Below are 49,413 nucleotides of genomic sequence, written 5' to 3' on the forward strand. Positions count from 1 at the left end.
AACCCGGCGGTGCTCGCCTTCCTCCGCGAGTACGAGGACGACCTCGTCCTGTGCGTCCACAACTTCTCCCGCTTCGCCCAGCCGACCGAACTCGACCTGAGCCGGTTCGGCGGGCGGCATCCGGTCGAGCTGTTCGGCGGGGTCCGCTTCCCGGCGGTCGGCGAGCTGCCGTACCTGCTCACCCTCGCGGGGCACGGCTTCTACTGGTTCCGGCTGCGCCGGGACGCCGTCTAGACCGGAGCGGTACGGCCGGGCGGGGCGGTGGCGCGTTTCCGCCGCCCTGCCCGGGGCACGCATCAGGAACACCCCGACTATCCGGGGAAAGGACGTGACGCCCATGGCGGAAACGGTCACCCCCTTCGGTACCACCCCCTCCTTCCTGGCCTCGCTGTACCCCTTGTTGCGCGCGTGGCTGCCCAGGCAGCGCTGGTTCGCGGGCAAGGGGCGCCCGGTCACCGGGTTCACCCCCGTGGCCGTCACCGAACTGCTCCCGCCCGACGGCCGACTCGGCCTCTACCACCTGCTGCTGCGCGTCCACCAGCCGAGCACGCCGGGCGCCGATTCCCACCCCGGCGACTGCTACCAGCTCCTCATAGGTGTGCGCGAGGCGCTGCCGCCCCGGCTGGCGCCCGCGCTGATCGGACACGTGGACCAGGGGCCGCTCGCCGGACGCACGGTGTACGAGGCCCTGTACGACCCCCGGCCCGCCGAAGTGCTCCTGGAGGCCCTGCGCACCCAGGCCCGCGTCGGCGGGCTGCGTTTCGAGCGCGACCCGCGCCAGGAGATCCGTGCGGGACTCGTGGCCCGGCTCATGACCGCCGAGCAGTCCAACTCCTCGGTCGTCTACGGAGATACGTTCATCCTGAAACTGCTGCGCCGGGTCGTGCCCGGCGTCAACCCCGATCTGGAGCTGCCGCTCGCGCTGGCCCGCGAAGGCTGCTCGCGGGTACCGGCGCCGACGGCGTGGGCGCACGCCGAGACAGGCGAGGAGCCGTACGTCCTCGCCGTGCTCCAGCCCTTCGTGCACGGCGCCGCCGACGGCTGGGAGCTGGCGCTGCGGGAGCTGGCCAAGGGCGAGGACTTCGCCGCCGAGGCGCGGGCGCTGGGACGGGCCACCGCCGAGGTGCACACCGCCCTCGCCCGCGCCCTGCCGGCGGTCACCCTCGGCCGCGCCCCGCTGCGGGCACTGGCCGACGGCATGACCGAGCGGCTGGCGGCGGCCGTCCAGGCGGTGCCGGCGCTGCGGCCGTACGAGGGCGGACTGCAGCAGGCCTACCGGGCGCTGGACGATCTCGCGGCCGAGGGCCACACCTGGACCGCCCAGCGGATCCACGGCGATCTGCACCTCGGGCAGTGTCTGCGCTCGGCGTCCGGGCAGTGGTCGCTGATCGACTTCGAGGGCGAGCCGGCCCGGCCGCTCGCCGAACGGCGGCTGCCGCAGCCGCCGGTGCGGGACGTCGCCGGGATGCTGCGTTCCTTCGACTACGCGGCCCACTCGGCAAGCCCGCCGGCGCCGGACTGGGCGCGGGTGTGCCGGGCCGCGTTCTGCTCGGGGTACGCCCAGGTGGCCGGCCGCGACCCGCGCACCGATCCGGTGCTGCTGCGGGCCTACGAGACCGACAAGGCGGTCTACGAGGTCGTCTACGAGGCCCGGCACCGGCCCGACTGGCTGCCCGTACCGCTCTCGGCGATCCGTCGCCTCGCCGCGCCCGACCAGGAGGCCCGCCCGTGACCGACAAGCCGACCCAGTCCGCCGTCGTGGACACCACCGACCGCGAACGGCTCCTGCACGGCACCCATCACGATCCGCACACGGTCCTGGGGGCCCACCCGGTGCCGGGCGGCGTCGCCTTCAGGGTCCTGCGGCCGTACGCGCTGTCCGTCACCGTCGTCACCGGCGAGCGGCACACCGAGCTGCACGACGACGGGGACGGCTTCTTCTCGGGTTTCCTGCCGCTGCCGGACGTACCGGAGTACCGACTGCTCGTGGCCTACGAGGGGACGGTCCTGGAGACCGAGGACGCGTACCGCTTCCTGCCGACGCTGGGCGAGCTGGACCTGCATCTGATCGGCGAGGGCCGGCACGAGCAGCTGTGGCGGGCGCTGGGCGCGCACGTCACCGTCCGGCAGGGGGTGTCCGGCACCCGGTTCGCGGTGTGGGCGCCGAACGCGCGCGGGGTGCGGCTCGCGGGCGGCTTCAACTTCTGGGACGCCACCGGGTTTCCGATGCGCTCGCTGGGCTCGTCCGGGGTGTGGGAGCTGTTCGTGCCGGGCATCGGCGAGGGCGAGCTGTACAAGTTCGAGATCACCCGCCCGGACGGCTCGCGCACCCTGCGCGCCGACCCGCTGGCCCGCCGTACGGAGGCCCCGCCGGCCACCTCGTCGATCGTGACCGCCTCGCAGCACACGTGGTCCGACACCGAGTGGATGGAGCATCGGGGTGACACCCCGGTGCACGAGTCGCCCCTGTCCGTCTACGAAGTCCATCTCCCCTCCTGGCAACCTGGCCTGACCTATCGTCAGCTGGCTGAGCGGCTGCCCGCGTACGTCACGGAGATGGGTTTCACGCACGTGGAGCTGATGCCGGTCGCCGAGCACCCCTTCGGCGGCTCCTGGGGCTACCAGGTCACCGGCTTCTACGCCCCCACGGCCCGGCTCGGCACGCCGGACGACTTCAGGTACCTGGTGGACCGGCTGCACCAGGCCGGGATCGGCGTGCTGATGGACTGGGTCCCGGCGCACTTCCCGCGCGACGAGTGGGCGCTGGCCGAGTTCGACGGGCGGCCGCTGTACGAGCACCACGATCCGCTGCGCGCCGCCCATCCCGACTGGGGGACGCTGGAGTTCGACTTCGGGCGCCGGGAGGTGCGCAACTTCCTGGTGGCGAACGCCGTGTACTGGTGCGAGGAGTTCCACATCGACGGGCTGCGCGTGGACGCCGTCGCCTCGATGCTCTATCTCGACTACTCGCGCGAGCCGGGCCGGTGGACGCCGAACGAGCACGGCGGCCGGGAGAACCTGGACGCGGTGGCCTTCCTCCAGGAGATGAACGCGACCGTCTACCGGCGCTGCCCGGGGGTCGTCACCGTCGCCGAGGAGTCGACGGCCTGGGACGGCGTGACCCGGGCGACCGACACCGGCGGGCTCGGCTTCGGGCTGAAGTGGAACATGGGCTGGATGCACGACTCGCTCCAGTACCTGGCCCATGAACCGGTGCACCGCAAATACCACCACCACGAGATGACGTTCTCGATGGTGTACGCGTACAGCGAGAACTACGTCCTGCCGCTCTCCCACGACGAGGTCGTGCACGGCAAACAGTCCCTGGTGTCAAAGATGCCCGGCGACTGGTGGCAGCGGCGCGCCAACCACCGGGCCTACCTCGGCTTCATGTGGGCCCATCCGGGCAAGCAACTCCTCTTCATGGGGCAGGAGTTCGCGCCGAGTGGTCCGAGGCGCACGGCCCCGACTGGTGGCTGCTCGACCCGTCGTACGGCGCCGAGGCCGACCACCGGGGCGTACGGGACCTGGTCCGGGACCTGAACACGCTCTACCGCGCGAGCCCGGCGCTGTGGCAGCGGGACACCGACCCGGCGGGCTTCCAGTGGATCACCGGGGACGCGGCCGACGACAACGTCTTCGCGTTCCTGCGCCTGGCCGCCGACGGCACCCCGCTGCTCGCGGTCTGCCATCTGTCCCCGGTGGTCCGCCCCGACTACCGCCTCGGCGTCCCCGAGGACGTACCCGCCTGGCTGGAGGCCCTCAACACCGACGCGACCGGCTACGGCGGCAGCGGCGTGACCCACCCCGACCCGGTCAAACCGGAGCCGCGGGGGGCACACGGCCGCCCCGCGAGCATCCGGCTGACCCTGCCCCCGCTGGCTACGGTGTGGCTGCGGCCCGCCTGAGCGCCTCGGGCAGACCGGCCGTGTACAGCACCCCCAGCCGCTGCGTGGCCCGGGTCAGGGCCACGTACAGGTCGCTCGTGCCGTACCGGGCCGGTTCCACCACCAGGACCGAGTCGAACTCCAGGCCCTTGGACTGGCGGGGATCCAGGAGGACGACGGTGCGGGTGAGGTCGGGCTCGGCGCCGGCCGTGACGCCGTCCAGACGGGCGGCCAGCGCGCGGTGCAGTTCGCGCGGGGCGATCACCGCCAGGCGGCCCTCGGCCGGGGTGAGTTCGGCGACCGCCTTGGCCACCGCGCCGGGCAGATCGTCGGGTGCCTGGCGCACCCACGGCCGTACTCCCGTCGAGCGGACCGAGCTGGGCGGCTCGAAGTCCGGGTGCTCGGCGCGTACGACGGCCGCGGCCAGCGCCATGATCTCGGCCGGGGTGCGGTAGTTGACGCCGAGCCGGGTGTGCTCCCAGCGGTCCTCGACGTACGGCGCGAGGATGTCCGACCAGGAGCCGACACCGGCCGCCTCCGCCGTCTGGGCCGGGTCGCCGACCAGGGTCATCGAGCGGGTCGGGCTGCGCCGCATCAGCAGCCGCCAGGCCATCGGCGACAGCTCCTGCGCCTCGTCCACGATGATGTGCCCGAACGCCCAGGTGCGGTCGGCCGCGGCCCGCTCGGCGGCGCTGCGGTGGTCCGCCTCCTCATGCCGCTCGGCGAACCGTTCGGCGTCGATGATGTCGTGCGCGGACAGCACCTCGGAGGCCTCCGGGTCGCTGTCCTGCTTGTCCTCGAACTCGTACGTCCGGGAGGCGTACGAGACGTCCAGCACGCCCTGCGCGTAGGCGATCTGCGTCTCGCGCTCGCGGTCGGCACGGGCCCGTGCCAACCGGTCGTCCTCGCCGAGCAGTTCGGCCGCCTCGTCCAGCAGGGGGACGTCGGCGACCGTCCACGCCCGGGTCACCGGGCGGCGGATGGCGGCCGCGTCCGCGTCGCTCACATACCCCTCCGGTTCCGCGAGGAAGTCGGCCACCAGCCGACGCGGGGTGATCCTCGGCCACAACCGGTCGATGGCGGACCAGACTTCGGGGTTCTCGGCGAGTTCGTCGCGGATCTGGGTGATGTCGGCGGCGTCGAGCAGGCTGCCGCCGTCGTAGGGGTCGGTGCCGACGCGCTCGGCGTACAGCTCGGTGAGCGTGTTGAGGATGTGGCCCTCGAAGTGCTCGCGGGCCGCGTTGTGCGGCAGCTTGGCGGCGCGGGTGCGCTCGCGGGCGACGCCGACGAGACCGTCGTCGAGCATCAGCACCTCGCGGTCGTGCTCGACCGTGAGGACCGGGTCGGGCAGCGCCTGCCGGTCGCGGACGACGGCGGCCAGCACGTCGGCCATGTCGGCGCGGCCCTTGACGGCGGCCGCCTCGGGGGTGTCGGCGGCACTCGCCTTCACCCCGGGGAACAGCTCGCCGACCGTGGCGAGCAGCACCCCGGTCTCGCCGAGGGAGGGCAGCACCTCGCCGATGTAGCCGAGGAAGGCCGGGTTGGGGCCGACGATCAGGACGGCCCGGCGGGCCAGCAGCTCGCGGTACTCGTAGAGGAGATAGGCGGCGCGGTGCAGGGCGACCGCCGTCTTCCCGGTGCCCGGACCGCCCTCGACCACCAGCACCCCGCGGTACGGCGCCCGGATGATCTCGTCCTGCTCGGCCTGGATGGTCTGCACGATGTCGCTCATCCGGCCGGTGCGCGCCGAGTTCAGCGCGGCCAGCAGTACGGCGTCACCGCTCGGGTCCTCGTACCCGGTGCGGGTGGCGTCGCCGAGGTCGAGGATCTCGTCGTGCAGCGAGGTCACGGTCCGGTCCTCGGTGGCGATGTGCCGGCGACGGCGCAGGCCCATCGGGGTGTGCCCGGTGGCCAGGTAGAACGGGCGGGCGACGGCGGCCCGCCAGTCGATGAGGACCGGGGTGTGCTCGGCGTCGTCCTCGCGCAGCCCGATCCGGCCGATGTGGTGGGCGCGGCCCTCGGCGAGGTCGATCCGGCCGAAGCAGAGCGAGCCGTCGACGGCGTTCAGCGCGGCGAGCAGCCCCGATCGCTCGGCGACCAGGATGTCCCGCTCCAGCCGGGCCTGCATGGGCTTGTCGCCCTGGGCGAGCGCGTCCGCGACCGAGGACTCGGCATCGCCGCGCAACACGTCCACGCGCGCGTACAGTCCGTCGATGAATTCCTGCTCGTGCCGCAATTCATCGTCTGGAAAGTCGGTGTTTGACAATTCCGCTCCCGCCCGGATATACTGTGCTTACTGAACTTCTCCGCGACTATTCCAAATGAAGTCGCGAACCATTGAATATACGCACAGGAATCCCCCGAGCGCAATTGCTCGGGGGATTTCTCTTTGGGTGGTGCGGGGATTTACAGCACGTCGGCCAGTTCCGCCAGCAGGCGCCGCTTGGGCCGCGCCCCCACCATCGCCTTCACCGGCTCACCGTCCCGGAACAGCATGAACGTCGGCATCGACAGCACCTGGTAGGCGTTGGTGATCTCCGGATTGGTGTCCACGTCCAGCTGTACGACCTTCAGCCGCTCGCCCTCCTCGGCCGCGAGCGCGCTGAGCACCGGGCCCATCTGCCGGCACGGCGGGCACCAGTCGGCGGTGAACTCCACCAGCACCGGCAGGTCCGACCTCAGCACCTCCGTCTCGAAATCCGCGTCCCGCACCTCGGCCACGCCCGTCGCGTTGCTCACCGCTGCTGCCCTCCCAGTTCGCACAGGGGCTCCGGACCGCCCGGAACCAGCGCCTCGGCGGCCAGCGCGTCGCGGGCCAGCTCGGCCCGCCGCAGCTGCCCCGCGACCGTCTCCCGCACCGCCGACAGCTGCCCGATGAGCGCGTCCAGCTCGTCCAGCTTGCGCCGGTAGACCTCGAGCGAGGCCGGGCAGGAGTCCCCCTGCGGATGCCCGGCCCGCAGACAGTCCACGAAGGGCCGCGTCTCCTCCAGGCCGAACCCGAAGTCCTGGAGCGTCCGGATCTGCCGGAGCAGCCTGACGTCGCCCTCGTCGTACGTGCGGTACCCCTTGTCGTCACGCCGGGCGGGCAGCAGCCCCCGTGCCTCGTAGTAGCGCAGGGTGCGGGTGGTGGTCCCGGCCCGTGCGGCCAGCTCGCCGATTCGCATGTCCACGACGGTAGGCGTTGACGTCGACGTCAAGGCAAGCCGGGCGTGAGGTCAGACCGTGACGCCGGCCGACTCCTCCACCTCCATCAGGGAGGCGCTCCGCCGTTCCTCCTCGAAGGCCCTGCGGCCGCCCCGGAGGCCGAACAGGCGCTTGGCCACGGCGATGTAGAGGACCGCGAGGATGTTGAGGGCGAGGGTGACGATCTTCAGATAGCTGACCTTCTCGGTGAGTTCGTAGATCTCCAGGGGGAGGAAGGCCGCCGTCGCCACCACCGTGAGGTATTCCGCCCAGCGCTTGGCGTACCAGAGGCCGACCGCCTCGACCAGTTCGATCAGGGCGTAGGCCAGCAGCAGTGCGGCGACCAGGACCAGCGTGGAGTGCTTGTAGCCGAACACCTTCTGGATGGAGCCGACGACCGGTGAGTGGTCGAGGTCGTAGTGGAAGTGGCGGAACACCGGGCGGAAGACGTCCAGGTATTCGTTGAAGAGGCTGCGTACCGCGTCCTGGCTGTTGCTGAACTTCCACACCGCGACCGCGACCAGCACGATGAACACCCCGCGCACCGCCCGCTCGATCGACAGGAAGCGCAGGATGAACAGGTCCCGCAGGACCTTGCCGCGCGGCACCAGCGGGGCGTCACCGGCCGGTCCCGAGCCGTGCGGCTCACCCAGCACGAAGTCACCGCAGCGCAGGCAGCGCCAGACGTCCCCGAGCGCGGTCTCGGCGTGCAGCCGCGGTCGCAGCCGGGGATCGTCGGGCGCGTAGGTCACATGCCCCTTGCGCGCGCAGGTCCGCCGGTCCCAGTCGATCTTCATCCCCCGTGCCTCCATGGACGTACTGACTTACGGATACGGACGCCACGCGCGAACGTGCCGTTCCGTCGGCTACGGAACGGCACGTTAGTGGACGGGAGCGCGGAGCGCTCAGCCGGCCAGGCTGTCCGACAGTTCCCTCTCCTCGGTCTTCACCTCGGGTGCGGCGGCTTCACGGCGTGGCAGCAGGACGGCCACGAGAACCGTGCCGATGCCGAGGATCACCGCGCCGACCAGGCTGGTGTGCGCGACGGCGGAGGAGAAGGAGGAGCCGACCGCGTCGGCCATCTGCCGTGCGCCGGCGGCGAGTTCGGCGGCCTGCTGCTTGAGCTGCGCGGCCTGGTGCGGGTCCGAGGCCTTGGCCGCCTGCGCGGCCAGTGCGTGCGCCTTGTCGCCGATGCCCTGGGCGACCGCGTAGCCGGCGCCGACCGAGTCCTGTGCCGTGTCCAGGGCGCTCGCCGGGAGCTTGCTGCCTGCCGTGGCGTCGCTCAGGTGGTTGCCGTACGACGTCGCGAGCAGCGAGCCGAGGATCGCGATGCCGAGCGAGCCGCCCAGCTCCAGCGAGGTGTCGTTGACCGCGCCGCCGACGCCGAGTTCGGACTCCGGGAAGGCGCCCATGATGGCGTCGGTGCAGGGCGACAGGGCGAGGCCGATGGCGAGGCCCAGGATGATCAGGGGGGCGATGAAGTCGTTGTACGTCGAGGCCGCGTCCACCCGCGTCAGCAGGGCGAGGGCGGTGGTGCCGCCGACCATGCCCGCGCTGACCGTCCACTTCATGCCGACGCGCGGGGTGAGCCAGCCGGTCAGGGCCGAGCCGACGAAGACCGCACCGGCCAGCGGCAGCATCCGTACACCGGTCTCCAGGGCGTCGTAGCCGAGGACGAACTGGAGGTGCTGGGTGAGGTAGTAGAAGGCGCCGAAGACGGCGAGGAAGAACAGGGCGACGGCGAGGTTGGAGCCCGCGAAGCGGCGGCCGGTGAAGCGGCGCACGTCGAGGATCGGACGGGGGTGGCGCAGCTCCCAGAGGATGAACGCCGCCAGGCCGGCGCCGGCGACGACCGCGGCCGTGATCGCCTTCGCGTTCCAGCCGAAGTGCGGGCCCTCGATGATCATGTAGACGAGCGAGCCGGTCCAGATCACGGAGAGCAGGCCGCCGACGTAGTCGATGCGGTCCTGGTGGCCGGCCTTGGACGGCGGGATGAGGACGAGGGCGCCGACGATCGCCACGGCCGCGATGGGCACGTTGATCAGGAAGGTGGAGGACCAGCCGTGGTCGCGCAGCAGCGCGCCCGCGACGACCGGTCCGGCGGCGATGGCGAGGCCGGCGGTGGCGGTCCACAGCACGATCGCCTTGGCGCGTTCGGCACGCGGGAAGGTCGCGGCGAGCAGGGAGAGCGTGGCGGGCATGATCAGCGCCGCGCCGACGCCCATCACGGCGCGGGCCGCGATGACGGTCGTCGAGCTGTCGGCGAGATACCCGAAGACGGCACCGCCGCCGAACACGACGAGGCCGAGGACGAGCGCCCCGCGCCGGCTGTACTTGTCGCCGATCGCGCCGAGCAGGAGCATCAGCGCGGCGTACGGGACGGTGTAGCCGTCGATCACCCACTGCAGGTCGGCGCTGGAGAGCCCGAGGTCCTTCGTCATGTCGGGCGCCGCGACCGTGAGGGCGGTGTTGGCCATCACGATGATCAGCAGGCTCAGGCAGAGCACCAGCAGTGCCCACCAGCGCCGGGCGTACGGGCGCTCCATCTTCTCGACCGGTTCGGTCATGACGAGTCGCATGGCAGGGGTCGCCTTCCTCGGATCGCGACGGTACGTGCGGAACGGTGCGGACTTGCACAGCGAAGTGCAATTGCACAACCATGTGCAATGTACGCCGCTGCACAACACTGTGCAAGTCGAGGAGGAGCGTGCAGAATGACTGCCATGACCACGGGTAACAGCCGCGCCGACGCCAACCGGCGCCGCATCCTCGACGTCGCCCTCGCTGAGCTCCTGCGCGATCCCGACGCCTCCATGGACCAGATCGCGCGCGCCGCGGGTGTCGTACGACGGACGGTGTACGGCCACTTCCCCAGCCGCGAGGCGCTGATCAGCACGCTCGTCGACGAGGCCGTCCAGACGCTGGCGGACGCGGACGCGGGAGCCCGCGAGGGGGTCACGGACCCGGCGGAGGCGGTGGCCCGCTCGGTGCTCGCGATCTGGGAGATCGCCGACCGCTACCGCCTGCTGGTCGCCCTGGCCCAGCGCACGGTCACCGTGCAGGGCATCCGCGAGCGCCTCGCGCCGCTGCGCGAGAGCAAGGTCCGGGTGCTCCGGCAGGGCCTGGACGAGGGCACGTTCCGCTCACCCCTGCCGGCCCCGGCGCTGGCGTACGTGCACGAGCAGCTGTTGTTCGCGGTGATGGAGGCGGTGAACGACGGCCTCCTGACAGCGGCGGAGGCGGGCCGCTCCGCCACGGTCACGGTCCTGACCGCTGCGGGCATGCCCGCCCCGACGGCCACCGCGCTGGTGGCCGAGGTGAGTGGAAGGCCGTAGCGGATGCCGGATGCCCGGCCCGGGTTCAGGCCGGGCCGGACATCCGGAGTTCTCGGAGTGGCTCAGGCCTTGGCCAGCTCCTCTTCCCTCTGCTCCGCAACGTCGGTGACCGTTACCCGCCCCTCGTCCATCAGCGTCGTCTCGTCGAACGGCAGCTCCCCGGCGAGCACCCGCCGCACCCGCTCCTGGTCGATCTCCTTCGTCCACGTGCCCACCAGCACGGTGGCCACCGCGTTGCCCGCGAAGTTGGTCAGCGCGCGCGCCTCGCTCATGAAGCGGTCGATGCCGACGATCAGCCCGACCCCGTCGACCAGCGCGGGCTTGTGCGACTGGAGGCCGCCGGCCAGGGTCGCGAGACCGGCGCCGCTGACGCCCGCCGCGCCCTTGGAGGCCAGCAGCAGGAAGAGCAGCAGCGGAATCTGCTCGCCGATCGACATCGGCGTACCGAGCGCGTCCGCGATGTACAGCGACGCCATGGTCATGTAGATCATCGTGCCGTCGAGGTTGAAGGAGTACCCGGTCGGCACGGTGATGCCGACGACCGGCCTGCTGACGCCCAGGTGCTCCATCTTCGCGATCAGCCGCGGCAGCGCGGACTCGGAGGAGGAGGTGGACAGGATCAGCAGGAACTCGCGCGCGAGGTACTTGAGGAACGAGAGGACGTTCACCCCGGCGACGATCCGCAGCAGCGCCCCGAGCGCGATGAAGACGAAGAGGAAGCAGGTGATGTAGAAGCCGAGCATGAGCACGGCGAGGCTCTTGAGCGCGTCGATGCCGGCGGAACCCGTGACCGCGGCGATGGCGCCGAAGGCACCCACGGGCGCGAGCCACATGATCATCGCCAGGATGCGGAAGACGAGCCGCTGGACGTGCTCGATGCCGCGCAGCACCGGCTGCCCGACCGGGCCCATGGCCTGGAGCGCGAACCCGGTGAGCAGGGCCACCAGCAGCGTCTGGAGGACCTCGTCCCCGGTGAAGGCGGAGACCAGCGTGGTCGGGATGATCGACAGGACGAAGTCGACGGGCCCCAGCGCCTTGCCGTCCACCTGGGCGTGACCGGTCTGCTTGATCGCCTCGGTCAGGTGCAGGCCGTCACCCGGGTGGAGCACATTGCCGACGACGAGGCCGATGGCGAGCGCGACCAGCGACATCACCAGGAAGTAGCCGAGGGCGATACCGCCCACGGCGCCGACCTTGGCGGCCTTGCGCACGGACCCGATGCCGAGCACGATCGTGCAGAAGATGATCGGCGAGATCATCATCTTGACCAGGTTGACGAAGCCGGTTCCGAGCGGTTTCAGCTCGACCGCGGCATCGGGCCGGATGAGCCCCACGGCGATGCCGAGCGCGACCGCCGCGATGACCGCGATGTACAGGTAGTGGGTCCGGTCCCGTTTCGCACGGGGTGCGGCAGGTGCCGTATCGGGGGTGCTGGCGGCCACGGCTGCCCTCCTTGACGTCTTCGTCGGCATCACCGGCGTGCGGCTCACGTCCGGGCGTTGTGGGGGATGCCGTGACTATCTCCCGCCCTGTGAGGGCGGTCACCCTTCCGTTCATTTAGTTCACGCTTAACCGGAGGGGCACACTGCTGACATGCGCGTCCCCCGCCTCCCCCGTCCCCGCAGCCTGGCGGGCCAGCTGTTCGCCATGCAGGCCGTGCTGATCGCGCTGGTCGTGGCCGGGTACGCGCTGTTCACCTACGTCAGCGACCGGCGGCAGGCCGAGGACGCCGCGGTCCGCCAGGTCACCGCGGTGGCCCGGTCGATCGCGGACGCCCCCTCGGTCCGCTCGGCGATCCACACCTCCGACCCCTCGGCCGAGCTGGAGCCGTACGCCCTCCAGGTCACCCGGGACGCGGACGTCGACTTCGTCACGATCATGAACACGGACGGCATCCGCTGGACCCACCCCGACCCGACGCAGATCGGCAAACGCTTCCTCGGCCGTATCGGCCCCGCCGTGCACGGCCACACCTTCACCGAGACCTACACCGGCACCCTCGGCCCCTCCGTCCGCGCGGTGACCCCGGTCGAGGCCGACGGCCGGGTGATCGGCCTGGTCAGCGCCGGTATCAAGGTGGAGGAGATCAGCGCCCGGGTCCGGGGCCAGGTCACGGCCCTGCTGGGCGTGGCCGGCGGGACGCTGCTGCTGGGCGCGGTCGGCACGTACGTCGCCAACGCCCGGCTGCGCCGCCACACCCACGGCATGAACGCCACCGAGCTGAGCCGGATGCACGACTACCACCAGGCGGCGCTGCACGCGGTCCGCGAGGGCCTGCTGATGCTGGACGGCCAGTACAGGGTGGCGCTGATCAACGACGGCGGGCGGGAGCTGCTGGGCGTCGGCACCGGCTCCGGTGCCGACGTGATCGGGTGCTCGGTGGCGGAACTGGGTCTGCCCGCCCCGCTGACGGGCGCACTGCTGTCCTCGCAGCCCCGGGTGGACGAGGTGCATCTGACGGCGGCCCGGGTGCTGGTGGTGAACACCTCCCCGGTGTCCGGCGGCGAGCACCGCGGCACGGTCGTCACCTTGCGCGACGTCACCGAACTCCAGTCCCTGATGGGCGAGTTGGACTCCGAGCGGGGCTTCACCCAGGCGCTGCGCTCGCAGGCGCACGAGGCGGCCAACCGGCTGCACACGATGGTGTCGCTGATCGAGCTGGGCCGGGCCGAGGAGGCGGTGTCCTTCGCCACGGCGGAGCTGGAGCTGGCGCAGGCGCTGACCGACCGGGTGGTGGCGGCCGTCGGCGAACCGGTGCTGGCGGCCCTGCTGCTCGGCAAGACGGCCCAGGCCCACGAGCGGGGCGTGGAGCTGGTGGTGTCCCCGGACAGCCGCCTGGACGACGGTCTGCTGCCGCGGGAGCTGTCCTCACGTGACCTCGTCACCATCCTCGGCAACCTGATCGACAACGCGGTGGACGCGGCGCAGGGCAGCGGCGGGGCACGGGTGACGGTGACGGCGTACGCCTCGGACAGCGAGGTGGTGCTGCGGGTGACCGACACCGGCCCCGGTGTCGACCCCGCCCATGCCGACCTGGTATTCCAACGGGGGTTCAGCACGAAGCCGGCCGGGCCCGGCGGGCGGGGGCTCGGTCTGGCCCTGGCCCGACAGGCGGTGGCCCGCCACGAGGGCACGCTGACGGTGGCGGAGTCCGACGAGAACGGCGAGGGCGGAGCGGTGTTCGAGGTACGACTGCCGACGCGCACGGCTTCTGCGGGGCCGGGAGGCGGGGCGAAGGATCTGGGAAGCGGCCCCACGGTGCCAGGAGGCGGCGCGAGATGACGGACGCACCGGTGATCAGGGTGCTGGTGGTCGAGGACGACCCGGTGGCCGCCGACGCGCATGTGATGTACGTCGGCCGGGTGCCGGGGTTCGTCGCGGTCGGCAAGGCGCACACGGGCGCGGAGGCGCGCCGCTTCCTGGACCGCACCCCCGTGGACCTGCTCCTGCTCGATCTGCATCTGCCCGATGTGCACGGCCTGCAGTTCGCCCGCTCCCTGCGCGCGGCCGGCCATCACGCGGACGTCATAGCGGTCACCTCGGCCCGGGATCTGGCGGTCGTCCGCGAGGGCGTCTCCCTCGGCGTCGTCCAGTACGTGTTGAAGCCCTTCACCTTCGCCACGCTCCGCGACCGCCTGGTCCGCTACGCCGAGTTCCACGCGGCGGCCGGCGAGGCGAGCGGACAGGACGAGGTCGACCGCGCCCTGGCGACCCTCCGTGCGCCGTCGCCCGCGGCGCTGCCGAAGGGGCTGAGTGCGCCCACGCTGGAGCGGGTGACCGGAGCGCTGCGCAACGCCCCCGGGGGCCTGACCGCGGCCGGCGTGGCCGAGGCCGTCGGCATCTCCCGCATCACGGCCCGCCGTTACCTGGAACACCTGGTGGAAGCGGGCCGCGCGGCCCGCAGCCCGCAGTACGGGCAGGTGGGGCGGCCGGAGCTGGTGTACCGGTGGGTGCCGCAGGGCAGATGAGCACGCGGGACACCGGGGCACGGCTCCGTACGCCAATCCCGCGCACATCCATTGACCTGACTAGACCATTCCTCTTACGTTCACGGCAGCCATCTCCGCGCCACAACGAAGTGAGCATGTAGGAGGTAGTGCCCGTGCGCCCCACCGCCGCCGCCCTCGTCGCCCTCACCCTCGCCGCAGCGACCCTCACCGCCTGCGGCAACGGCTCCGGAAGCAGCCCGAACACACTCAGGGTGTCCTACAAGCAGTCGACGGACAATTCCGTGAAGGTGATGGACACCTTTCTCGCGGGGATCAAGAAGGAGTTCGAGAAGAAGTACCCGGGCAAGAAGGTCCAGTTCGTGCCGATCAAGGCACCGGACTCCGACTACTACACCAGGGTCCAGCAGATGATGCGCTCGCCACGGACCGCGCCGGACCTGGTCTACGAGGACACCTTCCTCATCAACTCCGACGCCACCAGCGGGTACTTGAAGCCCCTCGACCCCTATCTCGCCAACTGGCCGGACTGGCAGCAGTTCCTCGACAACGCCAAGGCGTCGGCGCGGGGTGAGGACGGGAAGACGTACGGCGTGCCGGACGGGACCGACACCCGGGGGCTGTGGTTCGACAAGCGGGTGTTCCAGAAGGCCGGGTTGCCGCTGAACTGGCAGCCCAGGACCTGGGACGACGTCCTCGCCGCCGCCCGGACCATCAAGCAGAAGGTCCCCGGCGTGGTCCCGCTCAACGTCTACACCGGCAAACCGGCCGGTGAACGGGCCACCATGCAGGGCATGGAGATGCTGCTCTACGGCACCGGCGACGGAAAGTCCGATCCCCTGTACGACAGCGGCAGCAAGAAGTGGATCGCGGGGAGCCAGGGGTTCACGGACTCGCTGAAGTTCGTCGAGAGCGCCTACAAGGAGAAGCTCGGGCCCGACGTCTCCGACGCCCTCGACCCCAACTACTACACCACCGTCGTCGGCGAGCTGCTCCCCCAGGGCAAACTCGGCATCGACCTCGACGGCTCCTGGCTGCCGCAGAACTGGCTGCCGGGCAGTGGCCGTGACTGGCCCGGCTGGTCCAAGCAGCTCGGCCTCGCGTACATGCCGACCGAGCACGGGCAGGCACCCGGCAAGGTGAGCATGTCCGGCGGGTGGACGTGGGCCGTCCCGGCCAAGGCCGCCCACGCCGACCTCGCCTTCGACTTCATCAAGACGATGCAGACGGAGGCCAACGCCAAGAAGTGGTACATCGCCAACTCCGGCATCTCGGTCCGCAAGGACGTCGCCGCCGACCCGTCGTACGCCACGGCCCAGCCCGGCATCAAGTTCTTCACCGACCTGGTGTCCGCCACCCACTACCGGCCGGCGTATCCGGCGTACCCGAAGGTGTCGACAGCCATCCAGGAGGCGATGGAGAGCGTGACCACCGGTGACTCCTCCGCGCAGAAGGCCGCGAGTACGTACGACTCGACGCTGAAGGACGTCACCGGCGGCCAAGTGGTCCAGAAGTGAGGCTCCGGCGCCGGTTCACCCGGGCACTCCCCCTCACCCCCGCCGTCGTCCTCATCCTGCTCTTCCTCGCCGGGCCGATCGCGTACTGCGTCTACATCGCCTTCACCGACCTGCAGTTGACGGGGCAGGCCCACGCGTCGTTCGTCGGGTTCGCCAACTTCCGGCGGGCCTTCCACGACGACGCGTTCCTCAACGCCGTGTGGCTGACGCTGGTGTTCACCGTGCTGTCCGCGCTCGTCGGGCAGAACACCCTGGGGCTCGCGCTGGCCGCGCTGATGAAACGGGCGTCGAAGCCGGTGCGCACGATCACCGGCGGGGTCGTGGTGACGGCCTGGGTGCTGCCGGAGGTGGTCGCGGGCTTCCTGCTGTACGCCTTCTTCCGTCGCGAGGGGACGTTGAACGCCATCCTGGACTGGCTCCATCTCCCCCGCGAGAACTGGCTGTTCACCCTGCCGATCCTCGCGGTGTCCTTCGCGAACGTCTGGCGCGGTACGGCGTTCTCGATGCTCGTGTACTCGGCCGCTCTGGACGAGATCCCGGCCGAGATCACGGAGGCCGCCGAGGTCGACGGGGCCGGCGGATGGCGGCGGATGTGGCACATCACGCTGCCGATGATCCGCCGCTCGATCGCCACCAACCTGATGCTCAACACCCTGCAGACGCTCTCCGTCTTCGGACTGATCTGGGTGATGACCCGGGGCGGCCCCGGCAACAAGAGCCAGACCCTTCCGCTCTTCATGTACGAACAGGCCTTCCAGAACAGCATGATCGGGTACGGTACCGCGGTCGCCCTGCTCCTGCTGCTGGTCGGATCCCTGTTCTCCGTCGTCTATCTGCGTCTGCTGCGCACGGAGGTGTGACCCGGACATGCCCCGCAATCGCACCTCCCGCCGCCTCGCCGCGGACGTGGCCCTCCTCGCCGTCGCCGTGGCCTTCGCACTGCCCCTCGCCTGGGTGGTGCTGTCCGCCGTGGACCCGCACGCCGACCTCAGGGTCCGCGTCCCCGACGGGCTCACGACGGCCAACTTCCGCGCCGTACTGACCCCGGACATCACCTACACCCCGCTGCTCAACAGCCTGGTCCTGTGCGGCTGCGCCACGGCACTCACGGTCGCCTGCGCCGCCCTCGCCGCCTACCCGCTCTCCCGCTTCCGCTCCCGTCTGAACCGGCCCTTCCTGCTGGCGATCCTGTTCGCGACGAGCCTGCCGATCACCGCGATCATGGTCCCGGTCTACGCACTGTTCGTCCGCGTGAACCTCATCGACACCCTCCAGGGCACGATCCTGTTCTTCGCCGCCTCCCAACTCCCCTTCGCCATCTGGCTGATGAAGAACTTCATGGACGGGGTACCGAAGGAACTGGAGGAGGCGGCCTGGACGGACGGCGCGTCCTCGCTCCAGTCACTGCTCCGCGTCGTGCTGCCGTTGATGGGGCCCGGGCTCGCCGTCGTCACCGTCTTCTCGTTCGTGATGATGTGGGGCAACTTCTTCGTCCCGTTCATGCTGCTGCTCACCCCGGACCAGATGCCGGCCTCGGTCAGCATCAACGACTTCTTCGGCAACCGGGGCATGGTGGCGTACGGCCAGCTCGCCGCGTTCTCCGTGATCTACTCGACGCCCGTGATCCTGCTGTACGTGCTGGTGGCGCGCAGACTGGGCGGCGGGTTCGCGCTGGGCGGGGCGGTCAAGGGATGATCCGGGAAGGTATTCCGCCCGTTACATACCGAACGGCCGGAACTGTACGTTCCGACAATCCGTGATCCTGTCCGAACAGACCGTAGCCAGCAGGGGCCGACGGGCTTAGCTTGTGCGAGGTGCGCCAACCCTCAGCCCTCCCCTTCAACGCCCCGGCCGCCCGCAGACTGCGTGCCGCGCTCGGCATGGGCCCCGAACACGTCGCCTACGGCATGCGGGTCTCGTACGGCCTGCCCTATGTCACCCCCGATCTCGTCATCGCCTGGGAGCGGGGCACGTCCGCCCCCGCCAATGCCGAACTGACCGCGCTGGCAGGCGTGTTGTGGTGTTCGCCGGGTGAGCTGATCGGCCGCCCGCGGACCCTGCGCGAGCACCGGATCGCCCGCGCCCTCGCCGCCGAGGACGTCGCCCATGCCGTGAGCATGGAGCTGCGCGGCTATCTGCGGATGGAGGAGAGCGGGCAGTGGCGGGGCAACGAGCGCCAGTCGGCCGCGCTGGCCGAGGTGCTCGGCCTGGCGCTGCAGGACTTCGTGACCGTCACGGGCCGTGAGGAGAAGCTCACCGACCTGCTGCACAGCGCCGTGACCACCCGCTGGCAGGCCTACGTGCGGCCGGTGCTGAAGCTGGTCCCGCTGGACAAGGGCATCCTGGAGGGGGTCCTCCAGGCACTGCACCAGGACTACCAGGGACACATGGCCGCGACCCTCAGCTGGGGCGGCGGTACCCGGAAGTCCAGCGAGTCCGGCCGGGACTTCCTCGACCGGATAGTGGACAACTTCTGGACGGCGGTGGCGGAGCGGACGGCCTAGCCGCCCCGCCGCCCCGCCGCTCAGCCGCTTGTCGCTAGAAGACCGACTCCGCCTCGTCCATCCGGTCCTTCGGGACCGTCTTCAGCTCGGTGACCGCCTCCGCGAGCGGCACCATGACGATGTCGGTGCCGCGCAGCGCGGTCATCCGGCCGAACTCGCCGCGGTGGGCCGCCTCGACGGCGTGCCAGCCGAAGCGGGTGGCGAGAACGCGGTCGTAGGCGGTGGGGACGCCGCCGCGCTGGACGTGGCCGAGGATGACCGGCTTGGCCTCCTTGCCGAGGCGCCGCTCCAGCTCGTACGCGAGCGCCGTACCGATGCCCTGGAAGCGCTCGTGGCCGTACTGGTCGATCGCGCCCTTGCCGTAGTCCATGCTGCCCTCGGCCGGGTGGGCACCCTCGGCGACGCAGATGACGGCGAACTTCTTGCCGCGGGCGAAGCGCTCCTCGACCATCTTGACGAGGTCGGCGGGGTCGAAGGGGCGCTCGGGCAGGCAGATGCCGTGGGCGCCGGCGGCCATGCCGGACTCCAGGGCGATCCAGCCGGCGTGCCGGCCCATGACCTCGACGACCATCACGCGCTGGTGGGACTCGGCAGTCGTCTTCAGACGGTCCATCGCCTCGGTCGCGACGCCCACCGCCGTGTCGAAGCCGAAGGTGCGGTCGGTGGAGGAGATGTCGTTGTCGATGGTCTTGGGGACGCCGACGACGGGGAGACCCGCGTCGGAGAGCATGCGGGCCGCGGTGAGCGTGCCCTCGCCGCCGATCGGGATCAGCGCGTCGATGCCGAACTCCTCGACCATGTCGGTGGCCCGCTCGCAGGCCTCGCGCAGCCGGTCGCGCTCCAGCCGGGAGGAGCCGAGGATGGTGCCGCCGCGGGCCAGGATGCCGCTGACGGCGTCCAGGTCGAGGCCGCGGTAGTGACGGTCGAGCAGACCCCGGAAGCCGTCCTCGAAGCCGATGATCTCGTCGCCGTACTGCGCCACCGCGCGGTGCACGACCGAACGGATCACGGCGTTCAGGCCGGGGCAGTCGCCGCCTGCGGTGAGAACTCCGATGCGCATCGTGCTGTGTCTCCTGCTCGCTGTCGGTGCCGGTGAGCCAGTGCCGATTGTTCCACGTCCGCCGGGGCACTGAGTTACTTGACGGGCGCCTTATCCGGCACCGGGGGTATTGTCAAGAGGGTTCTGCTCACCTTGGTGGGCGATTTTTATGCCGAAGAGGCGACATTCCGCACATATGACATGAGGAACGGAGTGGACGCGTGACGCGCAGCGTGTACGTGACCGGGATCGACCGGGGTGACGGCCGCCAGGTCGTGGAGCTTGGGGTCATGGAGCTCCTGACCAGGCAGGTCGACCGGGTGGGGGTCTTCCGGCCGCTCGTCCACGACCGGCCCGACCGGATGTTCGAGCTGCTGCGGTCGCGCTACCGCCTCTCGCAGGACCCGGCGACGGTCTACGGCATGGACTACCACGCGGCGTCCGCCCTCCAGGCCGAGCAGGGCACCGACGAACTGGTCTCCGCGCTGGTCGACCGCTTCCACCTGGTGGCCCGGGACTACGACGTCGTCCTCGTCCTCGGCACCGACTTCGCCGGCACCCAGCTCCCGGACGAGCTGTCCCTGAACGCCCGCCTGGCCAACGAGTTCGGTGCGTCCGTCATCCCCGTGGTCGGCGGACGCAAGCAGACCGCCGAGTCCGTGCTGGCCGAGACGCGCAACGCCTACCGCGCCTACGACGGCCTCGGCTGCGACGTGCTCGCGATGGTCACCAACCGGGTGGCCCGCGAGGACCGCGACGCGATCGCCGAGCGGCTCGCGAACCGGCTGCCGGTGCCCTGCTACGTCGTCCCCGACGAGCCCGCGCTGTCCGCCCCGACCGTCTCCCAGATCACCCATGCGCTCGACGCCAAGGTGCTGCTCGGCGACGACTCGGGCCTCGCCCGGGACGCGCTGGACTTCGTCTTCGGCGGCGCGATGCTGCCGAACCTGCTGGCCGCCCTGACCCCCGGCTGCCTGGTCGTCACCCCGGGCGACCGCGCCGACCTGGTCGTCGGCTCGCTGGCCGCGCACAGCGCCGGCACCCCGCCGATAGCCGGCGTACTGCTCACCCTGAACGAGGTCCCGCGCGACGAGATCCTCACCCTCGCCGCCCGCCTCGCCCCGGGCACCCCGGTGCTCTCCGTGGCCGGCACCAGCTTCCCCACCGCCGAGCAGCTCTTCTCCCTGGAGGGGAAGATGACCGCGGCCACCCCGCGCAAGGCGGAGACCGCGCTCGGCCTGTTCGAGCGGTACGCCGACACCGCCGACCTGGCCCGCCGGGTCTCGGCGCCGAGCAGCGACCGGGTCACCCCGATGATGTTCGAGCACAAGCTGCTGGAGCAGGCCCGCTCCGACAAGCGCCGGGTCGTGCTGCCGGAGGGCACCGAGGCGCGGGTGCTGCACGCGGCCGAGGTGCTGCTGCGCAGGGGCGTCTGCGACCTGACCCTGCTCGGGCCGGAGGACCAGATCCGCAAGAAGGCCGCCGACCTCGGCATCGACCTCGGCGACACCCAGCTGATCGACCCGGCCACCTCGGAGCTGCGCGACTCCTTCGCCGAGAAGTACGCGGCGCTGCGCGCCCACAAGGGCGTCACGGTCGAGCTGGCCTACGACGTCGTGTCGGACGTGAACTACTTCGGCACCCTGATGGTCGAGGAGGGGCTGGCCGACGGCATGGTCTCCGGGTCCGTCCACTCCACGGCGGCCACCATCCGGCCCGCCTTCGAGATCATCAAGACCCGGCCGGACTCGTCCATCGTCTCGTCCGTCTTCTTCATGTGCCTGGCCGACAAGGTGCTGGTCTACGGCGACTGCGCGGTCAACCCGGACCCCAACGCCGAACAGCTCGCGGACATCGCGACCCAGTCGGCGGGTACGGCCGCGCAGTTCGGCGTGGAGCCGCGGATCGCGATGCTGTCGTACTCCACCGGTACGTCCGGTTCGGGCGCCGACGTCGACAAGGTGCGCGAGGCGACCGAGCTGGCCCGCTCGCGCCGGCCCGACCTGAAGATCGAGGGTCCGATCCAGTACGACGCGGCCGTGGAGCCGTCGGTCGCGGCCACCAAGCTGCCCCAGTCCGACGTCGCCGGGCAGGCGACGGTCCTGATCTTCCCCGACCTCAACACAGGCAACAACACGTACAAGGCCGTGCAGCGTTCGGCCGGCGCGATCGCCGTCGGACCGGTCCTGCAGGGCCTGCGCAAGCCGGTCAACGACCTGTCCCGGGGCGCGCTCGTCCAGGACATCGTCAACACCGTCGCCATCACGGCGATCCAGGCCCAGACGCCCGCCAACTGACCACAGAGAGCAACAGATTCACCGTGACCGCGTCCCGTGTCCTCGTCCTCAACTCCGGCTCCTCGTCGGTGAAGTACCAGCTGCTCGACATGAGCGACTCCAGCAGGCTGGCCGCCGGCCTGGTGGAGCGCATCGGCGAGCAGACCTCCCGGCTCAAGCACACCTGTCTCACCACCGGCGACACCCGTGAGCACACCGGCCCCATCGCCGACCACGAGGCCGCGCTCAAGGCCGTCGCGGAGGAGCTGGGCCGGGACGGCCTCGGTCTCGACTCGCCGGAACTGGCGGCGATCGGGCACCGGGTGGTGCACGGCGGCATGTTCTTCACCGAGCCGACCGTCGTCGACGACGAGGTGATCGCCGAGATCGAGCGGCTGATCCCGGTCGCCCCGTTGCACAACCCGGCCAACCTCACCGGCATCCGTACCGCCCGGGCGCTGCGCCCCGACCTGCCGCAGGTCGCCGTCTTCGACACCGCGTTCCACACGACGATGCCGGAGTCCGCGGCGCGCTACGCGATCGACCCGAAGATCGCCGACCGGCACCGCATCCGCCGCTACGGCTTCCACGGCACCTCGCACGCGTACGTCTCGCGGGAGACCGCGCGGCTGCTGGGCAGGGCGCCGCAGGACGTCAACGTCATCGTGCTGCACCTGGGCAACGGGGCGTCGGCCTCGGCGGTCCGCGGCGGCCGGTGCGTGGACACCTCCATGGGGCTGACGCCGCTGGAGGGGCTGGTGATGGGCACGCGCTCGGGCGATCTGGATCCGGCCGTCATCTTCCATTTGGCCCGGGTTGGCGGAATGTCCATGGACGAGATCGACACTCTTCTCAACAAGAGGAGCGGTCTGTTCGGCCTGTGCGGGGACAACGACATGCGGGAGATCCGCCGCCGGATCGACGAGAGCGACGAAGAAGCCGCACTCGCCTTCGACATTTACATTCACCGGCTCAAGAAGTACATCGGCGCTTATTACGCCGTCCTGGGCACAGTGGACGCGGTCGTCTTCACCGCGGGTGTCGGCGAGAACGCGGCGCCGGTGCGCGAGGCCGCGGCCGCGGGCCTTGAGGGGCTGGGCCTGGCGGTCGACCCGGAGCTGAACGCGGTGCGAGCGGACGTGGCCAGGCTGATCTCTCCGAAGGACGCGCGTGTCGCGGTCGCCGTGGTGCCGACGGATGAGGAACTGGAGATCGCGACGCAGACCTACGCACTGGTCGGAAAGAACAACTGAATAGCACCTGAGCGGTGTGGCACTCATTTGTATCTTCCGCCAGACGGAATATTCCGTAGCGAAACAAACCGATAGGATCGCCCCATGCGCCGTTCGAAAATCGTCTGTACTCTCGGCCCCGCGGTCGACACCCACGAGATGCTCGTCGCCATGATCGAGGCGGGCATGAATGTGGCCCGGTTCAACTTCAGCCACGGCACCCACGCAGAGCACCAGGCGCGGTACGACCGCGTCCGGGCCGCGTCCAAGGAGACCGGCCGGGCCATCGGCGTCCTCGCCGACCTGCAGGGCCCGAAGATCCGCCTGGAGACCTTCGCCGAGGGTCCGGTCGAGCTGGAGCGCGGTGACGAGTTCGTCATCACGACCGAGGACGTGCCGGGCGACAAGCACATCTGCGGTACGACGTACAAGGGGCTGCCGGGCGACGTGTCGCGCGGCGACCAGGTCCTGATCAACGACGGAAACGTCGAGCTGAAGGTCCTGGACGTCGAGGGCCCGCGGGTCAAGACGATCGTCATCGAGGGCGGTGTCGTCTCCGACCACAAGGGCATCAACCTGCCCGGCGCGGCCGTCAACGTGCCCGCGCTGAGCGAGAAGGACATCGAGGACCTGCGCTTCGCCCTCCGCATGGGCTGCGACATGGTCGCGCTGTCCTTCGTCCGGGACGCCAAGGACGTCCAGGACGTGCACCGCGTCATGGACGAGGAGGGCCGCCGGGTCCCGGTCATCGCCAAGGTGGAGAAGCCGCAGGCGGTGCAGAACATGGAGGACGTCGTCGCGGCGTTCGACGCCGTGATGGTGGCCCGTGGCGACCTCGCCGTCGAGTATCCGCTCGAGAAGGTCCCCATGGTGCAGAAGCGCCTGATCGAGCTGTGCCGGCGCAACGCCAAGCCGGTGATCGTGGCGACCCAGATGATGGAGTCGATGATCACCAACTCCCGTCCGACCCGCGCCGAGGCCTCCGACGTGGCCAACGCGATCCTGGACGGCGCCGACGCGGTCATGCTGTCGGCCGAGTCCAGCGTGGGCGCGTACCCGGTCGAGACCGTCAAGACGATGTCGAAGATCGTCACGGCGGCCGAGCAGGAGCTGCTCTCCAAGGGCCTGCAGCCGCTGGTGCCGGGCAAGAAGCCGCGCACGCAGGGTGGTTCGGTGGCCCGCGCGGCCTGCGAGATCGCCGACTTCCTCGGTGGCCGGGGCCTGATCGCCTTCACCCAGTCCGGTGACACCGCGCGCCGCCTCTCCCGCTACCGCGCGACCCAGCCGATCATCGCCTTCACCACGGACGAGTCCACCCGCAACCAGCTCACCCTCAGCTGGGGCGTGGAGTCGCACGTCGTGCCGTTCGTCAACACCACCGACGAGATGGTCGACCTGGTGGACCAGGAGATCGCCAAGCTGGGCCGCTTCGACGCGGGCGACACGGTCATCATCACCGCCGGCTCGCCTCCCGGCGTCCCCGGCACCACCAACATGCTCCGCGTCCACCACCTGGGCGGTCAGAGCAACTGAACGGCGCCGTAAGGCGGTTGTACAGCGCGGAGGGCGCCCCCTGTGACAGGGGGCGCCCTTGTGCTCTCCGTCAAAGGCCGGGGCCCGGTCCTCCACTCGGTGGAGGACCGGGCCCCGGTGTTGCGGCTCCCGAACGGGCTTGCGCGACCGGTCAGTCGGTCGTGTACACGTGCATGCCGGGCACGTGCAGGTTGCCGCCGAACTGGCCGGCCTGGACCACCTTCACCTGGGTGAAGTAGATCAGCGGGATGTTGAGCGGGGGCGGGCTGTCGGGGCTGAACGTCACCGGGATCAGTCCGAACAGGTTGCCCGAGATGCTCTCGGTGTACATCGTCGTGGATCCGCCGGTGATGGTGGACGTCGAACCCTTGGACGCCTGCACGTGGTAGGTCTTGCCCGACAGCTTGTCGTTCACCGTCTGGTGCAGGTCCCCGATGTCCGTGCCGCCCGAGATGACGTACTTCAGCACCTTCTTCGTGGTGCCGTCGGCCGCCTTCACCTCGACGACGCCCTTGTAGTCGGCGCCCTTGAGCAGCAGCGAGCTGGCGTTGAGGTACCAGGGGTCGTCCGCCACCAGCACCTTGTTGTCGACGCCGCTCTCGTCGGTCGTGGCCGCCGGGCAGTCGCCCGCCGAGGCGCTCGCGGACGGGCTCGGAGTCGCCGACGCGGCCGCGTCCTTGGCCGCCTTGGCGGTGTCGTCGACGGTCTTGGACACCGTGCCGGTGGTCTTCTTCACCGTGTCCCCGACCGTCTTGCCGACCTTGGAGACGGTGTCCTTGACGGTGTCGGTGACCTTGGAGCCGGAGGCCGCGGAGGACGCCGCGTCCGGCGTGGCCGACTCGCTCGCCGACGGGCTCGCGGACGGCGTGGGGCTCGCGGACGAGCCGCCGGAGTCCTTGCCACCGGTGAGGAGGCCGCCGAGCGTGTCGCCGATGGTGTCCAGCAGACCGCCACTGCTCTTGGACGCGGACGGCGACGGCGTGGCCGTGGCACCGCCCGAACCCGAGGAGCCGGAGCCCGAACCCGAGCCGGAGGTCGCGGTCGGCTTCGGCGTGGCCTGGTCGCCGGAGCCCGAGTCCGACGAGGAGGACGAACCCGAATCCTTGGAGCCCTTCGCGTCCTTCGCGCTCTTGCCGTCCTTCGCGTCGGCACTCGCCGAGGGCGACGGAGAGGCCGAGTCGGACGCGCCGGCGGAGGCGGACGGCGACGGCGAGGACGTGCTGTCCTTGCCGTTCACCTGCTTGACGCAGTCCTTGTACTCGTCGGCCGTCAGACTCTTGGACGTGGTCGACGGGGACGGGCTGCTGCCGCTGTCGGCGAGCGCCAGCGTGGACGTGAAGCCCATGCCCATCAGCACCGCGGTCGGCATCGCCACGGAGGCTATCGCCTTGCCGGCCGGCATGTGGAACCTGGTGAACAGCTGCTTCCTGGGGGCCGCGTGGCGTGGCCCGGTTCTCGCGCGGGACCCCTCCGCATCGGTCCCGCGGGTCACCTCGTCAGCCGGCACTGTGCCTCCCGTTCGCCCCGTTGGCCGGGCTCGTTCCTGACAGGTCGTTCTCCCCCAGCGCCGGGTAGCCCTGGTAGGGGCCCGCATCGCCCACCCCGTCCACGTGCCGCTGCGGCAGCGGTGCGGCCTGCGGGGCGCCGCCCTCGCCCGGGGCTGCCTCGCCCGGCGGCTCCTCCTGCGGCGTCGCGCCCGGCGACCAGGCCACGGCCATCGCCCCACCGATCAGGGCGAGCAGAAAGCCCATGATGAAGCCACCGAAGTTGGACACGGGGAGGGAGACCAGCGCCAGCAGGATCGCGGCGACACCCGCGAACGTCTGTACGTGCTTCTGGAACCAGAGGCTGATGCCCAGGACGATGAGCAGCACGCCGATGATCAGGGAGCCGGCCCCCGCCGTGGTCGCCATTGCCAGCGTCAGATGTCCGACCTGGAGGTGGAAGTACGGGAAGTACATGATCGGAAGACCGCTGAGCAGGACGTACAGCCCGGCCCAGAACGGACGGGTGCCCCGCCAGGCGCGGAACTGCAGCCTCCGGTGGGCGAACTGGCCGGATGCGGCGGCAGGAGTCTCGGCGCTCATGGAAAACAGCTCCCTGGTGCGGCGTTGCTGTGGTGGTGATGTGCGCCACGCGTGAAGGCGCGCGGCCGATGATGGAACGGGCGGGGGCGCCGTCGGCTCCCCCGCCCGTCATCGAGTGCCTAGTAGCACTCGATTCCCTTGCCGGAACCCTCGTGCAGCGACATGTGCAGACCGCTGAGCTTGAAGGTGCCGGCGGTGGTGGCCCACGCCGTCTGCTGAACGCCGGTCAGGTCCGCCGAGTCCGCCTGCTGGGCGAAACCGTACGGGTTGGCCTGCTCGCCGTTGCCCTTCATGCCCGGACCCTTGTTGGCGTCCTTGGCGGCCACACCGATGTCGATGTTGTTGAAGGTCGCATCGGCCTTCAGGTCATCGAGGTCGATGTAGAGGTTGTGTGCCTGGACCGCGTCGTGCCCCTTGCCACCGGCCTCCAGGCGGAGGGTGACCGAGCCGAAGAACGGCACGTCCGGGGTGACCACGGACTGGCACATGTTGGTGATCGTGGCGTCATTGAACGACGAGACGGCGACCGGGTGGGCCGTCTTCTTCCCGTCGAGCGTGTAGCCGTTGTCGATCGCTCCGTACTGCGCGAAACCCTTGCCGTGAAGCGTGTCGGCCGTCACCTTGAACTGCTGGCCGGACACGCTGAACGAGGCCGCGAGAGCGCCCTGCGCGAGGGCGACACCTATGCACGCTGTGGCGGCCACGCTGGGCACCATGACCACAGCGAACCGCTTCCATCTGGTCCCGCCACGCACCTGGGACTCCATATTTCCTCCTTCTCGGACGTACATCTCCTGGCTCGGAGCGCCGCGGTGGACGGCTCATCCGGGCAGGGATGGGAGAAGTGCTACGTCCTCGGAAAGGAGAGCGCCTGCGCTCGGTGGCGCGAACCGCGCCCGAATCACCGGCGATCACCCCCGAGCGACAACCACTGGTCGCGCCTGACACGCATCACGCACAACCTTGCTGGACAGGCTTCGCCGTCCGGCGAAGACCCCCCTGCCCTAGAGCCGGCGCCACTGCCGCCGGCTCTGCCCGGTGGGGACCCAGAGTCTCCCGTGACCCAACCGGCTGCCGGGGTACGGGAATGGACCGAGCGTCGCCGATCGTGGTGCATTCTCGCCCCGGACACAAGGGGGTTCGTTACTGGCTAGTAACGGCGGGATAACCGAAGGACGACCCGCCGGTCTCGGAGCGCGACACTCGGTCGCATCTTTGGGCAGAGCAAAGCCGTTGATCCCTGGACGAAACCAGACAGATCAACGGCCTTGATTTACTCCGAGTAACAGCACGTGCAATTACCAAGATTTGGTAAAGCACCGTCGCCGTGACGCCTCGTCGGCAAATCTTTCACCCCGGCATCACAAGCCGTGGCGTTTAGCGACTGGTCAGAACAGCGCCCGCGCCAGCGCCCTGCGCGCCCCGACCACGCGCGGATCCTCGGGCCCCACGACCTCGAACAGCTCCAGCAGCCGCAGCCGCACCTTGTCGCGGTCCTCGCCCGCCGTGCGCCGCACGGTGTCGATCAGCCGCCCGAAGGCGTCCTCGACATGCCCGCCCACCAGATCCAGGTCGGCCGCGGCGATCTGCGCGTCGGCGTCGGCCGGCTTGCCGGCCGCCTCCTGACGGACCTGCTGCGGGTCGAAGCCCTGCACCCGCTGGAGCAGTTCGGCCTGCGCCAGACCGAGTTGGGCCTCGGGGTGGCCCGGGTCGTCGGCCAGCACGTTCTTGTAGGCCTGGACGGCACCGGCCAGGTCACCGGCGTCCAGGGCCTCGGCGGCGGCGTTCAGCATCGCGTCGTACGGCCCGACCGCCGGCGCGTTCTCGGCGGGGCCGCCCGGCTCGGCGTCCGGGTCGACGGTCAGGCCGGTCAGCCCGAACCGCTCCTCGGCGACCTGCACCAGTTGGTCCAGGGTCTCCCGGATCTGTGCCTCGGGGGCCGCGCCCTGGAACAGCGGGAGCGCCTGCCCCGCGACGACGGCGAACACCGCCGGGATGCCCTGCACCCCGAACTGCTGCATCAGCATCTGGTTGGCGTCGACGTCGATCTTGGCGAGGAGGATGCGCCCGTTGTACTCGACGGTCAGGCGCTCCAGGACCGGGCTCAGCTGCTTACAGGGCTGACACCACTCGGCCCAGAAGTCGATGACGACGGGCACCTCGGCGGACCGCTGGAGGACTTCCCTCTCGAATCCCGCCTCGTCGACGTCGATGACGAGATCGGTCGGGGCGACAGCCCCCGCGCCGCCGTGCCGGGCGGCTTCGGCGCGCGTCTGCTCGGCCTTGGCCTTGGCCTCCTGGGCCGCCTTCACCGCGGCGAGGTCGACGACGCCGCTCATGGACATGTTCCGTGGCTGCATGCGTCTATCCTCCCCCGTTCCCGCGCCTGAATGAAAAAGTCGTGCGCCGGGGCGCCGGGTCCCCACCCCACGCCTCATGGTCGCGCCCGTGTACGTCCCTCACGAGCTTTCGCTACGACCCGTAGCGTAATGCCATGCGGGGTCCGCGCGACACCACACCCCGGTGATCTCCCTCACGACGCCACAGGACCCGCCGGTTATGGTCAAGGGATGCAGAGCCGCACCCCCGCCAGCCGTACCGGACGCCCGCGCAGCGCCGCCGCTGACACGGCGATCCTGGCCGCGACCCGGGAGGCGCTGGTGGAGCTGGGCTGGTCCAAGCTCACTCTGGGGGACGTGGCGACGCGGGCAGGGGTTGCGAAGACGACCCTCTACCGGCGCTGGGCCGGCAAGAACGAACTCGTGGTCGACGCCGTGGCGGAACTCTTCGACGAGCTGGAACTGCCCGACCGGGGCAGCCTGGCCGCCGACATCGAGGGCGTGGTCCTGCAGTTCGCGGCGATCCTCGCCCGCCCGGAGGCCAAGAGCGGCCTGATGGCGGTGGTCGCCGAGGCCACCCGCGACGACGCCCTGCGCGAGCGCATCCGCACCTCCATCGTGGAGCGTCAGATGCGGCTGGTCCTCCAGGGCCGCGCACGGGCGCAGAAACGGGGCGAACTCCCGCCGGAACCCGATCCGCGGGAGTCCGCCCGCACGGTGGACCTCATCTTCGACGTGGTGGCGGGCGCGGTCGTGCACCGCACCCTGGTGAGCGGCAAGGCGGCGGACGAGGAGTGGGTGCGCAGCTTCACGCGCGTCCTGCTCGTGGGGCTCACCTCGTCCGCCTGACCGCGCTCAGAACCCCGCCGGCTCGGTGTACACCCCCCACTCGTCCCGCAGCACCCCGCAGATCTCGCCCAGCGTCGCCTCGGCCCGTACGGCGTCCAGCATCGGCTCGATCATGTTGCCGCCGTCCCGCGCGGCCGCCAGCATGGCGTCCAGCCCCGCGCGCACCGCGGCCTCGTCCCGTGCGCCCTTGCGGTCGGCGAGCACGCGGACCTGCTCGCGCTCCACCTCGTGGCTGACCCGCAGGATCTCCAGGTCCCCGGTGACCGACCCGGTGTGGACGTTGACACCGACGACCCGCTTGTCCCCCTTCTCCAGGGACTGCTGGTAGCGGAAGGCGGACTCGGCGATCTCACCGGTGAACCAGCCGTCCTCGATCCCGCGCAGGATCCCGGAGGTGATCGGCCCGATCGGGTGCCGCCCGTCCGGGTGCGCCCTGAGGCCCCGCTCCTTTATCTGCTCGAAGATCTTCTCCGCGTCGGCCTCGATCCGGTCGGTGAGCTGCTCGACGTACCAGGCACCGCCCAGCGGGTCGGCCACGTTGGCGACCCCGGTCTCCTCCATCAGCACCTGCTGCGTGCGCAGCGCGATCTCGGCCGCCTGCTCGCTGGGCAGCGCGAGGGTCTCGTCGAGGGCGTTGGTGTGCAGCGAGTTGGTCCCGCCGAGCACGGCGGCCAGCGCCTCCACGGCCGTACGGACCACGTTGTTGTACGGCTGCTGCGCGGTCAGCGAGACACCGGCGGTCTGCGTGTGGAAGCGCAGCCACTGGGCCTTGTCGGTCTGCGCGCCGTACACGTCCCGCATCCAGCGGGCCCAGATCCGGCGTGCGGCACGGAACTTGGCGATCTCCTCGAAGAAGTCGAGGTGCGCGTCGAAGAAGAAGGAGAGGCCGGGCGCGAAGACGTCGACGTCCAGGCCGCGGCTGAGCCCCAGCTCGACGTAGCCGAAGCCGTCGGCCAGCGTGTACGCCAGCTCCTGTGCGGCCGTCGCGCCCGCCTCGCGGATGTGGTAGCCGGAGACGGACAGCGGCTTGTACGCGGGGATGCCGGCCGCGCAGTACTCCATGAGGTCGCCGATGAGGCGCAGATGCGGCTCGGGCTGGAAGAGCCATTCCTTCTGTGCGATGTACTCCTTGAAGATGTCGGTCTGAAGCGTGCCGTTGAGGACCGACGGGTCCACGCCCTGCCGCTCGGCGGCGACCAGGTACATGCAGAAGACGGGCACGGCCGGCCCGCTGATGGTCATGGAGGTCGTGACGTCACCGAGCGGGATGTCCTTGAACAGGACCTCCATGTCGGCGGCCGAGTCGATGGCGACCCCGCAGTGCCCGACCTCGCCGAGCGAGCGCGGTTCGTCGGAGTCGCGGCCCATCAGGGTCGGCATGTCGAAGGCGACGGACAGACCCCCGCCGCCCGCGGCGAGGATCATCTTGTACCGCTCGTTGGTCTGCTCGGCGTTGCCGAAACCGGCGAACTGCCGGATCGTCCAGGTACGCCCGCGGTAGCCGGTCGGATGGAGCCCGCGCGTGTAGGGGTACTCCCCGGGCCACCCGATCCGCTCGAATCCCTCGTACGTGTCCCCGGGTCGGGGCCCGTACACCGGCTCCACGGGATCGCCGGAGAGCGTGGTGAAGTCAGCGTCGCGCTTGCGCGCGGCGTCGTAGCGGGCCTGCCAGCGTCGGCGGCCCTCCTCGATGGCGTGAGCGTCCATACCATCGAATTTACTAGGACGTCCTAGTAAATGTCGATGGCCAACTGCCGTACGGCACTCGTACGGCAGTGGGACCAGCGGTGTGCTACGCCTTGGCGACGGCCGGGGCCCGGTCGGTGACCTTGGCCTCCAGCTCGCGGGTGAGCTTGCGCTCGACGAAGAAGGCGGCGGTGGGAATCGTGCCCGCGAGCAGCACCCACAGCTGCCGGCCGACCGGCATCTTCGCCTTGGAGCCCAGATCGAAGGCGACGACGAGGTAGACGACGTACAGCCAGCCGTGGGCGATGGCGACGACGCGCGTGACGTCGGCGGCACCGCTGATGTCCAGCCCGTACTTGGCGATCATGCTCAGGCACAGCAGCACCAGCAGGACACCCGTGGTGTAGGCCATGACGCGGTAACGGGTCAGCACGCTCTTCTTCATGCAGTCGAGCGTAACCACCCGTTCCGGGAGATCTTGGCCGGGGTCGGTCGCCGGTCAGTCGTCGTCGAAATCGTGCGCCGCGATCCGCAGCGGGCGGAACATCGCGAAGATCTCCGCGCACTCCTCCGCGTCGTACGCCCCGAGCCCGAAGTCCATGGCCATCAGGTCGCGGGTGGCCGCGTCGACCACCTCGCGGCCCTTGTCGGTGATCACGGCGAGGGTGCCGCGGCCGTCGTTGGGGTTGGGCCGCCGGGCCACCAGGCCGGACTTCACCAGCCGGTCCACGGTGTTCGTCACGGACGTGGGATGCACCATGAGCCGCTCACCGATCTTGGACATCGGCAGCTCGCCGGCCTTGGAGAAGGTGAGCAGCACCAGCGCCTCGTAGCGCGCGAACGTCAGTCCGTACGGCTTGACCACCGCGTCCACCTCGGCGAGCAGGATCTGCTGGGCCCGCATGATCGAGGTGATCGCGGCCATGGACGGCACGTTTCCCCAACGCTGCTTCCAGAGCTCGTCGGCACGGGCGATGGGGTCGAAGGGGAGGCTGAGAGGCTTCGGCACGTCATCAGACCCTACCGGCCAGTCATATTCGGGGCAGCCCCGTCTCGGCTTTCGGGCGCCCCCGGTCTGCGGCCGCCTCCCGGCCCTGCGTCGCGCGGGCCACCACGGCCGGCCCGCAGCAGCACAGCACACCCGCCGCACCCGCGCCGGCGACGGCCGTACGCACCCCCGCCTCCTGGCCCACCACCCCGGCCAGTGCCATGCCGAGGCCCTGGGCGGTCATCAGTCCGGCGCTCAGCACGGTCATGGCCCGCCCGCGCAACTCCTGCGGCACCGCCCGCACGAACCACTGGTCCGGCCCCAGGGTGTACGCCGATCCGGCGCCGGACAGCACCAGGAGCAACAAGGACACGGCGAGCCCGGGGCGCAGGGCGTAGCCGAGGTACGGCAGCGGGGCCAGGCGGAGCAGCGGGAGCGCGACGCGCTCGCGGGTCACCGGCCCGAGCCCGGCCCCCGCGAACAGTTCACCGGCCACCGTGCCGACGGGCAGGGCGCACATCAGCAGCCCGAGCCGCGTGGAGCCGCGGCGCTACGGCCACCAGGTCCCGTACGAACGAACACCGCTGGGGATGGCGCTGAGGGCAGGACAGCCGGCCTGAGGGGATGCGGGGCCGCGGCTACGCCAGGTGCCGCTCGACCGTCTCCACCTTGGACGTGAGCCCGTCCGTGACACCGGGTCGGATGTCGGCCTTGAGGACGAGGGAAACCCGCGGCGCCCGTTCCTCCACTGTGGCGACGGCGCGCTTGACGACGTCCATGACCTCGTCCCACTCGCCCTCGATCGAGGTGAACATGGCGTCGGTGCGGTTGGGCAGGCCCGACTCGCGGACCACGCGGACGGCGTCGGCGACGTACTCCCCCACGTCCTCGCCGACGCCGAGGGGCGTCACGGAGAAGGCGACGATCATGCGTTGACAACCCCTTCCTGACGGGCGCGGGCGGCGATGACCTCGTCCTCGGCGGCGCGCTTGAGCTTGCGCTCGGCGAAGAAACCACCGGTGGGCAGCACGGACAGGACGAAGTACAGGGCGGCGGTCTTCAGCGGCCACTTGGTGCGGTTCCAGGCGTCCGCCCAGAAGAGCACGTAGAGGACGAACAGGACGCCGTGGACCGCGCCCATGACGGGGACCGCGTTGAAGTCCGTGGTCCGCTTCAGCACCGAGCAGACGAGCAGGATCAGGAAGGACACGGCTTCCGGGGCGGAGACCAGGCGGAGGCGGCGGAGGGCGGTGGCGGTCTTGATGTCCACGGGTCACCTTCGGTGGGAGAGACGTCCACGGTTTGTGAACGCAAGCACAAACGTCACGCCATTGTGGCAAACGGTCGCCCTAGGGGTCCGCTCAGGGTCGGTATCCACCCACGGGGCCTGTTCCGTCCACCCGCGCCGCCGCTACTTTCGCTGCGTGGCGATGTTCCGACTCCAAGGCAGCAAGGTGCTCGCCGTCGACATGACCGGGGACGCCGTGAAGGCGAAGAACGGCTCGATGGTCGCGTACGACGGGCAGATGACCTTCAAGAAGCTGACCGGCGGTGGTGAGGGGCTGCGCGGGATGGTCACCCGCAGGCTCACCGGCGAGCAGATGAACGTGATGGAGGTGAAGGGGCACGGGACGTGCTGGTTCGCGGACCGCGCCTCGGAGATCAACCTCGTGAGCCTCCAGGGGGAGAAGTTGTACGTCGAGTCGAGCAATCTGCTCGTGACGGACGCCGGGCTGCGGACGGGTACGACGTTCACGGGGCTGCGCGGCGCCTCGCAGGGCAACGGGCTGTTCACGACGACGGTCGAGGGGCACGGGCAGGCGGCTCTGCTGTCCGACGGCCCGGCGGTGGTGCTGCGCGTGAGCCCGCAGTATCCGCTGGTCGTGGACCCGGGGGCGTACATCGCCCATCAGGGCGACGTACGGCAGTCCTTCCAGTCCGGTGTGACGTTCCGCACGTTCCTCGGGGAAGGCGGCGGCGAGGCCTTCCAGATCCGCTTCGAGGGCGACGGACTGGTCTATGTGCAGCCGAGCGAGCGGAACACGATCGCGGGGGATCTGTAGACATGGCGTTCCGGGAGATCAACTCCAAGATGGTCGAGGCGACCGTGCTGCCCGGACAGCGGCTGTTCAGCCAGCGCGGGGCGATGCTCGCCTACCGGGGCGACGTGTCCTTCACGCCCAACATCCAGGGCGGCCAGGGCGGGCTGATGTCCATGCTCGGGCGGCGGGTGACGGGCGAGGCGACCCCGCTGATGACCGTCGAGGGCAGCGGCACGGTGTTCTTCGGGCACGGCGGTCACCACGTCCACGTCATCGACCTCTCCGGCGACACGCTGTACGTCGAGGCGGACCGGCTGCTCGCCTTCGAGGGCACGCTGCGCCAGGGCACGATGTTCATGGGCTCGCAGGGCGGGGTCATGGGCATGGTCCGGGGCCAGGTCACCGGTCAGGGCCTGTTCACCACCACCCTCCAGGGCCAGGGCTCGGTCGCCGTGATGGCGCACGGCGGCGTCTTCGAGATCCCGATCACCCCGCAGCACCCGGTCCACGTCGACCCACAGGCCTACGTCGCCCACCACGGCGAGGTGCGCAACAAGCTGTCGGCGGCGCTCGGCTGGCGCGAGATGGTGGGCCGTGGCTCCGGCGAGGCCTTCCAGCTGGAGCTGAGCGGCAGCGGCACGGTGTTCGTCCAGGCGTCGGAGGAGAAGCTGTGAGCACCTACGGACCTTCGGGCGCCGGCCCGGCCGGACCGGTCGTGTACGACCCGGCGACGCTGCCCGTCGACGACAACGTCAACAAGTACACGTTCAGCGTCGAGCTCAAGAGCGGGCAGTGGTTCCTGCAGAAGGGGAAGATGATCGCCTACTACGGGGCGATCGAGTTCAACGGGATCGGGCACGGGCGACTCGACCGACTTGTCCGTACCTCATTCCATTCGCCACTGCACGCGAGCGACTGGGTCGTGGCGCAGGGCTCGGGCCGGATGCTGCTCGCCGACCGGGCCTTCGACGTCAATTCCTACGACCTGGACGACGGGAACTTGACCATTCGCGCGGGCAACCTGCTCGCTTTTCAGCCAAGTCTCGCGCTCAAACAATCGATCGTGCCGGGTTTTCTGACCCTTATCGGAACCGGCAAGTTTGTCGCCGCATCTAACGGTCCGGTGGTGTTCATGGAACCTCCGATCCGGGTCGACCCGCAGGCACTCGTCGGGTGGGCCGACTGCCCCTCGCCGTGCCATCACTACGACCACGGGTATCTGACGGGGGTACTGGGCGGTCTACGTGCGATGACAGGCCTCGGCGGGGTTTCCGGCGAGGAGCACCAGTTCGAGTTCGTGGGTGCCGGGACGGTCCTTCTGCAGTCGTCGGAGGCCGTCATGGACGAGCCGGCGACGGGGGTCGTTCCGTCCGGACCGGGAGTCCCCGGAGGTGGCGGAACGGGTCCGGGCGGACACGGTCCGCAACCGTCGGGTGTACCGCGCCTTCCCGGACAGCTGGGAGACCTCCAGCGTCGCTTCGGGCTGTGAGCGGTAGTCTGCGGAGTGTGACGTCGAACGCGTGCGCACTGTCACATCATCCGAAATAGTTCGCCATTCAACTTCTTAGGTAGACTTCATTCATGGAGACCGAAACGGCCACGCGCTGGCTGACCGATGCGGAGCAGTGCGCCTGGCGCACCCACCTGGAGGTCAACAGGCTGTTGACGTACCAGCTGGAGAAGGATCTGCAGCCGTTCGGCCTGACTATGAACGACTACGAGATCCTCGTGAACCTGTCCGAGTCGGACGACGTACGGATGCGGATGAGCGACCTCGCCTCCGCGACACTGCAGTCCAAGAGCCGGCTCTCGCACCAGATCACGCGGATGGAGAACGCGAACCTGGTGCGCCGCGAGAACTGCGAGTCCGACCGGCGGGGGCTGTACGCCGTGCTGACCGAGCATGGGATGGAGACGATGCAGAAGGTGTCGCCGCACCATGTGGCATCGGTGCGGCGGCACTTCATCGATCTGCTGTCACCGGAGGCGTTGACGGAGCTGGACAAGGCGTTGAAGCCGATCGCCGAGCACCTGCGGGGGCAGCGGGGGCGTCCCTGAGGCTGCCCGGAGTCACGACAGGTACGACGGCCGCTGCGGAGCGGGCACCGCAGCGGCGGCACGGCGGCCGCCCGCCAGGGCGATGGCGGCCGACAGGATGCCCACCGCGCCCGACAGCGCGAAGCACACCCCCAGCGGGAGCCGGCCAATCAGCAGGCCCGTCACCAGTGCTCCCACCGAACTGCCCGCGTTTATCGCCGTGTTGACCCAGGCGCCGGAGCGGGTGCGGGTGCCCTCGGTCGCGAGATCGTCGGCCAGGAGGTAGGCCGTGGTCAGGGCGGGAGCGAGGAAGGCTCCGGCGCAGGCCATGACCGCCGTGAGCGTCCACAGGCCGGGGGCCAGGGCCGCCGTGGCGATCATCAGGCCGAGCCCCGCCGCGAACCAGCACAGCCTGGCCCGGGCGGGGGCACGCCACTCCACCGCCCCGTTGACCAGACCGCCCACCGCACTGCCCGCCGAGAGGGCGCCCAGCACCCAGGGGACCACCCCGGTGTCGTACGACCGCTGCGTGGCGAAGGCCATCACCAGCAGTTCCACGCCGCTCAGGGCGAGTCCGGCGCCGGCGGCGACGGCGACCGGGGCCAGCAGGCCGGAGAGGGAGCCGAGGCGCCGCTGCCTGGGGGGTGTGGGGCGCGGGCCGGGCAGCGCCGGGGAGGTGACGAAGACGCCGGTGCCGGCCACGATCAGGAACGCGCTGAGCAGAATGCCGCAGGCGGGCGGTGCCACGGCGAGCAGGGCGCCGACGAGGGCCGGACCGGAGACGTAGAGCAGCTCCTCGGCGACCCCGTCGAGACTGTAGGCGCGCTGCAACAGGCGCCTGTCTTCGACGAGTTCGCTCCACAGGGCGCGCATGGTCGGGCCCAGCGGAGGTGCGCAGGCGCCGGTGAGGGCGGCGACCGTGGCGATGGCCGGGGCGGGTGCGCCCGGGCGCCAGGTCAAGGCGGCCAGGAGGGTCAGCAGGGCGCCGTAGAGGACGGCCATGGGCAGCAGGGCCCGGCGGGGGCCGTGGCGGTCGACCAGGGTGGCCCGCCACGGCATCAGAAAGACCGCCGTGGCGCCGAACAGGGACATCACGGCGCCGGAGACGGCGTAGGACCCGGTGGCCCGGGTGACGGACAGCAGGACCGCGATCGAGACCGTGCCGTAGCACAGGCGGGCCGTCAGGGCGGAGACGAAGGTACGGCGCGCGTACGGGACGCGCAGCACGGCGGCGTACGAGGGCCGCGAAGGATGCGTGGACACGCTGAAGTTCCTCTGCGAGAGGCGGAAGAGGGGACACCGAAGGACGCGGGGGCCGATGGCCGACCTCGCGATCCGGTGCGCGCTCTACGCCAAGAAGAGGGACATGCAGATCAAGATAACGGCACGGCGCGGGAGTTGACCAGGGGGTGACCCCGCCACCCGCTCACGAGCCGCCCGCAGGGACCCCGCCCACCTGCGACGATGCACTCCGCAGGGGACTCGGCGCCGCAGGACCCCCGGCGGGGCCATCGGCGGGCGGCAAGCCGCAGCCCTGCGCCGGCCCCGCCACCGGCTCGTCCGCCGCGCGGCAGGACTCCGGCCCACCCGCGACGATCCACTCCACCCGCGACGCCCCACTCCATCCGCACGGCCATGACCACCGCGGCCGCCACCCCAGCGCAGCCATACCGCCCCTCGGCGGGGGCATCGGCAGGTCGGGCCCCGCCTCAGCCCTCCGTCAGACCCGTGACCAGCTCGTCCGCCGCGCGGTAGGGGTCCAGGGTGCCTGCGACGATGCGCTCCGCCAGGGCGCTCAGGCGGCGGTCGCCGTGGAGGTCGCCGATGCGTTCACGCAGGGCCGTGACCGCGATGGTCTCCACCTCGCGGGCGGCGCGGGCCGTGCGGCGTTCGGTGAGGACGCCGTGCTCCTCCATCCAGGCGCGGTGCTTCTCCAGCGCCTCCACGACCTCGTCGATGCCCTCCGCGCGGGCCGCCACCGTCTTCACGATCGGCGGGCGCCAGTCTCCGGGTCCGCGGGCCTCGCCGAGGCCCAGCATGTGGTTGAGTTCGCGGGCCGTGGCGTCCGCGCCGTCCCGGTCGGCCTTGTTGACGACGTAGACGTCGCCGATCTCCAGGATGCCGGCCTTGGCCGCCTGGATGCCGTCCCCCATGCCCGGGGCCAGCAGGACGACGGAGGTGTCCGCCTGGGAGGCGATCTCCACCTCCGACTGGCCGACGCCCACCGTCTCGACCAGGATCACGTCGCAGCCGGCCGCGTCGAGGACCCGGATCGCCTGGGGGGCCGACCAGGCCAGGCCGCCCAGGTGGCCGCGCGTGGCCATCGAGCGGATGTAGACCCCGGGGTCGGAGGCGTGGTCCGACATACGGACGCGGTCTCCGAGCAGGGCGCCCCCGGAGAACGGGGACGACGGGTCGACGGCCAGGACACCGACCCGCTTGCCCTGCTTGCGGTACGCCGTGACGAGGGCCGAGGTGGAGGTCGACTTGCCCACGCCCGGGGAGCCGGTCAGGCCGACCACATAGGCGTTGCCCGTCAGCGGGGCCAGCGCCGCCATGACCTCCCTGAGCTGCGGGGACGCCCCCTCCACCAGGGAGATCAGCCGGGCCACGGCCCGCGGCCGGCCTTCCCTGGCCTGGGCCACCAGAGAGGAGACGTCCTGCATCAAACAGCTCCGTTCACTTCACCGACGTACAGACCCGCACAAGGAGATTGCTTACGCCTTCGGTACCCGCACGATCAGTGCGTCACCCTGGCCTCCGCCACCGCACAGCGCCGCCGCGCCGACCCCGCCGCCGCGCCGCTTGAGCTCGAGCGCCAAGTGGAGCACCAGACGGGCGCCGGACATGCCGATCGGGTGGCCCAGCGCGATGGCGCCGCCGTTGACGTTCACCCTTTCCGTGGACACGCCGAGGTCCTTCATTGACTGGACCGCCACGGCGGCGAAGGCCTCGTTGATCTCGACCAGGTCCAGGTCGCCGACCGCCAGGCCCTCCTTCTTCAGGGCGTGCAGGATGGCGTTGGACGGCTGGGACTGCAGGGAGTTGTCCGGGCCCGCCACGTTGCCGTGGGCGCCGATCTCGGCGAGCCAGTCCAGGCCCAGCTCCTCGGCCTTGGCCTTGCTCATCACGACCACGGCCGCCGCGCCGTCGGAGATCTGGGAGCTGGTGCCCGCCGTGATCGTGCCGTCCTTCGTGAACGCCGGGCGCAGCTTGCCCAGGGACTCCACGGTGGTGTCGGCGCGGATGCCCTCGTCCTTGCTGAAGACGACCGGCTCACCCTTGCGCTGCGGAATCTCGATCGGGGTGATCTCCGCCTCGAAGACGCCGTTCTTCTGTGCGGCGGCGGCCCGCTGGTGGGACAGGGCGGCCACCGAGTCCTGCGCCTCGCGGCCGATGCCCAGGCGCGTGTTGTGCTTCTCCGTCGACTCGCCCATCGGGATGTTCTCCCACGGGTCGGTCAGGCCGTCGTGGGCCATCGCGTCGAGCATCTCGATCGCGCCGTACTTGAAGCCCTCGCGGGACTTCGGCAGCAGGTGCGGGGCGTTGGTCATGGACTCCTGGCCGCCGGCCACGACGATGTCGAACTCGCCGGCGCGGATCAGCTGGTCGGCCAGGGCGATGGCGTCGAGGCCGGACAGGCACACCTTGTTGATGGTGAGCGCCGGAACGCTCATCGGGATGCCGGCCTTGACCGCCGCCTGACGTGCCGGGATCTGCCCCGCCCCGGCCTGGAGCACCTGCCCCATGATCACGTACTGCACCTGGTCGCCGCCGATCCCCGCACGGTCGAGGGCCGCCTTGATCGCGAAGCCGCCCAGGTCGGCGCCGGAGAAGGACTTGAGGGAGCCCAGGAGTCGTCCCATGGGCGTGCGCGCGCCCGCGACGATCACGGAGCTGGTCGTTCCAGAAGGCATGAGCTGCGATCCCCTTACCGGCTTGCACAGCCGAGGAGTGAACGAGGGTTTACTTCGAATGTACTGAGTGGCACTCCGTGCCGTCATCGGCCCGTCGGTGTGATCGCGCGCACGTTGCGTAACCACCCGGCGAGCGCTGCACTGAATCCATGCTGACGCGAATCGACCACATCGGGATCGCCTGCCACGACCTCGACGCGACCGTCGAGTTCTACCGGGCCACATACGGCTTCGAGGTGTTCCACACCGAGGTCAACGAGGAGCAGGGCGTGCGCGAGGCCATGCTCAAGATCAATGGGACGTCGGACGGCGGCGCCTCCTACCTCCAGCTGCTGGAGCCGACCCGCGAGGACTCCGCGGTCGGCAAGTGGCTCGCGAAGAACGGTGAGGGTGTTCACCACATCGCCTTCGGTACGGCGGACGTGGACGGGGACTCCGAGGAGATCCGGGACAAGGGTGTCCGGGTGCTGTACGACCAGCCCCGGCGCGGTTCCATGGGGTCGCGGATCACCTTCCTGCACCCAAAGGATTGCCACGGCGTTCTGACAGAACTGGTCACTTCGGCCCCGGTTGAGTCCCCTGAGCACTGACCCCCGTACATAAGGGCCGGTAGGGTTGGGGGCGGTCGTCTCTGAACGCGGGGGCGACCGCATGCCGGGGTCCGGGTTTCGGGGGACGAGCGTCGGGGCAGCAGCCCGTGCTCCGCCGTTGATCTGACACCATTCCCCGGGGGCCCCGTTCGGCGGATGGACGGTGCTCGTTGCAGAAGCTGACCAGGGGACGGATGGGACCGCGCAGTGCGGGGCTACGAGAGCCAGGAGCGAGAGCCGGCGGCTGACGTCGACCACCTCTCTCGGTTCGAGGCCGAGATGAAGCGGCTGAGGACCGAGCGGGAGAAGGCGATCCAGCACGCCGAGGACCTCGGCTACCAGGTCGAGGTGCTGCGCGCCAAGCTGCACGAGGCGCGCCGCACCCTCATGACCCGGCCCGCCTATGACGGCGGTGACATCGGCTACCAGGCCGAGCAGTTGCTGCGCAATGCCCAGGTCCAGGCCGACCAGCTGCGCCAGGACGCCGAGCGGGAGCTGAGCCAGGCCCGCGCGCAGACCCAGCGCATCCTCCAGGAGCATGCCGAGCAGGCCGCCCGGCTCCAGGCCGAGCTGCACCAGGAGGCGGTGACCCGGCGCCAGCAGCTCGATCAGGAGCTGGCCGAGCGCCGCGCCACGGTCGAGTCGCACGTCAACGAGAACGTGGCCTGGGCGGAGCAGCTGCGCGCCCGGACCGAGTCGCAGGCCCGCCGGCTGCTCGACGAGTCCCGCACGGAGGCCGAGCAGGCGCTGGCCGGCGCCCGCGCGGAGGCCGAGCGGCTGACCGCCGAGGCCCGCCAGCGGCTGCGCAACGACGCCGAGACGGCGCGCGCGGAGGCCGACCAGATCCTGCGCCGCGCCCGCACGGACGCCGAGCGCCTGCTGAACGCCGCGTCCACGCAGGCCCAGGAGGCCACCGACCACGCCGAGCAACTGCGCAGCTCCACCGTCAGCGAGTCGGACGCCGCGCGCCGGCAGTCCGCCGAGCTGAGCCGGGCCGCCGAGGAGCGCATGGCGGCGGCCGAGGAGGCGCTGCGCAAGGCGCGGACCGAGGCCGAGAAGCTGGTCACGGAGGCCGAGCAGGCCGCCGCGAAGACCCTGTCGAGTGCCGAGGCCGCGAACGAGACGCGGACGCGTACGGCGAAGGAGCAGGTCGCCCGGCTGGTCGAGGAGGCCACCAAGGAGGCCGAGAGCACCCGCGCCGAGGCCGAGCAGCTGGTCTCGGACGCCCGCGCCGAGGCCGAGAAGATCGTCACCGAGGCCGGTGAGAAGGCCCGCTCGATCACCGCCGAGGAGACGGCTTCCCAGCTGTCCAAGGCGGCCAAGACCGCCGAAGACGTTCTCAACAAGGCGTCCGAGGACGCCCAGAAGACCACGAAGGCCGCCGCCGAGGAGGCCGAGCGGATCCGCACCGAGGCCGAGGCCGAGGCGGACCGGCTGCGCGCCGAGGCGCACGACATCGCCGAGCAGCTCAAGGGCGCGGCGAAGGACGACACCAAGGAGTACCGGGCCAAGACGGTCGAGCTGCAGGAGGAGGCCCGCCGGCTGCGCGGCGAGGCCGAGCAGCTGCGGGCCGACGCGGTCGCGGAGGGCGAGTCGATCCGCGCCGAGGCCCGTCGCGAGGCCGTCACGCAGATCGAGGAGGGCGCCAAGTCCGCCGAGGAGCTGCTGGCCAAGGCCAAGGCGGACGCCGACGAGCTGCGCAAGAGCGCGACCACCGACAGCGAGAAGGTCCGCACCGAGGCGATCGAGCGGGCCACGGCGCTGCGCCGGCAGGCCGAGGAGACCCTGGAGCGCTCCCGCACGGAGGCCGAGCGGCTGCGCGCCGAGGCCGACGAGCAGGTCGAGACGGTACGTACTGACGCCGAGACCGCCGCGCGCGAGCTGCGCGAGGAGACCGAGCGCGCCGTGGAGGCCCGCCGTGCCGAGGCCGCCGGGGAGCTGACCCGGCTGCAGACCGAGGCGCAGGAGCGGCTGGCCTCCGCCGAGCAGGCGCTGACCGAGGCCCGCGAGGAGGCGGCGCGGATCCGCCGGGAGGCCGCCGAGGAGGCCGAGCGGCTGCGCGCGGAGGCCGCCGAGCGGATCCGTACGCTCCAGCAGCAGGCCGAGGCCGAGGCCGAGCGGCTGCGCACCGAGGCCGCGTCCGACGCGTCCGCCTCCCGTGCCGAGGGCGAGGCCGTGGCCGTACGGCTGCGCTCCGAGGCCGCCGCCGAGGCCGAGCGGCTGAAGACCGAGGCGCAGGAGACCACCGACCGGGTGCGCGCGGAGGCGCAGGCCGCCGCCGAGCGGCTCGCCGCCGAGGCGTCCGAGACACTGGCCGCCGCGCAGGAGGAGGCCGCCCGGCGCCGCCGCGAGGCCGAGGAGACGCTCGGTTCGGCGCGCGAGGAGGCCGATCAGGAGCGGCTGCGCGCCCGCGAGCAGAGCGAGGAACTGCTGGCCTCCGCCCGCAAGCGGGTGGAGGAGGCACAGGCCGAGGCGACCCGGCTGGTCGAGGAGGCCGACCGGCGCGCCGGCGAGATGGTGTCCGCCGCCGAGCAGCACGCCCAGCAGGTGCGGGACTCCGTCGCCGGGCTGCACGAGCAGGCCCAGGAGGAGATCACCGGGCTGCGCTCGGCCGCCGAGCACGCGGCGGACCGTACGAAGCGGGAGGCCGAGGAGGAGTCGGACCGGGTCCGCGCCGACGCCTACGCCGAGCGGGAGCGGGCGAGCGAGGACGCCTCCCGGGTCCGGCGCGAGGCGAACGAGGAGACGGAGGCCGCCAAGGCGCTGGCCGAGCGTACGGTCGCGGAGGCGATCACGGAGGCCGAGCGGCTGCGCGCGGACACGTCCGAGTACGCCCAGCGGGTGCGCACCGAGGCCTCGGACGCGCTCGCCGAGGCCGACCAGGCGGCGGCCCGTACCCGGGCGGACGCCCGTGAGGACGCCAACCGCATCCGTTCGGACGCGGCGACGCAGGCCGACACGCTGATCACCGAGGCCCGCAGCGAGGCCGAACGACTGCAGACCGAGACCATCGCGGAGGCCGAGCGGCTCCAGACGGACACGGCGGCGGAGGCCGAGCGCGTCCGCACCGAGGCGCTCACCGAGGCGGACCGGGTCCGTGCGGAGGCGGTGGCGAACGCCGAGCAGCTCATCGGGGACGCGACCGGCGACGCCGAGCGGCTTCGTGCCGAGGCCGCGGAGACGGTGGGGTCGGCCCAGCAGCACGCGGAGCGGCTGCGCGGCGAGGCCGAGCGGCTCAGGGCGGACGCGGAGGCCGAGGTCGAACGGCTCGTCAACTCGGCGCGCGAGGAGGCCGAGCGCACCCTGGACGAGGCCCGCAAGGACGCCAACAAGCGGCGTTCGGAGGCGGCCGAGCAGGTCGACACGCTCATCACCGAGACCACGGCCGAGGCGGACAAGCTGCTGACCGAGGCGCAGCAGCAGGCGCTGAAGACGACCGCGGACGCGGAGTCGCAGGCCGACACGATGGTGGGCGCGGCCCGCAGCGAGGCCGAGCGGCTCGTGGCCGAGGCGACCGTGGAGGGCAACTCCCTGGTGGAGAAGGCCCGTACGGACGCGGACGAGCTGCTGGTGGGCACGCGCCGGGACGCGACCGCGATAAGGGAGCGCGCGGAGGAGCTGCGCGACCGCATCACCACCGAGATCGAGGAGCTGCACGAGCGGGCCCGCCGCGAGGCCGCCGAGACGATGAAGTCCACGGGCGACCGGTGCGACGCGCTCATCAAGGCCGCCGAGGAGCAGCTGGGCAAGGCGGAGGCCAAGGCCAAGGAGCTGGTGTCGGACGCCAACTCCGAGGCGGGCAAGGTGCGCATCGCCGCCGTCAAGAAGGCGGAAGGACTGCTCAAGGAGGCCGAGCAGAAGAAGGCCAGCCTCGTCAAGGAGGCCGAGGAGCTGAAGGCCGAGGCGATCCGGGAGGCCCGGCGCACGGTCGAGGAGGGCAAGCGCGAGCTGGAGATCCTGGTGCGCCGACGCGAGGACATCAACGCCGAGATCTCCCGTGTCCAGGACGTCCTGGAGGCGTTGGAGTCCTTCGAGGCCCCGGGTTCCGCCAAGGACGGCGGGGTCAAGGCCGGCGCGACGGCGGGCGCCCCCCGTTCGGGTGGCAAGCCGTCAGAGGGCTAGCGTGAGGGGTGCGTTCCGGTGTCTTCTGGGGGCTTTGCCCGGGTCGTTGGCAAGCCTTCCGGCCGCGAGCCACTCAAAAGGGGTCTCATTCTCCAGATCAAACACGTATCCGCTCGATGACACACCGCTTCGGCCCCTAGGATTCCACCTATCACCTCACCGGTCTCATTCGACAGGAACCCCATGAGCGACACTTCCCCCTACGGCTTCGAGCTTGTGCGGCGTGGGTACGACCGCGCTCAGGTGGACGAACGTATCTCCAAGCTCGTCTCCGACCGTGACAGCGCTCTCACCCGGATCACCGCTCTGGAGAAGCGCATCGAGGAGCTCCACCTCGAAACGCAGAACGCCCAGGCCCAGGTCACCGACGCCGAGCCGTCGTACGCGGGTCTCGGCGCGCGGGTCGAGAAGATCCTGCGTCTGGCCGAGGAAGAGGCCAAGGAACTGCGTGAGGAGGCCCGGCGGGCGGCCGAACAGCACCGCGACCTCGCCGAGTCGGCGGCCCAGCAGGTCCGCAACGACGCCGAGTCCTACGCCGCGGAGCGCAAGTCCAAGGCCGAGGACGAGGGCGTCCGGATCGTCGAGAAGGCCAAGGCCGACGCCTCCCAGCTGCGTGCCGAGGCGCAGAAGGACGCGCAGTCCAAGCGCGAGGAGGCGGACGCCCTCTTCGAGGAGACCCGCGCCAAGGCCGCGCAGGCCGCCGCCGACTTCGAGACGAACCTCGCCAAGCGCCGCGAGCAGTCCGAGCGCGACCTGGCCTCGCGTCAGCAGAAGGCCGAGAAGCGCCTGGCCGAGATCGAGCACCGCGCCGAGCAGCTGCGTCTGGAGGCGGAGAAGCTGCGCACGGACGCCGAGCGCCGCGCCCGCCAGACGGTGGAGACGGCCCAGCGCCAGGCCGAGGACATCGTGGCCGACGCCAACGCCAAGGCCGACCGCATCCGCTCGGAATCCGAGCGCGAGCTGGCGGCGCTGACCAACCGCCGCGACAGCATCAACGCCCAGCTGACGAACGTCCGCGAGATGCTCGCCACGCTGACCGGCGCGGCCGTCGCCGCCGCGGGTGCGCCGGCCGAGGACGAGCCCATCTCTCGTGGGGTGCCGGCGCAGCAGACCCGGTAGTCCTGCGGCCCACGGTCACTGAACAGGACGAGGCCCCTTGTCACTCCGGTGGCAAGGGGCTTTTCCCCGTCTTAGCGTGGCCCCATGATCGAGCTGGCGGGGCTGACCAAGCGGTACGGCGAGAAGGTGGCGGTCGACCACCTCACCTTCCAGGTCAGGCCCGGCATCGTGACCGGTTTCCTCGGGCCCAACGGGGCCGGGAAGTCCACCACCATGCGCATGATCCTCGGGCTCGACCATCCCACGGCCGGCGATGTCCGGATCGACGGCAGGCACTACGACCAGCTGACGGACCCGCTGACGTACATCGGAGCACTGCTGGACGCCAAGGCCGTGCACGGCGGGCGCAGTGCCTACAACCATCTGCTGTGCCTCGCGCAGAGCAACGGGATCCCGAAGCGCCGGGTGGCCCAGGTGCTGGACACCGTCGGCCTCACCGCGGTCGCGCGGAAGAAGGCCAAGGGGTTCTCGTACGGCATGGGGCAGCGGCTGGGGATCGCCGGTGCGCTGCTCGGGGACCCGCGGATCCTGATGTTCGACGAGCCGGTCAACGGGCTCGACCCGGAGGGCATCCACTGGATCCGCAATCTGATGAAGTCGCTGGCCGCGCAGGGGCGGACCGTGTTCGTGTCGAGCCATCTGATGAGCGAGATGGCGCTGACCGCCGATCATCTGGTGGTCATCGGGCAGGGGCGGCTGCTCGCGGACACCTCCATGGCGGACTTCATCAAGCAGAACTCACGGCCGTACGTGCGGATCCGTTCGCCGCAGCGGGAGCGGCTGCTGGACGCGCTGCACGAGGCCGGGATCACCGTGGTCGAGGCGGGCGGGGACGCGCTGGAGGTGGACGGGGGCAAGGCCGAGCGGATCGGCGAGCTGGCGGCGCGGCACGGGATCGTGCTGTACGAGCTGAGTACCCAGCAGGCTTCACTGGAGGAGGCGTTCATGCAGCTCACGGCGGAGTCGGTGGAGTACCACGCGCGCTCCGGGCCGGCCGGCGGCGCCCCGCGGGGCTGGGGCGCCGGGTGGACGGGGCCCGAGGCATGACGGCCGCACGGGTCGTCCGGTCCGAGTGGACGAAGATCCGGTCGGTGGCGTCCACGGTGTGGACGCTGTCGCTGGCCGTGGTGGTCACCATCGCGCTCGGGATGCTCATCTCCGCCCTCTCCCGCAGCCAGTTCGACTCGATGCCGATCAGCGACCGGCTGTCGTTCGACCCGACCTTCGTGTCGTTCGCGGGCATGAGCCTCGGTCAGCTCGCCATGATCGTGTTCGGGGTACTGGTCGTCTCGAACGAGTACAGCACCGGCATGATCCGGGTCTCGCTGGCCGCCGTACCGCGCCGCGCGACCTTCCTGTTCAGCAAGGTCGCGGTGGCCGGCGCCCTCGCGCTGGTCGTGGGCATGGCGACGAGCTTCGCCGCGTTCTTCCTCGGACAGGCGGTGCTCGGCCCCTACCGGGCGCGGCTCGGGGATCCCGGGGTGCTGCGCGCGGTGGTCGGCGGCGGGCTGTACATGACGCTGATCGCGGTCTTCTCCATGGGGGTCGCCGCGATGCTGCGCTCGCCGATGCTGTCGCTGGGCATCCTGATGCCGTTCTTCTTCCTGATCTCCACCATCCTCGGCAATGTCGACGCGACGAAGAAGATCGGCCGGTTCCTGCCGGACCAGGCGGGCAGCCGGATCATGCAGGTGGTGCCGAGAATCGGCGACGACAGGCCGTACGGGCCCTGGGGCGGGCTCGGGATCATGGTGCTGTGGGTGATCGCCGCGCTCTTGGGCGGGTACGTCCTGCTGAAGCGACGGGACGCCCAGTAGACCGTTTCGTTACGCCTCGTGATGCTCAGGCTTTACTTTCTTTTGGGTGGAACCGTCAGTCGCTCGATATCCTCCTAACCCTTACGGGGGCGTGTGCCCCGCTGTCCTGAACCTTTCGATGGGTGCGGAGCATGATCGAGGCTGTAGGCCTGACGAAGCAGTACGGTGACAAGACCGCCGTGCACAACCTTTCCTTCCAGGTGCGGCCCGGTGCCGTGACCGGCTTCCTCGGGCCGAACGGCTCGGGCAAGTCGACGACGATGCGCATGATCCTCGGGCTGGACAACCCCTCCTCCGGCACGGTGACCATCGCCGGCTACCCCTACCGCAAGCTGCCCAACGCGGCCCGTCAGGTCGGCGCGCTGCTCGACGCCAAGGCGGTGCACGGCGGGCGGAGCGCACGCAACCACCTGCTGAGCCTCGCCCAGCTGTCCGGCATCCCGGCCCGGCGCGTGGACGAGGTGCTCGGGGTCGTCGGCCTCCAGGGCGTGGCCAAAAAGCGCTCCAAGGGCTTCTCGCTCGGCATGGGCCAGCGCCTGGGCATCGCCGCCGCCCTGCTCGGCGACCCGCAGGTGCTGCTGTTCGACGAGCCGGTCAACGGCCTCGACCCCGAGGGCATCCTCTGGGTCCGCAACCTGATGAAGGCGCTCGCGTCCGAGGGCCGCACGGTCTTCGTCTCCTCGCACCTGATGAGCGAGATGGCCCTGACCGCCGACCACCTCATCGTGATCGGGCGCGGCCAGCTGCTCGCCGACATGAGCATCAAGGACTTCATCTCGGCCAACTCCGCCGACTTCGCGCGCGTGCGCACCCCCGACACCGAGCCGCAGCTGCGCGAGAAGCTGACCTCCGCGCTCACCGAGGCCGGCGGCCACGTGCTGCCGGAGCAGGACGGCGCACTGCGGGTGACCGGACTGCCGCTGCCCCGGATCAGCGATCTCGCGCACGAGGCGGACGTACGGCTGTGGGAACTGTCGCCGCACCAGGCCTCGCTGGAGGAGGCGTACATGCGGATGACGCAGGGCGCCGTGGACTACCGCTCGACCGTCGACCAGAAGGCGGGCCTGCAGCAGCCGCTGCCGCCGGGCGCGCAGCCGCACATGCCGGTGCCCGGCCAGGGCCAGCCCGGCTGGTACGCCCCGCCGCCGCCCCAGCAGGGCGCCCCCGCGGGCCCCTACGGCACCGCCCAGCCGAACCCGTACGGCGCTCCCGGCACCCCGGCCCCCAACCCGTACGCCCCGCAGCCGCAGCAGGGGCAGCAGCCCTTCGCCGCTCCGCCTGCCCAGGCACCGGTCGCGGCCCCGGCAGCTCCCGCGGCGCCCGCCGCCGCACCGGCCCCGGCCGCCGTGCCCGCCCCGCAGCCGGCT

The 49,413-nt window shown here is 70.8% G+C and carries 43 protein-coding genes and 1 pseudogene; 24 read left to right on the forward strand and 20 right to left on the reverse strand.

All coding sequences use genetic code 11. The annotated features are described in order from the left end of the window. The 3 genes and pseudogenes from ADK64_RS29285 to glgB all read left to right on the forward strand — a co-directional run. The coding region (locus tag ADK64_RS29285; protein WP_199829738.1) for an alpha-glucosidase C-terminal domain-containing protein at positions 1-234 on the forward strand (234 nt) is incomplete at its 5' end. A 103-nt stretch (positions 235-337) separates the two neighbouring features. Beyond that, complete coding sequence (locus ADK64_RS29290) at positions 338-1,732, forward strand: maltokinase N-terminal cap-like domain-containing protein (RefSeq protein WP_053663753.1); 1,395 nt, start codon at positions 338-340, stop codon at positions 1,730-1,732. 26 nt (positions 1,733-1,758) lie between these two features. Beyond that, positions 1,759-3,908: pseudogene (glgB, locus tag ADK64_RS29295) on the forward strand (1,4-alpha-glucan branching enzyme). Here the strand turns inward: glgB and ADK64_RS29300 are convergent. From ADK64_RS29300 to ADK64_RS29320, 5 genes are all read right to left on the reverse strand, one after another. Beyond that, entirely contained in the window at positions 3,883-6,123 is a 2,241-nt protein-coding gene (locus ADK64_RS29300) for a HelD family protein (protein ID WP_199829740.1), read from the reverse strand. The pseudogene glgB and the gene ADK64_RS29300 sit on opposite strands and share 26 nt — an antisense overlap. A 170-nt stretch (positions 6,124-6,293) precedes the next feature. Beyond that, positions 6,294-6,626, reverse strand: coding sequence for a thioredoxin (trxA, locus tag ADK64_RS29305; RefSeq protein ID WP_107093121.1), 333 nt, complete (start codon positions 6,624-6,626; stop codon positions 6,294-6,296). Continuing rightward, the gene (locus ADK64_RS29310; RefSeq protein WP_053663832.1) at positions 6,623-7,051 is read right to left on the reverse strand and encodes a MerR family transcriptional regulator; all 429 of its coding nucleotides are present in this window, start codon (positions 7,049-7,051) and stop codon (positions 6,623-6,625) included. Before ADK64_RS29310 ends, trxA begins: the two co-directional genes overlap by 4 nt. Positions 7,052-7,102: 51 nt before the next feature. Beyond that, positions 7,103-7,867 (reverse strand): DUF2127 domain-containing protein, encoded by a 765-nt coding sequence (locus ADK64_RS29315; RefSeq protein ID WP_053663755.1) that lies wholly within the window; start codon positions 7,865-7,867, stop codon positions 7,103-7,105. Between the two features lie 108 nt (positions 7,868-7,975). After that, the gene (locus ADK64_RS29320) at positions 7,976-9,649 is read right to left on the reverse strand and encodes an MFS transporter (protein WP_053663757.1); all 1,674 of its coding nucleotides are present in this window, start codon (positions 9,647-9,649) and stop codon (positions 7,976-7,978) included. A gap of 135 nt (positions 9,650-9,784) precedes the next feature. Here ADK64_RS29320 and ADK64_RS29325 point away from each other — a divergent pair, with 135 nt between their 5' ends. Then, positions 9,785-10,405: a TetR/AcrR family transcriptional regulator gene (locus tag ADK64_RS29325; protein WP_053663759.1), complete on the forward strand. Its 621-nt coding sequence runs from the start codon at positions 9,785-9,787 to the stop codon at positions 10,403-10,405. Positions 10,406-10,467: 62 nt separating this feature from the next. On the opposite strand, the gene ADK64_RS29330 is transcribed toward ADK64_RS29325, so the two are convergent. Continuing rightward, the gene (locus tag ADK64_RS29330; RefSeq protein WP_234384746.1) at positions 10,468-11,847 is read right to left on the reverse strand and encodes a cation:dicarboxylate symporter family transporter; all 1,380 of its coding nucleotides are present in this window, start codon (positions 11,845-11,847) and stop codon (positions 10,468-10,470) included. A 151-nt stretch (positions 11,848-11,998) separates the two neighbouring features. On the opposite strand from ADK64_RS29330, the gene ADK64_RS29335 reads away from it, so the two are divergent. From ADK64_RS29335 to ADK64_RS29360, 6 genes are all read left to right on the forward strand, one after another. Then, positions 11,999-13,687, forward strand: a complete 1,689-nt coding sequence (locus ADK64_RS29335) for a sensor histidine kinase (protein ID WP_053663761.1) — start codon at positions 11,999-12,001, stop codon at positions 13,685-13,687. Continuing rightward, positions 13,684-14,373 (forward strand): response regulator, encoded by a 690-nt coding sequence (locus tag ADK64_RS29340; protein WP_053663763.1) that lies wholly within the window; start codon positions 13,684-13,686, stop codon positions 14,371-14,373. Before ADK64_RS29335 ends, ADK64_RS29340 begins: the two co-directional genes overlap by 4 nt. A 134-nt stretch (positions 14,374-14,507) precedes the next feature. Continuing rightward, complete coding sequence (locus tag ADK64_RS29345; protein WP_053663765.1) at positions 14,508-15,869, forward strand: extracellular solute-binding protein; 1,362 nt, start codon at positions 14,508-14,510, stop codon at positions 15,867-15,869. Further along, on the forward strand, positions 15,866-16,729 hold the full coding sequence (locus ADK64_RS29350; RefSeq protein WP_053663768.1) for a carbohydrate ABC transporter permease: 864 nt from the start codon (positions 15,866-15,868) through the stop codon (positions 16,727-16,729). The genes ADK64_RS29345 and ADK64_RS29350 overlap by 4 nt, the downstream gene beginning before the upstream one ends. Before the next feature lie 7 nt (positions 16,730-16,736). Continuing rightward, the gene (locus ADK64_RS29355) at positions 16,737-17,564 is read left to right on the forward strand and encodes a carbohydrate ABC transporter permease (RefSeq protein WP_053663770.1); all 828 of its coding nucleotides are present in this window, start codon (positions 16,737-16,739) and stop codon (positions 17,562-17,564) included. A 119-nt stretch (positions 17,565-17,683) separates the two neighbouring features. Next, positions 17,684-18,373 carry an XRE family transcriptional regulator gene (locus ADK64_RS29360; protein ID WP_234384747.1) on the forward strand — a complete coding sequence of 230 codons (690 nt, stop codon included), beginning with the start codon at positions 17,684-17,686 and terminating at the stop codon, positions 18,371-18,373. 34 nt (positions 18,374-18,407) lie between these two features. Here the strand turns inward: ADK64_RS29360 and ADK64_RS29365 are convergent, their stop codons facing one another. After that, complete coding sequence (locus ADK64_RS29365) at positions 18,408-19,433, reverse strand: ATP-dependent 6-phosphofructokinase (protein WP_053663774.1); 1,026 nt, start codon at positions 19,431-19,433, stop codon at positions 18,408-18,410. A gap of 200 nt (positions 19,434-19,633) precedes the next feature. Between ADK64_RS29365 and pta the strand changes: the two genes are divergently transcribed. The 3 genes from pta (at position 19,634) to pyk (ending at position 24,453) form a co-directional block, all read left to right on the forward strand. Beyond that, a complete protein-coding gene (gene pta, locus ADK64_RS29370; RefSeq protein WP_053663777.1) occupies positions 19,634-21,709 on the forward strand; it encodes a phosphate acetyltransferase in 2,076 nt (691 codons plus the stop codon). Positions 21,710-21,732: 23 nt separating this feature from the next. Next, entirely contained in the window at positions 21,733-22,941 is a 1,209-nt protein-coding gene (locus ADK64_RS29375; RefSeq protein WP_053663779.1) for an acetate kinase, read from the forward strand. Positions 22,942-23,025: 84 nt separating this feature from the next. Next, positions 23,026-24,453: a pyruvate kinase gene (pyk, locus tag ADK64_RS29380; RefSeq protein WP_053663781.1), complete on the forward strand. Its 1,428-nt coding sequence runs from the start codon at positions 23,026-23,028 to the stop codon at positions 24,451-24,453. 151 nt (positions 24,454-24,604) lie between these two features. Here the strand turns inward: pyk and ADK64_RS29385 are convergent, their stop codons facing one another. From ADK64_RS29385 to ADK64_RS29400, 4 genes are all read right to left on the reverse strand, one after another. Then, positions 24,605-25,960, reverse strand: coding sequence for a hypothetical protein (locus tag ADK64_RS29385; RefSeq protein WP_199829739.1), 1,356 nt, complete (start codon positions 25,958-25,960; stop codon positions 24,605-24,607). Further along, positions 25,950-26,540 carry a DUF6114 domain-containing protein gene (locus tag ADK64_RS29390; protein ID WP_053663785.1) on the reverse strand — a complete coding sequence of 197 codons (591 nt, stop codon included), beginning with the start codon at positions 26,538-26,540 and terminating at the stop codon, positions 25,950-25,952. Before ADK64_RS29390 ends, ADK64_RS29385 begins: the two co-directional genes overlap by 11 nt. 119 nt (positions 26,541-26,659) lie before the next feature. After that, a complete protein-coding gene (locus tag ADK64_RS29395; RefSeq protein ID WP_053663787.1) occupies positions 26,660-27,307 on the reverse strand; it encodes a DUF6230 family protein in 648 nt (215 codons plus the stop codon). 621 nt (positions 27,308-27,928) lie between these two features. Then, entirely contained in the window at positions 27,929-28,900 is a 972-nt protein-coding gene (locus tag ADK64_RS29400; RefSeq protein WP_053663790.1) for a tetratricopeptide repeat protein, read from the reverse strand. A 210-nt stretch (positions 28,901-29,110) separates the two neighbouring features. On the opposite strand from ADK64_RS29400, the gene ADK64_RS29405 reads away from it, so the two are divergent. Next, positions 29,111-29,728: a TetR/AcrR family transcriptional regulator gene (locus ADK64_RS29405; protein WP_053663792.1), complete on the forward strand. Its 618-nt coding sequence runs from the start codon at positions 29,111-29,113 to the stop codon at positions 29,726-29,728. Between the two features lie 6 nt (positions 29,729-29,734). Here the strand turns inward: ADK64_RS29405 and ADK64_RS29410 are convergent, their stop codons facing one another. The 6 genes from ADK64_RS29410 to ADK64_RS29435 all read right to left on the reverse strand — a co-directional run bounded on the left by ADK64_RS29410 (position 29,735) and on the right by ADK64_RS29435 (position 33,672). Continuing rightward, on the reverse strand, positions 29,735-31,435 hold the full coding sequence (locus tag ADK64_RS29410; RefSeq protein ID WP_053663794.1) for an acyl-CoA mutase large subunit family protein: 1,701 nt from the start codon (positions 31,433-31,435) through the stop codon (positions 29,735-29,737). Positions 31,436-31,520: 85 nt separating this feature from the next. Further along, entirely contained in the window at positions 31,521-31,859 is a 339-nt protein-coding gene (locus ADK64_RS29415) for a DUF3817 domain-containing protein (RefSeq protein WP_053663796.1), read from the reverse strand. 54 nt (positions 31,860-31,913) lie between these two features. Further along, the gene (locus tag ADK64_RS29420) at positions 31,914-32,423 is read right to left on the reverse strand and encodes a MarR family winged helix-turn-helix transcriptional regulator (protein ID WP_053663798.1); all 510 of its coding nucleotides are present in this window, start codon (positions 32,421-32,423) and stop codon (positions 31,914-31,916) included. A 22-nt stretch (positions 32,424-32,445) separates the two neighbouring features. Beyond that, entirely contained in the window at positions 32,446-32,922 is a 477-nt protein-coding gene (locus ADK64_RS29425; RefSeq protein WP_420713052.1) for a hypothetical protein, read from the reverse strand. A gap of 118 nt (positions 32,923-33,040) precedes the next feature. Continuing rightward, the gene (locus ADK64_RS29430) at positions 33,041-33,331 is read right to left on the reverse strand and encodes an MTH1187 family thiamine-binding protein (protein ID WP_053663800.1); all 291 of its coding nucleotides are present in this window, start codon (positions 33,329-33,331) and stop codon (positions 33,041-33,043) included. Further along, positions 33,328-33,672, reverse strand: a complete 345-nt coding sequence (locus ADK64_RS29435; protein ID WP_053663802.1) for a DUF3817 domain-containing protein — start codon at positions 33,670-33,672, stop codon at positions 33,328-33,330. Before ADK64_RS29435 ends, ADK64_RS29430 begins: the two co-directional genes overlap by 4 nt. A gap of 160 nt (positions 33,673-33,832) precedes the next feature. On the opposite strand from ADK64_RS29435, the gene ADK64_RS29440 reads away from it, so the two are divergent. From ADK64_RS29440 to ADK64_RS29455, 4 genes are all read left to right on the forward strand, one after another. Further along, a complete protein-coding gene (locus ADK64_RS29440; protein WP_053663836.1) occupies positions 33,833-34,465 on the forward strand; it encodes an AIM24 family protein in 633 nt (210 codons plus the stop codon). Between the two features lie 2 nt (positions 34,466-34,467). Then, positions 34,468-35,118 (forward strand): AIM24 family protein, encoded by a 651-nt coding sequence (locus tag ADK64_RS29445; RefSeq protein ID WP_053663804.1) that lies wholly within the window; start codon positions 34,468-34,470, stop codon positions 35,116-35,118. Next, positions 35,115-35,933: an AIM24 family protein gene (locus ADK64_RS29450; RefSeq protein WP_053663806.1), complete on the forward strand. Its 819-nt coding sequence runs from the start codon at positions 35,115-35,117 to the stop codon at positions 35,931-35,933. The genes ADK64_RS29445 and ADK64_RS29450 overlap by 4 nt, the downstream gene beginning before the upstream one ends. Positions 35,934-36,025: 92 nt before the next feature. Then, positions 36,026-36,502: a MarR family winged helix-turn-helix transcriptional regulator gene (locus ADK64_RS29455; protein ID WP_053663808.1), complete on the forward strand. Its 477-nt coding sequence runs from the start codon at positions 36,026-36,028 to the stop codon at positions 36,500-36,502. A 12-nt stretch (positions 36,503-36,514) separates the two neighbouring features. Here the strand turns inward: ADK64_RS29455 and ADK64_RS29460 are convergent, their stop codons facing one another. The 3 genes from ADK64_RS29460 to ADK64_RS29470 form a co-directional block, all read right to left on the reverse strand. Beyond that, positions 36,515-37,744 (reverse strand): MFS transporter, encoded by a 1,230-nt coding sequence (locus tag ADK64_RS29460; protein ID WP_053663810.1) that lies wholly within the window; start codon positions 37,742-37,744, stop codon positions 36,515-36,517. A 446-nt stretch (positions 37,745-38,190) separates the two neighbouring features. Further along, the gene (gene meaB, locus ADK64_RS29465; RefSeq protein WP_053663811.1) at positions 38,191-39,147 is read right to left on the reverse strand and encodes a methylmalonyl Co-A mutase-associated GTPase MeaB; all 957 of its coding nucleotides are present in this window, start codon (positions 39,145-39,147) and stop codon (positions 38,191-38,193) included. A 51-nt stretch (positions 39,148-39,198) separates the two neighbouring features. Continuing rightward, positions 39,199-40,398, reverse strand: a complete 1,200-nt coding sequence (locus ADK64_RS29470; RefSeq protein WP_053663813.1) for an acetyl-CoA C-acetyltransferase — start codon at positions 40,396-40,398, stop codon at positions 39,199-39,201. Between the two features lie 149 nt (positions 40,399-40,547). On the opposite strand from ADK64_RS29470, the gene mce reads away from it, so the two are divergent. The 6 genes from mce to ADK64_RS29500 form a co-directional block, all read left to right on the forward strand. Then, a complete protein-coding gene (gene mce / locus ADK64_RS29475; RefSeq protein WP_053663815.1) occupies positions 40,548-40,988 on the forward strand; it encodes a methylmalonyl-CoA epimerase in 441 nt (146 codons plus the stop codon). A gap of 207 nt (positions 40,989-41,195) precedes the next feature. Further along, a complete protein-coding gene (scy, locus tag ADK64_RS29480) occupies positions 41,196-45,110 on the forward strand; it encodes a polarized growth protein Scy (RefSeq protein WP_053663817.1) in 3,915 nt (1,304 codons plus the stop codon). 183 nt (positions 45,111-45,293) lie between these two features. Then, the gene (locus tag ADK64_RS29485; protein ID WP_053663819.1) at positions 45,294-46,229 is read left to right on the forward strand and encodes a cellulose-binding protein; all 936 of its coding nucleotides are present in this window, start codon (positions 45,294-45,296) and stop codon (positions 46,227-46,229) included. An 84-nt stretch (positions 46,230-46,313) separates the two neighbouring features. After that, entirely contained in the window at positions 46,314-47,276 is a 963-nt protein-coding gene (locus tag ADK64_RS29490) for an ABC transporter ATP-binding protein (RefSeq protein ID WP_053663821.1), read from the forward strand. Next, complete coding sequence (locus ADK64_RS29495) at positions 47,273-48,046, forward strand: ABC transporter permease subunit (RefSeq protein WP_053663823.1); 774 nt, start codon at positions 47,273-47,275, stop codon at positions 48,044-48,046. Before ADK64_RS29490 ends, ADK64_RS29495 begins: the two co-directional genes overlap by 4 nt. A gap of 131 nt (positions 48,047-48,177) precedes the next feature. Further along, positions 48,178-49,413: ABC transporter ATP-binding protein (locus ADK64_RS29500; RefSeq protein ID WP_053663825.1), on the forward strand; the 1,236-nt coding region annotated here is incomplete at its 3' end.

Origin of the sequence: Streptomyces sp. MMG1121 (assembly GCF_001280015.1) — a bacterium.
GTDB lineage: Bacteria > Actinomycetota > Actinomycetes > Streptomycetales > Streptomycetaceae > Streptomyces.

Excerpts from the sequence above, each read along its gene's own strand:
- ADK64_RS29455 (WP_053663808.1), top strand. The coding sequence starts at position 36,026 with ATGGAGACCGAAACGGCCACGCGCTGGCTGACCGATGCGGAGCAGTGC.
- ADK64_RS29290 (WP_053663753.1), top strand. The coding sequence starts at position 338 with ATGGCGGAAACGGTCACCCCCTTCGGTACCACCCCCTCCTTCCTGGCC.
- ADK64_RS29485 (WP_053663819.1), top strand. The coding sequence starts at position 45,294 with ATGAGCGACACTTCCCCCTACGGCTTCGAGCTTGTGCGGCGTGGGTAC.
- ADK64_RS29340 (WP_053663763.1), top strand. The coding sequence starts at position 13,684 with ATGACGGACGCACCGGTGATCAGGGTGCTGGTGGTCGAGGACGACCCG.
- ADK64_RS29320 (WP_053663757.1), bottom strand. The coding sequence starts at position 9,649 with ATGCGACTCGTCATGACCGAACCGGTCGAGAAGATGGAGCGCCCGTAC.
- ADK64_RS29425 (WP_420713052.1), bottom strand. The coding sequence starts at position 32,922 with ATGTGCGCCCTGCCCGTCGGCACGGTGGCCGGTGAACTGTTCGCGGGG.
- ADK64_RS29395 (WP_053663787.1), bottom strand. The coding sequence starts at position 27,307 with ATGGAGTCCCAGGTGCGTGGCGGGACCAGATGGAAGCGGTTCGCTGTG.
- ADK64_RS29400 (WP_053663790.1), bottom strand. The coding sequence starts at position 28,900 with ATGCAGCCACGGAACATGTCCATGAGCGGCGTCGTCGACCTCGCCGCG.
- ADK64_RS29355 (WP_053663770.1), top strand. The coding sequence starts at position 16,737 with ATGCCCCGCAATCGCACCTCCCGCCGCCTCGCCGCGGACGTGGCCCTC.
- ADK64_RS29440 (WP_053663836.1), top strand. The coding sequence starts at position 33,833 with ATGTTCCGACTCCAAGGCAGCAAGGTGCTCGCCGTCGACATGACCGGG.
- ADK64_RS29415 (WP_053663796.1), bottom strand. The coding sequence starts at position 31,859 with ATGAAGAAGAGCGTGCTGACCCGTTACCGCGTCATGGCCTACACCACG.
- ADK64_RS29430 (WP_053663800.1), bottom strand. The coding sequence starts at position 33,331 with ATGATCGTCGCCTTCTCCGTGACGCCCCTCGGCGTCGGCGAGGACGTG.
- ADK64_RS29495 (WP_053663823.1), top strand. The coding sequence starts at position 47,273 with ATGACGGCCGCACGGGTCGTCCGGTCCGAGTGGACGAAGATCCGGTCG.
- ADK64_RS29410 (WP_053663794.1), bottom strand. The coding sequence starts at position 31,435 with ATGGACGCTCACGCCATCGAGGAGGGCCGCCGACGCTGGCAGGCCCGC.
- ADK64_RS29335 (WP_053663761.1), top strand. The coding sequence starts at position 11,999 with ATGCGCGTCCCCCGCCTCCCCCGTCCCCGCAGCCTGGCGGGCCAGCTG.
- ADK64_RS29365 (WP_053663774.1), bottom strand. The coding sequence starts at position 19,433 with ATGCGCATCGGAGTTCTCACCGCAGGCGGCGACTGCCCCGGCCTGAAC.
- ADK64_RS29325 (WP_053663759.1), top strand. The coding sequence starts at position 9,785 with ATGACTGCCATGACCACGGGTAACAGCCGCGCCGACGCCAACCGGCGC.
- mce (WP_053663815.1), top strand. The coding sequence starts at position 40,548 with ATGCTGACGCGAATCGACCACATCGGGATCGCCTGCCACGACCTCGAC.
- ADK64_RS29310 (WP_053663832.1), bottom strand. The coding sequence starts at position 7,051 with ATGCGAATCGGCGAGCTGGCCGCACGGGCCGGGACCACCACCCGCACC.
- ADK64_RS29315 (WP_053663755.1), bottom strand. The coding sequence starts at position 7,867 with ATGAAGATCGACTGGGACCGGCGGACCTGCGCGCGCAAGGGGCATGTG.
- ADK64_RS29470 (WP_053663813.1), bottom strand. The coding sequence starts at position 40,398 with ATGCCTTCTGGAACGACCAGCTCCGTGATCGTCGCGGGCGCGCGCACG.
- ADK64_RS29390 (WP_053663785.1), bottom strand. The coding sequence starts at position 26,540 with ATGAGCGCCGAGACTCCTGCCGCCGCATCCGGCCAGTTCGCCCACCGG.
- meaB (WP_053663811.1), bottom strand. The coding sequence starts at position 39,147 with ATGCAGGACGTCTCCTCTCTGGTGGCCCAGGCCAGGGAAGGCCGGCCG.
- pyk (WP_053663781.1), top strand. The coding sequence starts at position 23,026 with ATGCGCCGTTCGAAAATCGTCTGTACTCTCGGCCCCGCGGTCGACACC.
- ADK64_RS29405 (WP_053663792.1), top strand. The coding sequence starts at position 29,111 with ATGCAGAGCCGCACCCCCGCCAGCCGTACCGGACGCCCGCGCAGCGCC.
- ADK64_RS29490 (WP_053663821.1), top strand. The coding sequence starts at position 46,314 with ATGATCGAGCTGGCGGGGCTGACCAAGCGGTACGGCGAGAAGGTGGCG.
- ADK64_RS29445 (WP_053663804.1), top strand. The coding sequence starts at position 34,468 with ATGGCGTTCCGGGAGATCAACTCCAAGATGGTCGAGGCGACCGTGCTG.